We start from the raw sequence: 55700 nt of genomic DNA, 5'->3' as shown, positions 1-55700 counted from the left end.
CAACGCCATCCGCCCGGTCAGGCGCCCCAGCACCTCGTCCTCCGGCACCCCCTCCGTGTGCGCCGTGAACTGGACGTACGCCTGCACCGGAGGCCCCCACATCCAGCCCGGCAGCACCGTGTTGACCCGGATCCGGTACGGCCCCAGCTCCCGTGCCAGCGAGTACATGGCGCTGGTCAGCGCCCCCTTCGAGGCGGCGTACGCGGCCTGCCTCACCTGCGAGGGTGCGGCGACGGCCGACTGCGTACCGATGAAGACAACCGAGCCGCCGCCCGCCTCCTTCAGCGCCGGCAGGCACGCCCGGGTCATCCGCAGCGACCCCAGCAGATTCACGTCGACCACCGACGCCCAGGTCGCGAAGTCCGCGTCCTCGACCCCGCCGAAGTAGGAGTCCCAGGCGGCCACCTGCACCACCGCGTCGATACCCCCGAAGCGCTCCCGAGCCAGCGCCGCCAGCGCCTCGCACTGGTCCTCGTCGGTGATGTCGGTGGCGCGGTACGCGGTCCGGCCGCCCTCCGGGTCGATCCCGGTCGCGCTCTTGGCGAGGTTCGCCTCGGTCCGCGCCCCGAGCACGGCGTTCCCGCCATCCCGTACGACGGCCGCCGCGACCTGATGCCCGAGCCCGGCGCCGACCCCCGACACGACGACCGTCTTGCCCATGAGCAGTGACATCGATGACCTCCCGGCTCTGGCGCTTTATCTGACGGAGCGTCAGAGTATGGGCGAGCGCAGGCGGAAGGAAGGGAAGGCGCATGAGCGAGGACACGAGTAGCGATGTGTACGCCGAGTTGGCCGCTGTCGGCCCGTACGGCGTCCGCCCCGGCCACGCCCTCATCACCATGGTCGAACCGCACCCCGGCCACGAGTACGCGTACAACCGCTGGTACGAGGACGACCACTACTACGCGGGCGCCATGGCCATGCCCTGGATGTACGCGGGCCGCCGCTGGGTCGCCACCCGCGAGCTGCAGCTCCTGCGCTACCCCGAGAAGTCGGCGATCGCCCAGCCCGTCACCACCGGCTGCTACATCTCCGTCTACTGGATCACCGACGGCCGCTACGCCGACCACATGAAGTGGACGGTCGCCATCAACAGGCGGCTGAACCGGGACGCGCGCGTGTACCAGGACCGCACCCACGTCTTCACGGCGTTCCAGGACCACGAGACGACGGTGTACCGGGACGGGGCCGCCGGGCCCCGCGACTTCCACGCCCTCGACCACCCGTACGCCGGGCTGGTGGTGGAGGTCGTCGACAGCGAGTCGCCGCAGCAGCGGGCGGAACTGCTGGAGTGGCTGCGCGGCCGGCACCTGCCGAAGCGGCTGGCGGGCTCACCGACGGCGATGGTCACGGTGTTCCGCCCGACGCCCCTGCCCGGTGACCGGATGACGTATGTGAAGCAGGTGGAGGGCGTCGACACCCGGCTGACGCTGCTGTGGTTCCTGGAGACGGACCCGAGGGAGTGCTGGGACGCCCGGTTCACCGGCCTGGACGAGGACGTCGCCGGGTCCGGGCTGGGGAGGGTGGAGCTGGTGGCACCGTTCGTGCCGACGGTGCCGGGGACGGACCGGTATGTGGCGGAGCTCCGGGAGAACAGGTAGCTCACTTGAGTTCGTCGGGGCACGGGGTGCCCCGGGGCAGCTGGTACGGCGCCGCCAAACGGTAGGTGCCCGCCTTCGGCGCCAGCAGCATCGTCCACTGGTCGCCCTTCGCGTCCTCCGGCGTCTCCATCAGGCAGCCGTTGACGTTGGTGTACGTCTTCGGCGTGCCCTCGGCCCGGTGCTTGGACGCCTCGGTCTCCTGCGGCGGCTTCAGGCTCTTGCCGTTCGCGTCGACGATGCTCAGCCACGGCGAGTACGGGATCCGGATCAGGACCCGCTCGGCCTTGCCGACCTCGATGGTCAGCTCGCCCTGCTCGGCGCTGTCCACCACCGCGTCGGGCTCGGCGAGCGGCACCGCGTCGGTCACCCGGAACAGCTGCCAGTTGGCGTCGCCCCAGACCTGCTTCAGATACGGCATCCCGCGCTGGACCAGCGCCCGCTCGCGTTCGCCGCCGTCGCCGTCGGGCTCGCCCTTCGGCAGCACCACGAAGTGGACGGCCCAGCGCTGCAGCCACTCGTGGTAGTTCGCGGAGTTGAGGGTGTCGTCGTAGAAGAGCGGGTTGCGCTCCATGTCGGCCTGACGGTTCCAGCCGCGGGCCAGGTTGACGTACGGCGCCAGCGCGGACGCCTCCCGGTGCGAGCGGGCCGGGACCACCTCGACGCGGCCCTTCTCGGCGCCGACCTGCTGGAGCTGGTTGACGAGCGGGGCGAGCTCGCGGGCCCAGGACGCGGCCGGCGTCGTATGGATGATGTCGTCGACCGACTTGAAGCCGATCCAGCCGACGAAGCCGAGGAAGGCGAGGACGGTGACGTAGAACTTGCGCGAGCGCGGCACGGTGTACGGGAGGGCCGCGATCAGCGTCGCGCCCGCGAAGAGCATCGGCAGCCGCGAGATGTTCGAGCCGATCTGCGAACTGACCAGCCACACCAGCACGACCCCGAGGCTGTACACGGCCGCCGTCAGCCGGACCGTCTTCCACTCCTTGGGGACGAGGAAGATGCAGAGCAGGCCGTACAGCAGGGGCAGGATCACCGAACCGATGGTCATCGGCTGGGTGCCGGCGAACGGGAACAGCCAGGCGGACAGGGCGACCACGGCCGCGGGTGCCAGGCCGAGCGCCCATGCGCCGGGGCGCCGCTTCTGCAGGAACAGCCCGACCGCGACCAGGCCGACGAAGAGACCGGCGACCGGGGACGACATGGTGGCGAGAGCGGCCAGCAGGGCGGCGACCAGCGCCTTCGCCCACCGCTTGTGGCGCCAGCGGTACGGCCAGCAGAACACCGCCCCCACCGCGGCCAGCGCGAACGCCGTGCCGAGCCCGAAGGTGACCCGCCCCGACAACGCGTTGCAGATCAGCGCGAACACCCCGGCGAGCGCGGCCCACAGGGGGTTTTTCACCGCGCGGCTGCGAATCAGGAGCAGGATCAGCAGGCAGGCCGAGACCGTGCCGGCGATCGCCATCGTCGTACGGACGCCGAGCAACGACATCAGGTACGGCGACACCACGCTGTACGACACCGGGTGCATACCGCCGTACCAGGCGAGGTTGTACGCCGAGTCGGGGTGCCGGCCGACGAACTCGGCCCAGGCGTCCTGCGCCGCGAGATCGCCACCACTGTTCGCGAACGTGAACAGCCAGATGATGTGCAGCACGCCGGCGAGGGCCGTGACCGCCAGCACCGGGTGGCGCGACGGCCACTGGCGCGGGGGTTGGTCCAGGTCGAGGAGCCGGCGGATCCGGCCGTCACGCTGCGTGCCGGGTATGTCGTGCGGCCTGTGCGGACCGGTTTCGGGCACGGCTATTCGTGGGCCGGATACCGCTCGGCCCGGATCGGTGTCGTCGGCGCGTGTCGGCTCCGCTGTGGCCACCTGAAGGCACTCCCCGTGTCCCGTCTTCTGTTCTCGGCCGCGTTCCACGGTGTTACCGGCCGCTTCTCGTCCAGTTCGCGGCCACGTCCCACGGCCGACGACCTGCCCCGATTCGTGACGCTAGCACGCACCCCGCCGCGGGGCCCCTCGGGTGGGGCTCCATCGGCGGGGTGCGGTGACGGTATGCCGGTTATGGGTCAGCCGAGACGGGTCAGCTTGCTCGTGAACCCGGGCTCGGCCAGGTCCTTCTGCAGGGCGACCGGAACCTGGACCGCGGAGCCGGAGCCGTCACCCACGGTGAGGGCGCCGACCTTGGTACCGGCCTTCGCGGTGTGCGGTACGTCCTCGGCCTGGAAGGTCAGCTTCACCTTCAGGCCCGACCAGCCGACCGCGGTGACGTCCTTGGTCGCGACGACCGGGGTACGGCCGCCGAGGCCGTCGTCGACATAGCCGACGACATCGCCCTTCTTGTAGATCGTCGCCGACTCCAGCGCGCCCTGGGCGGCCCGGATCAGCTTGTCGCCGCCGGTGAGGGCGGCGCTGAGGATGGTGTTGTCGGTGCCGCCGGCGGGCTGCCGTATGACCGCGCCGATGATCGTGCGGGTCTCGCCGCCGACCGTCTTCTGCGCGGCGAACACCAGGTTGCCGAGGGCGGAGGTGGTGGTGCCGGTCTTGATGCCGACGACGCCGTTGTGGCCGACCAGCTGGTTCCAGTTGGAGTGGTTGGTGCCCTTGTAGTCGTCGTACGACATCATCGCGGCGACCTCGCGGAACGCGGGCTCCTGCACCATCGCCGCCTTCGCCAGCTTCACCTGGTCCACGGCCGTGGAGACCGTGGAGTTGGTCAGGCCGGAGGGGTCGGTGTACGTCGTGTTCGTCATGCCGAGCTTCTTCGCCGTGGCGTTCATCTTCGCCACGAACGACTTCTCGGAACCGGCATCCCAGCGGGCCAGCAGCCGGGCCACGTTGTTGGCGGAGGCGATGAGGATGCTCTCCAGGGCCTCGCGCTGGGTGATCGAGTCGCCGGCCCTCACGTCGACGGTGGACTCCTGGCCGGCGTTCGCCTGGTCCTGGGCCGCCTGGTCGATCTTTATCTTCTGGCCCGCGGCGCCGCTCTTCAGCGGGTGGTCGCGCAGGATGATGTACGCGGTCATCACCTTGGCGACGCTCGCGATCGGCACGGGCTTCTGGTCGCCGGAGGAACCGAACGAGCCGATGCCCTGGACGTCGAGGGCGGCCTGGCCGTCGGCGGGCCAGGGGATGTCGGCCTTGCTGCCGTCGAAGGTGTAGGTGTCCTTCGCGGTGAGGTCGAGGGTGGGCTGCGGGAGCGGACGGACAGTCTGTACGACCGCAAAGATGATCAGGAGGACGATGACCAGGGGCGTCCAGATCTTGACCCGCCGGACGAGGGTCCTGACCGGGGTCTGCGGCGGCGGGGGAGTGTTGGTCAACTCGGCGAGCAGGTCCAGCGGGGGCTTCGGGGGGAGCGGCTGCTGGGTGGTGCGCTCGGGGCCGACCTGAGGGATGGCGGTGGTGCGGGTGGTGGAGGCGGTGCTGGGCTTCGCCTCCGGCTGGGGGGCGGGCTTCGCGTCCGGCTTGGGCTTGGTGTCCGGCTTGAGGTCCGACTTGAGGGCTACGAACTTGCTGGTCCGCTCGGGGTCGGACTCGGGAGTCTTGGGCTTGGACGTGGGCGTCGTGGAGCCCAGCTTGAGCATGGTGGTGGGCTGGTCGACCTGCGGGGGTCGGGGGGCCTTGAGCGTGGTGGTGGGCTGGTCGACCGCGACGGCTTCGGCTTCGCCTTCGGCCATCTTGGTCTTCCCACCCGCACCACCCGTGCGGGTCTCGTCGTCGGCTGCGGGTGGCCCCTGCGGGGCGTCCTCGCCGTCGGCGGCCGCGGGCTCGTCGTTGGTTGCGGCCTTGGTGTCCCCGCCCGCACCACCCGTGCGGGTCTCGTCGTCGGCTGCGGGTGGCCCCTGCGGGGCGTCCTCGCCGTCGGCGGCCGCGGGCTCGTCGTGGGGGGTGGCGTCTTTGGGTTCGGCGTCGGCCCGGGGGTCGTCCTCCGGTTCGGCGGCAGCCGTGGGCTTGTCTTCGGGTGCGGCTTCTTCGGGCTTGGCCGTCGCCTTCGGGGCGGCCTTGGGTTCGGCGTCCTGGGGCTCGGCAGTTGCCTTCGGCTCGTCTTCGGGCTCGCCGGCAGACTTCGAAGCGGCCTCGGGCTTGGCGTCCTCGGGTTCGGCGTCGGGCTTGGCGTCCTCGGGTTCGGCGTCGGGCTTCGGCTCGTCCTCCGGTGCGGCGTCCTCCGGCTCGGTCGCGTCCCTCGGGTCGTCCTCGGCCGGAACGTCCTTGTCCGCGGCGGCTGTCGGATCGGCCGCCTCGGTCGTTGCCTCAGGCGTCGTAGCGGGCTTGTCGGCGCTCTTCGGTGACTCGGGGGTCTCCTGGGGCTCCTCGGCGTACACAGGGCCCTCCTCGGGCCCCTCCGCGCCCTTGCCGGAGTTCTCGGACTCCTCCGCCGGCGGGCCCGTGCGTACCCACGCCGCCACCGCCCGGCGGAGCTTCGTGTCGTCGTCGCCGGCCGTCTTCGGGTCCCGTACCGAGAAGATCCGGGTCTCGCTGTCCACGCCGCCGGCCGGCTCCTTCTCGTCCTGAGCGGCCACCGCCGCTCGCGGATCGCGTGGTTCGGGAACCGTTCCCGCGCTCCCCGACGTCGGTTCCGCCGACGACTCGCGCTGCTTCGACCTGTCGGGGGACTCGCCCGCCACCGATGCCTCCTCCACGCTTCGCACGTTGCCGTGCGCTGTCCGAACCATGTACCAGTGTCCTGTGTGCGGGCTTAGCCCCTGCGGTAGACGAGAACGACATACCTTCCGGTTCCCTTACAAACCGGTCACGCGCCCTCGACAGACCAATGTGAGAGGGGTCACCCTGTCATTCATCCACGCGGGGAGGCATGGATGGGCAGGAGCCGCAGAACACTTCCGGAGGAGCTTCTGCTGCTGGCACTGGACCCGACCACGGGTACCACTGCGCAGCCGCAGTCGCTCGACCTCGGTCTGGCCGGAGCACAGCTAGTGGAGCTGGCGCTGGCCGGACGGATAGCCCCAGACGGGGATCGTATCGCCGTGGTGCAGCCACGGCCGACTGGAGATCCGACTTTGGACTGCGCGTTGGAGTTGCTGCGAAGGCGTGGCGCTCCCGTGCGGGCTGTGCACTGGATCGGCGGGCCACGTCTGGGACTTCGCCAGACGTATCTCTCGCATCTGGAGCGGTGCGGCATGGTGCATGCCGTGGCGGGCCAGATGTGCGGGGTGCTGCCGACGACGCGTTACCAGGCGACGGACAACGAGATATGCCGGGACATCCGTGCCCGGCTGGACTCGGCGATCCGCACCGGCGTACCGCCGGACCCGCGGACCGCGGCGCTCGCCGCCCTGGCCCACGCGGTCGGCCTCGGCAAGCACCTGTATCCGGGGAACGAGGGACGGTCCTCGCGTTCCCGGCTGCGGGACTTGATCCGGCACGACCCGATGGGTGGGCTCGTGGCCCACGCCGTCATGGACGTGCAGAACGGCGCGGGCGCCCAGCCCCGCCGCAGCCCGGCCGCCCCGGCCGGGCGCCAGACCGGACCTGGCGCCAGGTCCGGTGCACCGGAACCCGCCCGCGGTGTTCCGATGCAGCCGCGCCGAGGTGCGGACGCGATGGCGCGTGCCGTGGTGCACTGAGCCGCAGTTCCACGGCAGTAATACAGGACAGCATTCTTGAGACCCGGTTCGGGAGCCGCTGGTCCGAGCGGGGCGGTGAGGCGCACGCGGTACGCGCCCCGCCGCCCCGCTCGGCTTTTTGCGTCCCGCCGTCCTCGTCGGTTCTCGTCAGTTCTCGTCGTCCGGCGTCCGGAGAATCCGCAACGTGCCCGAACTGACGCGTACGCGCCGCATATCCACAGTTTCCCAGCGGTAGGAAGCACCTTGGTGGCAGTCTGCTCAACAGCAGATACGCAAAGTGGTAGTTACAGGCAGGCAGCCGGAGGTGCACGTCCCGTGGCGTCCAATGTCAATCCCACCGTCAGGCGGCGCCGGCTGGGCCAGGAGCTGCGCAGGCTCCGCGAGCTCAAGGGCATGACGGCGGAGGAGGTGGCGGAGCGGTTGCTCGTCTCCCAGTCGAAGATCAGCCGGCTGGAGAACGGGCGCCGGAGTATCAGCCAGCGCGATGTCCGCGACCTGTGCGGGGTCTACGAGGTCGAGGACCAACGGGTCGTCGAGTCCCTGATGGAGATGGCCAGGGATTCGCGGCAGCAAGGATGGTGGCATGCGTTCGGGGACATCCCGTACAGCGTCTACATCGGCCTCGAGACCGACGCCGAGTCGCTGAGGGTGTACGAACCTCAGCTGGTCACAGGGCTGTTGCAGACCCGGGCGTACGCCGAGGCCCTGGTGCAGGGCGCGTTGCCGGAGACCTCCGCCGCCGACATCGAGAAGCGGGTCCAGGTCCGGATGCGGCGACAGGAACGTATCACCGCCGAACACAACCCCCTTCGCCTCTGGGTGGTGCTCGACGAGGCCGCACTGCGCCGGCTCGTCGGCAGCAGGCTCGTGATGCGCGAGCAGCTGGAGTACCTGATCGAGATGTCCCAGCAGCCGCACATCACCGTCCAGGTGCTGCCCTTCGAGGTGGGCGCGCATCCCGGCCTCAACGGCCAGTACGCGATCCTGGAGTTCGCCGACGCGGCCGACTCCAGCGTCGTCTACCTGGAGGGCGTGACCAGCGACCTCTACCTGGAGAAGGCCCACGACGTGCAGAAGTACGCCGTGATGTACGAGCACCTGCGGGCCCAGTCGCTGAACGTCGAGGCATCCCGGCAGTTCATCGCCGACGCGGCCAAGGAGTACGCGCGCTGAGCCTTCCCGGGGGCCTTCGGGGAGTCTCAAGGGAGCCTCCGGGAGCCGCCGGCGGCCTTCCCGGACGGCGAGCGCCGGATCGTACACCGGCGCCACGCTCCAGCGGAAGTCTCCCCTGGAATATGCCATCCGGTCGAGTGAACGAGTGCTCCAGGCGGGCGAGTTGGCTAGTAGCGTCGATCACGCCAACCGGTCAAGCAGGTTGGCGTGAATCGCACTACAGCAACTCGCTACAGGAGTGGACATGGCACTGCTTCAGGGCACCACGGAGACGTGGACGAAGTCCTCCTATTCCGCAGGGAACGGGGCGTGCGTCGAGGTCAAGTCGCCGACGACCGCAGGACTCGCCGTACGCGACTCCAAGGTCGAGGAGGGCCCGGTCCTCGCGTTCCCGACCGGCGCGTGGAACGCGTTCGTGGCTTCGGTCAAGGCGTAGGAGGGTATTCGCTGACCCACCGACCACGCTCCCGACAACGACAACCACGACTGCACAAGCGTCACCTGAAGAGCCCTCTCGTCTAGCTCGCCGTCCTGGCCGAGGGGGCTCGGCTTGTGCCCGTCGGATCGCTCACCGCGTCACCTACCTAACGGGGAAGGCCACATCGCACACCGGGTCCTCCGGCCCCGCCGCGTCCCAGTCCGCGAAGTAGACCTCCCGGCACGGGCCGTCGTACTCCAGACCGCCCTGCCGGGCCACCCACCGCTCCACCGCCTCGAAGGCCGTCAGGATCTGTGGATGCGCCACCTGCGCCTTGCTGATCCGCGTATACGCCAGCGTGCGCGCCGGCTCGACGCGCACCTTGGTCTCCCAGGGCCGCCCGTGCCGCTCCGCCCAGGCCCGGGCCGCCGCCTCGTCCGCCACCGGGACACAGGCCTCGGCCGGCCCGTCGCTCTCCATGGACACCTCCGCGTAGTACACGACGAACGGCGCCCCGGTCACACCCCCGCACTCGCGGGCCGCCGCCTCCAGACGGCCCAGCGAGGCGCCGATCCAGGCCGGCAGCTCGTCCGCCAGGCTGTGCCGCGTCTCGGTGATCACCACCTGCGCGGGCATCTCCACGGTCTCCACCGCGAACGTCTCGTACATCTCCGAACTCCTCCCGGACAGCCGTCCACGGAGGTATGCGGCAAGGGTCCGCTGCCCGGCGATCCGCCGCTCGACATCGGCCCAGTAGGCGGCGAGCAGCCCGGCGGCCGCGTCGCCGTCAGCCTCCTCGACCACCTCGGCGATCCGCGCCAGCGGCATGTCCAGCTGGCGCAGCAGCGCCACCAGCCGGGCGCGCTCCGCCTGGCCGGCCCGGTAGTAGCGGTAGCCGGTCGCCTCGTCGACCTGCGCCGGGGCCAGCAGCCCCAGCCGGTCGTACAGGCGCAGGGCCTTCGCCGAGAGCCTGGAGCGCGCCGCGAACGCCCCGATCGTGAGCAGTTCCTCGTCCTCCACGCCCACATCCTCCGTCACCGAGCCCCGTGGCCCGGCGCGACCGACGCTCGTCCCTGCCCCAGGGGGAAGGTCAAGCAGCAGCGGAAATGCCGACGGCGGTCACGGGACACCTCTCCCGTGACCGCCGCCGACCTGGCTGCCGGAGTCAGCCGATGGCCTTCTCCACCGCCGCCACGACCTCCGCCGACTCCGGCTCGGTCTGCGGCGCGAACCGGGCGACGACCTGGCCGTCCCGGCCGACCAGGAACTTCTCGAAGTTCCAGCGGATGTCCCCGCTGTGCCCCTCGCCGTCGGCGAAGGGGGTGAGACGGTCGTAGAGCGGGTGCCGTCCCTCCCCGTTGACCTCGACCTTCTCGGTCAGCGGGAAGGTCACGCCGTACGTCGCCGAGCAGAACTCGGCGATCTCCTCGGCGCTGCCGGGCTCCTGCCCGAGGAACTGGTTGCACGGCACACCGAGCACGGTGAAGCCCTGCGCCGCGTACCGCTCCTGGAGCCGCTCCAGGCCGCTGTACTGCGGGGTCAGACCGCACTTGGAGGCCACGTTGACAATGAGCACGGCCTTGCCGGTGTACCCCGGCAGGTCGGCGGAACCGCCCTGCAGAGCACCGATCTCGATGTCGAGCACGGACCCGTTGTTCTCAGTAGTCGTCATGAGCGGATGCTAACTCCGCCAAGTGGCGGACCGGGTCCCGGCCTCCACCAGCACGTCCCCCGCCGCCGTCCGCGAGTACAGCACCGACCGCCCGGCCCGTCGCCGCTCCACCAGCCCGGCGTCGAGCAGGACCCTCAGGTGCCGCCCGACCGAGCCCAGCGTCTGTCCGGTCACCACCGTCAGATGGGTCGTGCTCAGCGGGGCGTCCAGCAGCACCAGCACACCGGCGCGCGCGCCGCCCAGCAGCGCCGCGAGGGCCGCCGGGACCGCCTGCACGGTGGGGTCGGACAGCGCGCCGGCGCACGGGTAGACCAGGGCGTAGCGGTCCGGCTCCTCCCAGGAGACCCAGCCGGCCTTGGGCGTGACCGGGACGAGGAGGAGGTCGGCGCCGGAGATCTCGCGGGGCGGGTACTCGTGCAGATTGACCTGGAGCCGGTTGGCACCGAGCCAGCGGGTCCGACCCGGCCGCACCGAGTCCAGCACCTCGGCCCAGCCGCCCCGGCTGACCTGCGCGGTCCGGGCGACCACATCCGCGTCCAGAATCCGCCGCCGACGCTCCCAGTGCGGCCGTACGGTCGCCTCCCACACGTACGTCAGCAGATCGGCGGCGCGGTCGGGCAGGTCGTCGCGGTCCAGGGCGGCGGGGAGAGGACCGGCGAGGGCGACCCGGAGGTGCGCGCGGGCGTCGTCGGGGCGGGCCGCCCGTACCCGCGCGATACCGGCCTCGGCGCTCTCCCCGTCCCGCGGGGTGGGGGTGAGGAAATCGGCGGTCCACACGCGGCCGAGACCGGCGCGGACGAGCAGCGCGGTGACGGGGTCGGCGGCGAGCCGTGCCCGGTAGCCGGGCAGGTGCTCGTCCAGCCAGCGCCGTTCGCCGGGGTGGGCGGCGGTACCGCCGTGCAGCAGCTTGAGGCTCGCGATGGTCTCGGCGAGGGGGGAGAGCAGGAAGCGGCTACGGGCGAGCGTGTCCGCGTTGAGCTGCCACCAACCCAAGGGGCTCTCCCTGTTGTTAGAGCCTCTCGCTGTCGTGAGGTGCTCTGCGCCGTTAGAACCTCTTGCTGCTGCGAGAGGCTCACTGCCTGCGCCGCCTGCCAGAACCTTTCGCGTCTCCGCGAAACAATAACGCCCGCCATAAGCGCACCCCGAGACTCCCGACCATGCCCACCACCTACCGATCCCTCTTCCGCACACCGGAGTTCACCCCCCTCTTCCTCGGCTCCGCCGCCCAGAACGCCGGAGGTACCGTCGGCGGGCTCGCCCTGGGCACGCTCGTCTACCGCACCACCGGCTCCCCCCTCCTCTCCGCACTCAGCATGTTCGGCCCCTCGCTCGCCCAGGTGCTCGGCGCGACCTTCCTGCTCTCCGGCGCCGACCGGCTGCCCCCGCGCACCACCCTCGCCGTGATCTCGTCCGTCTTCGCCGTCGGCACCGCCGGCATGGCACTGCCCGGCCTCCCGCCCGGCGTGCTGCTCGCCGCCGTTCTGCTGCTCGGCCTGGTCGCCTCGCTCGGCGGCGGGGTCCGCTGGGGGCTGCTGAACGAGATCCTCGCCAAGGACGGCTATCTGCCCGGGCGTTCGCTGTTCAACATGATGAGCGGGCTGGTGCAGATCGCCGGTTACGCCACCGGTGGCGCCCTGCTCGCCGCCGTCTCCCCGCGTACCTGTCTGCTGCTCGCGGCGGCCCTCTACCTGACGTCCGCCGTCGTGGTCCGCCTCGGTCTGACCACCCGCCCGCCCCGGGCCGCCGGCCGCCCCTCCGTCGCGGCGACCCGGCGCACCAACGCCCTGCTGTGGTCGTCCCGCCCGCGCCGCCTCACCTATCTCGGCCTGTGGCTGCCCAACGGTCTGGTCGTCGGCTGCGAGTCGCTGTACGTGTCGTACGCCCCGGAGGCGGCCGGCACCCTCTTCGCCTGCGCCGCCCTCGGCATGCTCGCCGGTGACGTGACCGTCGGCCGGCTGCTCCCGCCCGCCGTCCGCACCCGTATGGCCACCCCGCTGCTGCTGCTCCTGGCCACGCCCTACCTGCTCTTCTTCCTGCACCCGCCGCTGGTCCTCGCCGCCGGCTGTGCCACCGTCGCCTCCGCAGGCTTCGGCGCGAGCCTGGTCCAGCAGGAGCGGCTGATGAGCCTGACCCCCGACGAACTCAGCGGCCACGCCCTGGGGTTGCACTCGGCGGGAATGCTGACCATGCAGGGCGTGGGTGCGGCACTGGCGGGGTCGGTGGCCCAACTCACCTCGCCCGCCAGTGCGATGACCCTGATGGCGCTCGCGTCACTCGCGGTGACGCTGACGCTGGCTACTGCCGGTCGGCAGGAGCGGAAGGTTCCGGCGCCGGTTCCCGCGGGGCGGTGACCTCGGCCACCGGCCCGAACCTGTCGGCGACGGCGGCGATCTGCTCGATCCCGGCCTTCAGCGCGGCCTGCCCCTCCCCGGCCTGCCCCTCCCCGGCCTCCAACTCCCGCTCGTTCTTCTCGACCTCCTGGTCGAGCCGCTTGGTGGCGCGCTCGAAGTAGCGCAGCAGCTCGACCGGGAAGGGCATCACCAGCGTGGAGTTCTTCTCGGCGGCGACCTCGACGACGGTCTGCAGCAGCCGCAGCTGCATCGCCTCGGGCGAGTCGGACATGATCCGGGAGGCGTTGGCGAGCTGCTGCGCGGCCTGGAACTCACCGTCCGCGGTGATCACCCGGGCCCGCCGCTCCCGTTCGGCCTCCGCCTGCCGGGACATGGACCGCTTCAACGACTCCGGCAGCTGTACGTCCTTGATCTCGACCCGGTCGATGTGGATGCCCCACTCCGCGGCCGGGCTGTCGATCATCAGGGCGAGCCCCTCGTGCAGCCGCTCGCGGTCGGTGAGCAGGTCGTCGAGGTCGCTCTTGCCGATGATGGACCGCAGCGACGACTGGGCGACCTGCCCGACGGCGAAGACGTAGTCCTGCACCTCGATGGCGGCGCGGATGGGGTCGGTGACCCGGAAGTAGACGACGGCATCGACCTTCACGGACACGTTGTCCTTGGTGATGCCCTCCTGCGTGGGCACCGGCATGGTGACCACCTGCACGTTCACCTTGCGCATCCGGTCGGCGAAGGGGATGAGGAAGGTGATCCCCGGGTGCCGGTACGCCGGCAGCGCCTTGCCCCACCGGAACACGACCCCGCGCTCGACCTGGTTCACCACCCGCATCCCACTGCGCAGCACGAGCAGGACCAGCACGACGGCCAGTACGACCCCTACGACAGCGCCGTCCATCGGCACCCACTCCTTCTCCGACGAGATCCGGACAATGATCCGGCAAGGATGAGGACACCGGCCGGCCCCCTCGGGATGCGGGGGCGGGCGTCAGGAGTGCGTAAAGAAAACGAGCGGGACCCGCGGTCACCCCGCGCTACGCCGGAGGAACGCAACCCTCGTGCGCCAAGGGGCGCTTGGCGTGGCACATGGCTGCCCTGCTCGCCGCGGTCAGGTCGGCATTCCCCGCTCGGCCAGGCCGCTCTCATACGCGATCATGACCAGCTGTGCGCGGTCCCGGGCGTGCAGCTTGGCCAGGAGGTTGCCGACGTGGGTCTTCACGGTCGGCATGCTGATGACCAGGCGTTCGGAGATCTCCGCGTTGGACAGGCCGTTGGCGATCAGGACGAGGACTTCCTGTTCCCGCTTGGTGAGGCCGACGAGTCGTGGGGCGGGGCGGGTCGTCTCGCCGCGGCGGGAGAAGTTGGCGATGAGGCGCCGGGTGACCGTGGGGGCCAGTACGCCCTCGCCCGTGGCGATGACCCGGATGCCGTCGACCAGGTCGGACGGTGAGGCGTCCTTCAGCATGAAGCCGCTGGCGCCTGCCTGGAGGGCCGGGTAGACGTACTCGTCCATGTCGAACATGGTCAGAGCCAGCACCCGGACACCGGCCAGCGTCTCGTCGGAGCAGATCTCCCGGGTGGCCGCGATGCCGTCGAGAACCGGCATACGCAGATCCATCAGGACGACGTCCGGGGCGAGTTCCCGGGCGAGCCGGACTGCCGTGGCGCCGTCGCCCGCCTCGCCGACGACCTCCATGCCGGGCGTGGAGTCGACCAGGACCCGGAAGCTCCCGCGCAGCAGCGCCTGGTCGTCCGCGATCAGTACCCGGACCGCCTCGGCCATGCGTGTTCCCCGGTTCCTCGCGCGCTCGCAAAGCTTGGTGATATGGGACAATTTAGCAGGGCTCTCTCGTCAACCCGCCTGTCCGGTACGGCTCTTCAGGCCATCTTCAGAAGCAGCTCCCCGGCCCCGTCGTCCCCCGCCCCGACCGTCGTACCGTACGGCTCCGACAGCCGGGCGACATCGGTGAGGATCTCGTTGGCCTCGGCCTGGTCGGCCAGGCGGGGGCGGCCCCTGCGGTGCACCGGCCGGCCGAAGCCGAGGTCGACCGGGTGCAGGTGGGCCGTCACGAGGGTGCCGTCGTCGAAGGTGAGGACCGGCAGGAGCGACTGCCAGTAACGGCGGTGCGGGGCGAACAACCGGGTGCCGTGGCCGCCCAGTCGGTCGTAGTAGCGGCCCGGGGTGGGCGGCCGGTCGGTGGTGACCTTGGCGTAGTCCTCGGCGGAGACACGGTCGGTCAGTTCGATCTGGCTGACGATGTTGCCGAGACTGTAGAAGATCGGCCTGTTCCGGTACAGCTCGACACCGCGAAGGAAGTGCGGGCCGTGTCCGACCACGACGTCCGCGCCCTCGTCGATCATCCGGTGGGCGAAGGCGCGCAGGAACTCGCCCGGCGTCTCGGGCGTCGGGCCGGGCTCGTGGGAGTGCACGCTCACCACGACGAGGTCCGCGCGGAGGCGGGCCTCGCCGACCCAGCGGGAGATCTCGTCGAGGTCGCGTGGATCGCACTCGGTGGTGAAGCCCGGTTCTTCCGCCGTCAGGAAGCGGGTGCCGAACAGGGTGAGCCGGTCGGGTGCGAGGAGGGCGGGATCGACCCCGAGCAGGGCACGGGCCTCGGCCCGGCGGGCGCGCAGGCCCGTCTCGGCGTCGATCGTCCGCAGCACGTCCATCTGAGGGGCCGTCACCCGCAGGGTCGCGGTGTGGCGCAGCGGGTTCAGCCCCGGCCGGCCGGGCAGTTCCGGTGACGGGTCGGCCGCTTCCTGGCCGGGCAGGAACGTCGTGGTGCAGGCGAGCATCGCCAGGCTGCCGCCCGGCCGGTCGACGTAGACGGGCCGGCGCGCCGCGGTGAGGTCGGCGCCGATCCCGGCGTACGGGATCCGCCTGGACCGCAGCAGGTCCACGGTGCCGAGCACGCCCTCCGTGCCCAGGTCCATGGCGTGGTTGTTGGCGCAGCCCAGCACGGTGAACCCGGTCGCCGTGATCTCGTCCAGTACACCGGAGTCCGCGATCAGACAGCCGCCACCGGCCGCGTTGTGCACCGGGTGTCCGCGTCCGTCGCTGGGCACCACCTCCAGGTTGGTGACGGCGAAGTCGGCGCTGTGCAGGAGTTCCTGGAGCCGTCCGGCGGCCGGGTCGGAGGCGATCAGCGCTCCCCGTGTCGCCATGCAGTCGCCGGAGAGGGCCACGGTCAGCCGGGTCACCGCCGGGCCTCCGTGACCGCGCGGGTCAGCGTGGCGCCCGGATCGGGGCCGGTGACGTCGACGCGGCTGCCCTGCACTGTGACGGTCGGTGTCAGCGCCACCTTGCGGGAGGCGGCGACATCGGAGACGTAACGTACCCAGGGCCGGTACGGGGCGTCCTCGACGCACCGTGCGAAGGAGGACCCGGTGATGCCGGCGTCCCGGCCCGCTGCGATCAGCTGGGCCTCGCTGAGCCCGGGGCCCTGCTCGGCGGGCTGCTTCGCGAACAGGACCGTGGAGTACTGCTCGAACCTGCCCGCGTCCGCCGCGCAGGCCGCCGCCGAGGCCGCCTGTGTCGAGTAACCCGCGGGTTTGCTGCGGTCGTCGAGGAAGGCGACCGGGTGGTAGACGACGCTCACCCCACGGCGCGACCTCAGATCGTCCAGAGCGGCGGTCAGGGCCCGTTCGGTACGACGGCATTCGGGGCACAGGTAGTCGAGGTAGACGTCGACGCGTACGGCGCCGGTGGAGGCCGCTACGCCCGAACGGTCGGCGGCCACCCCGGCCGGTACGCGGCTCGGTGCCTTGTCGGGGGCCGTGTTGTTCGCCCGGACCAGGCCCGCGCCGACCAGTGCGGCGGCGGCGACCACCAGGACGGCCACCAGCGACACCACCAACGCGCGCCTTCGCCGGAGCCGTTGGTGCACCATCTCACGCACCATGGCGTCCGTTGTCCGTGTGTCCGTCATGCTCCTCGCTCCTTCGGGTCCAGGACCCAGCTGTCCAGCGCGTACCGGGTGCGCGGATTCCGGATCAGCAGGGCGGCCGCGCCCAGCAGCACCAGGTCGCGCGCGATGTCGAGCGCGTAGCCGCGTTCGGCGCCACCGCTGAGCGTGCCTCCGCCGCCGAAACAGCCGCAGTCGATGGACATGCCCCGTGCCCACACGGAGGCGATGGCCGCCGCATACGCGACCAGCAGGACGGCCGCGCCCGTCGCCGCTGCCCTGGTGGCCAGCCCGGCCGCGAGCAGCAGCGCGAGCGCCACCTCGACGAACGGCAGAACACCGCCGACCAGTTGGGCCCAGTCGTCGGGCACGATGCGGTAGAGCGCGACCGTCCGTCCGGCCTCCGTCAGGTTCCCGATCTTCACCAGACCGGCGTAGGCCAGGACCGCCGCCAGGAGCAGCCGGGCTGCGAGACGCGCCGCGCCCGACCGGTTCCCGGCGGTCGTCCGGGTGTTCGTCGGCGTCGTGACATCCACCGTGCTCGTGTCCACCGTGTCCTGTCCTCCCCGGCTCATGACGTACGGGAGAACCGGTAGCCCGCGATACCCAGCGCGACCGCGGTGAGGGCGGCCAGCAGGCCCAGTTCGGCGGCCACGGGTGGCTGCCAGTCGCCGAGCATCAGCCGGGTCTGCTCCGAGGTGAGCACACCCGGGCCGGGCAGGGTGCGGCGGACCGCGTCGACGCCGTACGTCAGCGGGTTGAGCTTGACGACGGTGTCGAGCCAGCCGGGCAGGCCGTTGGGCGGGAACATCGCGCCGGAGAAGAACATCAGCGGCATCAGGCTCAGGTTCACCACGACCTGGAAGGTGTCGACCTGCCGGATGGTGACGGCGGCGAGCAGCCCCAGCGAGGTGAACATGAGCGAGATGAGCAGGAGTTCGATCAGGACGACCAGCAGCATCGGCGTGTAGCGGATGCTCGCGATGCCGCCGACGGACAGCACCATGAGGCCGTAGAACGCGCCCGTGGTGGCGCCGCCGAGGGCCAGTCCGAACACGATGGCCGAGCGTGGGAACGGTGCCACGAGCATCTGGCGCAGCACCCCCAGCCTGCGGTCCCACACCAGCGAGATGCCCACCGCGACGGCCGGAGCCTGCACGGACATGACCAGCGTGCCGGGGAACAGAAAGGCCCGGTAGTCGTTCAGCTGGGCCTTGCCGAGGCTGGACGACGCCGCGTCGAGTCCGGTGCCGAGGACGACGAGGAACAGCAGGGGGGTCACGAGGCCCATGGCCAGGCGCACCGGGTTGTGCCGCAGCCGGGTCATCTCCCGCCGCCAGAGCAGCAGGACGGGGCGTGCGGGGTGGCGAGAACGGCCGGCCGGCGGTGCCGCGGCGGTGACATCGCCGAGTGCGGCCGGTGCGGTGTCGGTCCGGCTCATCGCAGTCCCTCCCCGAGGTTGCCGAGCGTGCGTGCGCCGGTCGCGCTCTCCCGGATGGCGAGACCGGTGTGGTGCAGGAAGACGTCGTCCAGCGTGGGCGGGGCGATGCTCACCTCGCTCACGGTCACGCCGAGTTCGGTGCACAGGCGGGGCACGAGGGCGGCGGCGCGCTCGACCCGGAGCAGCAGGCCGTCCGGAGTGGGCTCCGCCGGGAGGCCGAACCGGTCGCCGAGGACCTCGGCGGCGCGCTTGTCGTCCTCGGTACGCAGGACGACCAGGTCGGCCCCGATGACGGACTTGAGGTCCGCGGGTGTGCCCTCCGTGATCACCTTGCCCCGGTCGACGATCGCGATCCGGTCGCAGTGCTCGGCCTCGTCCAGTTGATGGGTGGTGAAGAAGACCGTGATGCCCTTCTCCCGCCGCAGCCGCTCCAGGTGGTCCCAGACGGCGGCACGGGTCTGGGTGTCCAGTCCGGTCGTCGGCTCGTCGAGGAACAGCACGCGGGGCTCGGCGAGCAGGCCACGGGCGATCTCGAGGCGGCGGCGAAGCCCGGTGGAGAACTGCCGTACGGGCACCCTGCGGCGCGCGGAAAGGTCCATCAGGTCGAGCAGCGAGGCGATCGCGTCGCGGGCCGCGCGGCGGGACAGGCCGCACAGGTCGGCTTGGAAGCGGAGGTTCTCGGCGGCGGTGAGGTCCAGGTCGAGGGTCGACTCCTGGAACACGATGCCGATACGGCGGCGGACCTCGGCGGGCCGGGCGGCGACGTCGAAGCCCGCCACCTCCGCGCGGCCCGTGGTGGGTCGCAGCAGGGTGGTCAGCATGTTGATGGTGGTGGTCTTGCCGGCGCCGTTCGGTCCGAGGAAGCCGTACATGCTGCCCGTGGGGACGGTCAGATCGAGCCCGTTCACGGCCGGTGTGGTGCCGTAGTACGCGTAGAGGCCCTCGGCCCGGATCGCCGTCATGAGCGGCTCCCGTCGGAGGGGCGGCGGCCGCCGTCGGTGGGGTGCGGGTCCTTGTCGTAAGGGCGTTTGTGCTCGTCCGGGCGACGGACCGCCAGGACCGTGCGGAACACGCTGAGTTCGCCGGGTTCGTCCACCGGCCGCCCGTCGGCCTCCACCCAGGCGTGCGCGCCGAACGGTTCGGTCCTGAATCCCGTGCACCAGTCGGCCCACCTGCCGTGCGCCCGGCACAGCAGGACGGTGGCCACTGAACGCTGGAGGCAGCCGAGGCCCGCGCAGCGGGTGCTGACCGAGACGACGGACCGGCGGGCCCGCGCCACCTCGGCGTACCCGGCGGGGCGGGACCCTTTGCTGACCACGCGCAGCACGCGGTGCAGCCGGGCCGGGGGCAACCGGACCAGCAGACGTGCCGCCCCGGCCGCGCACCGGGGGGCGAGCTGCCGGTGCCAGGGCAGCCACAGGGCCTGTTCGGCCACGGTGGGGGTGGTCACGAGGTCACCTCCACGAGATGGGCGGCGCTGAGCGCGTCGATGAGGGTCTGGACGTCCTGCCGTGCCTGGGCGTCGGTGACCGGGGCCGCGGCGCACAGACCGGCGGCGGCCGTGTCGGGCGCCTGCCCGTCGAGCAGTTGGCGCAGGACGCCCGCGCCGGAGTGGTTCAGCTGCCAGTAGCGGCCGCGGCGCCCGTCGAGCAGCACGGCCCCGGAGTCGACGACGGTGAGGGTGACGTCGCGGGCGAGGGTCAGCTTCATCGGAGTTCTCCCGTGTGCGGGTCCTGGGTGGGCGGCAGGGGGTGCGTCCCTGGATGCGTCCGCAGCCAGCTCTCGCAGGCCACTGTGGTGTCGATCGGCTGGAGATGATGGGACATCGGCCCCGGGTTCAGCACCGCGGACCGGAAGGCCGCCGGGTCGACGAGGCCGAGCCGGGCGAGGTGGGAGTCCTCGCAGAGCTCCAGGATGCGGGCCCGGTTGCGGGTCAGGCCCCGGAACGCCTCCGCGCTGAACTCGCCCTTGTCACGGCGGGCCAGGATGTCCGCGGGGACGAGCCCCCGTACGGCCGAGGTGAGCAGCGGCTTGAACCGCCCGCCGACCAGGCGCTGGTCGATCCGGGTGGCCAGGGCCGCCTCCACCACCCGGTCGTCGAGGAAGGGCGCGTCCCAGGTGATGCCGGTGTCCGCGAGAGCGGTGTTGACCTGGCGGACGTTGGTTCCCTCGAAGACGAGTGAGGCGAGCGCCTGGTGCCGGGCCCGGTCGGCGTCCAGGGGCCCGGGTCCCTCGGTGGCGGTGTCGGTGAGAAGGTCGCGGACCGCGGCCACCGCGTCGGGGGTTGCCCAGGCGGGCAGGCGGGGCGCGAACACCCAGCCGAAGTCGGGCTCGTCGACGGGCGGGGGCGGGGTGTCGATTCGGGCGGCGACCCGGCCGAGGTTCTGCGCGAACGTCGACCGGTCGAGCAGCGCGCGTACGGTCGCCCGCAACGGCCAGCGATTGGCCAGCCGGTAGCGGTTGACCAGCCGCAGCCCGCCGACCGGTGTGGCCCGGACCAGGGACCAGGCGCAGGCCGGCATCCGGCCGAACAACTCGTCACCGCCGAAGCCGGTCAGGTGCAGCGTGGCGCCCTCCGCCGTGGCCCGCTTGGCCAGGTCCTGGATGTGGGCGAGTCCGGAGGCCCAGGTCGAGGGACCTTCCGGGGCCGCGCCCACGACGTCGGCGGTGTAGCCGACGTCGAACAGGTTCTCGGCGCGGTCGGCGGCCAGCGTGTGGTGCCGGGCCGCCGGCAGGCACTCCGCGGCTCGGTGGGCCCACGTCGTGTCCGCGTTGGCGCTGTCGATCGGCATCACGTGGTACGTGAGCAGGTCGCCGCCCGCCGCGTGCGCGAGGAAGCACAGGGAGGTGGAGTCCAGGCCGCCGGACAGGTCGGCGCTGAGGGTGCCGCCCGCGGCGACCCGGGTGCTGATCGCGTCGTCCAGCGCCGAACGGACGGCCGCCGCTCCCTCCGCGAGCGTGAGGGACGGCTCCGGGAGCTCCCACCAGCGGGTCTGCCGGGCCCGGCCGTCCGTGTCCAGTTCCAGCCAGTGGCCGGTGGTGAGCGCCTCGATGCCCCGGCGGACGGGGCGCTGGGCGAGCGGCCAGGGTGGTCCGCCCGGCGCCAGCAGTCGGGCGGCGAGCACGGCCTCGTCGAGGTCGGCGCCGGTCAGCCGCAGCAGGGGCGCCACCCCGCTCGCGGCGACGGTCACCCCGTCGACGACGGCCGTGAAGATCTGTCGTACGCCGACGGCCGAACCCTGCACCCTGGTCCTGCCGTCCAGTGACACCGTCAGGTGGAAGGCTCCCGGCAGCCGGGACGCGAGTGCGTCCACGTCGTGCAGCGAGCGCAGGCGGCCGAGCGCGGCCGCCGTGGCGGTCTCGTCGAGCCGGGTGTGTCCCAGCACGACCATCCGCCGTGGGCCCGCCTCGACGACGGTGGCCTCGGCCTCGGGCCAGTCGCCGACGATCCAGGGCCGCCCCGACGCGTGGTCGACGCGCCGTGCCGCCCGCAGCCGGCCGGCCGTTGCGGCGCCGGCCGGGCAGTCCGGAAGAACCGTGAATTCCATGTCGCCTCGTTCCCCGTCCCCTCGTTCCCCGGGTGGTGCCGGTGCGTGTGAACGCACCGGCACCGGACGTGATCACCAGAAGCAGACGATCGCGTAACCGCAGCCGAGGAAGTCGTTGCAGCTTCCGACGCCGAGGCACTTCGTGAGCTCGTCGAAGTCGCCGACTTCCTGCAGCATGGGGGGCTCGTAGATCGTGGACATGGGTGTCCTCCCGTTTCGGATCGGTCAGGCCGACCTGTTCGGCCTGTTGTGATCTGTCACGGAAGGTACGGGGCGCAACGTCCCAAGGGCATGGGGCAGTTGTCCCATGCCGGTCCTGTCAGCTGTCCCAACGGCGCTGGCGCACCCAGCCCCAGCCGAGGGCTGCGACGGTCCAGGCGAGCAGCACCGTGAAGCCGAAGGCCGTGTGAGGGGAGCGGACGGTCAGCAGCTCGTTTCCCGCCTGGTCGGGAAAGAACCGTGCCATCTCCTTGGTCGCCCCGAGGATGGACAGGATGTGCGTCCCCGCGAGCACCATCGGCAGCAGAACGGCCAGCGGTACGACGGCGTTCCGGGCGATCGCCGCGATACCGGCCGCGAACAGGCACATCAGGGTCAGATAGACGACGGCCCCGGCCAGGGCGCGCGGGACACCGCTCGCGCCGAGCGAGGAACCGTGGGACCCGAGAGCCGCCTGCGTGACCAGGTAGCCGAGGACGGTGACCGGGACAGAGACGGCCACCGCTGCCAGGGCGGTGACGCTCACCTTCGCCAGATAGAGTCGTCCGCGCCGGGGTACGGCGAGCAGCGAGACACGGATCATGCCGGATGTGTACTCGCTGGTGACGATGAGCACGCCGAACACGATCAGCGCCAGCTGGCCGTAGAGGATGCCGTCGAGACCGGCCTGCTCGGGGGTGAAGTCGGAACGCAGCCGCGGGTTGTCGGACTCCAGCGCGTTCTTCGCGGACCAGCCGTCGAGGGCGGCGATGAGAATGCTGACCGCGGCGAACAGCAGCAGCGAGATCCGGTTGCTGCGAATGCCGCGCAGCTTGGTGGTCTCGGCGCGGACCGCCGCGAGCGTCTCAGACATGGGTGTTCCTGCCTTCCTCACCGAGGATTCGTGGGCCGCCGGCTCCCGCCCGGGTGCCTCCTTCTCCGATGACCTCGAGGAAGGTCTCCTCCAACGAACCGGCGTGGGTGCTGAGTTCGTCGAGCGGGAAGCCGCCTGCCGCCGCGATCCGGCTGACGTCCCCGGCCGCCATCCCCACGACGTCCAGGCCGCCGCCAGGGACGCGGGTCACGGTGGCGCCACCACCTTCAAGCTGCCTGCCCAGTCTGTCGGGTTCGGGGGTGCGGACGCGTACGTAAGGCCGTCCGTGGCGCTCGATGAAGGCCGACATTCCGGTGTCCGCGAGGAGCCGGCCCCGGCTGATGACGACCAGGTGATCGGCGACCAGGGCCATCTCGGTCATCAGATGGCTGGAGATGAGGACGGTACGGCCCTCGGCGGCCATCGAGCGCAGCAGGTCGCGCAGCCAGCGGATGCCCTCGGTGTCCAGGCCGTTGACCGGTTCGTCGAGCACCAGCACGGACGGGTCGCCGAGCAGCGCGGCGGCCAGGCCCAGCCGCTGGCCCATGCCGAGGGAGAAGGTGCCGGTCCGGCGCCGGGCCGCGTCCGCGAGCCCGACCGTCTCCAGGACCTCGGCGACCCGGCCACGGGCGATCCGGTTGCTCTGGGCGAGCCAGAGCAGATGGTCGCGCGCGGTCAGGCCGCGGTGCGGGGCCGAGGTCTCCAGCAGGGCACCGATGTGGCGCAGGGGGTAGGTCAGATCGCCGTAGGCATGCCCGTCGATCCGCGCGGTCCCGGCGTCGGGGCGGGTCAGGCCCAGCATCATCCGCATGGTGGTCGACTTCCCGGCGCCGTTGGGGCCGAGGAAGCCGGTGACGGCTCCGGGCCGCACCGTGAAGGTCAGGCCGTCCACGACGGTGGCCGGCCCGTACCGCTTGGTCAGGTTCTGGACGTCAATCACACGACGAGTCTGGCCGTGGCGGCCGCACCACACATCGGACCTGGGTCGGGACGGTGCGGGCCGGTTTCGGGGACCGGCCTCATACCGGGGTATGAGTCTTTTCAGCCATACCTGCGGCGGGCGGGACGCACGGCGGTCAGGGCCGTCAGTACGGCAGTGTCGCGAGGATCCGGAAGCCCGCGCCGGGGCACGGGCCCGCGGTGAGGGTCCCGCCGTGCGCGACGGCCCGTTCCTTCATTCCGACGAGCCCCATGCCACCGCCGGGGACGGTCGGCCGGTGCCCGGGCCCGGGGCCGTCGTCGGTGACGTCGATCGTCAGGACGCCGTCCTGCGCGGTGACGCTGACCAGGCAGCGGGTCGGGGCAGCGTGTTTGACCACGTTGGTCAGCGCCTCCTGGACGATCCGGAACGCGGTCAGCGCGACCCCGCCGGGTGGTTCCTCCGCGCAGTCGGAGTGCAGGTCGACGCCGACGCCGGCCGCCTCGGCCGTACGGACCAGGGAGGGCAGGTCCGACAGGCCGCGGACCGGCTGGAGGCCCTGGGGCTGGTCGACGTGTTCTCGCCGCAGCACCTTGAGGGTGGCCCGCATGTCGCGCAGCGCCCTGCGGCTGACGTCCTCGATGACGGCGAGGGCTTCTCTCGCCTCCTCCGGGTGGGTGGCGACGACGTGGTTGGCGACCCCGGCCTTGATCGCGATCAGGCCCACGCTGTGGGTGACCACGTCGTGGATGTCCCGGGCGATCCTCATGCGTTCTTCGACCATGGCCTGCTCGGCCGCCTGTTCGATGGTCCGCCGCAGGCTCTCGCGCCGCTCCCGTACGGCCGTCCCCGCGGCCCACGTCGCCCCCAGCATCAGCAGCCCGAACGGCAGTTGCACCACCAGGGTGCCGCCCGTGTAGCGCTGCCCGCCCGTCACCGTCAGCAGGGCCGCGCCCGCCGCGCTCGCCCCGCCGACGATCACGGCCGACCGCCCCAGCTGCCGTCGCCGTGTCGTCGCGACCAGGTACAGGGCGTAGGCGGCGGCGAGGAATACGGCAGGGCCGAGACCGGCGGCCAGCGCCGCGCAGGACGCGGTGAGGACGGTCGCGAACACCGGGACGGGCCACAGCCGTCGTACGGCGAGGGGCAGCGCGGTGGCGAGCGAGAGCAGGGACACGGTGAGGCCACCGGGCACGCCGCCGGTGTCCGGCCGTACCACCGTCAGTTGAGGAAGCAGGGCGAACCCGAGGGCGGCCGCCCCGTCGAGGAGGATCAGGCGTCGGCGCGAGACATCTCCCATGTGCCGAACCTATGCGTCGGACCAGCCGGACGTCCAACGCGGCCGGAACAGGACCATACCGGGTCAAGCCCCTGTAGGCCGTCCGCCTGGTCTGCCTAGGCTGACACCATCTTTGCAGGCGTACCAATGCGTACCACGGGGGTGCGAAGCCATGCAGATCAACCTGTTCATTCTCAGTGAGGACCCTGTCTCCCTGGCCGGGCTCGAGGCGATCGTCGAACAGGACGACAGCGTCAATCTCATCGGCACGGCGGTGGACGAGTCCCACGGCCTTCGATGTCTCGAGAACAACCCTCTCCGTCCCGACGTGGTGATCCTCGGTGAACCACCGTCAAAACGTGCCATCTACAGGAACGTTGAGTGGATCGTCTCCACGTACCGCCAGGAGAAGTCACGGCCGCAGATCGTCGTGGTGTCGCAGAAGGACTACGACGACGTGATCGTCTCCGCCCTTCGCCTCGGCGTGAACGGCTATCTCGCGCGGATCGCGTCCTCGGAGGAACTGCTTCAGTCCCTGCACATCGTGGCACGCGGGGGTGCCGCGTTCAGCCCGACGATCGCGGCTCGCTTCAGCAGATTCTTCGCCACCGTGCAAAGACTCCCCGAGCCGTCCGAGTTCTCCCAGCTGACCAGCAGGGAGACGGAGATACTGGAACTGCTCGCGGACGGCATGAACAACCGTCAGATCGCCCGGCGCCTCTTCCTCGCCGAGAAGACCGTACGCAACTACGTCTCCCGCATCTTCACCAAACTGGAGGTACACGACCGGGCCGCCGCCGTACTGTGCGCACGCGACGCGGGTTTCGGCGACCAGCCGGACGCCGCGGAGCCGGACGCCGTACTGCCCCAACACGCCTGACAACGGCCGAATTCGTTCTCCACGACTCCCGTCTGAGGGAGCGCCGACCGCTCGGGGCACGGCTCACTCGGTGCGCGGCGCGGTGGCGGTGCCGATCTGCGCGGCCCGGTCCGCCCAGGGCGAGCAGGGCCGGCTCGGGCGCGCGGTGCTCCAGCAGACCGGCGGCATGCCTGCGGGCCCCGGCCCGGGGCATGCCGGCCAGGACGGTCCGCTCACGCGTCGCGCACGCGTCACGGGCCCCCGATCAGGGGAGACCGCGCGAACAGTGGTGCCCGACGGCGCCCTGCGACGAACCGAGAGCCCGAAAATCCGCCTCGGATCTGTAGCGATCATGACAAATTAGGGTAGGCATGCCGATATGCCTTTACGTCGATCGCATTCGGGAACCAAACGCCTCGCCGCCCTCGTCGCAGCCGCGGCGCTGATCCTGGTGGGCTGTGACAGCGGCGGCACACCGCACTCCGGTGACGGCCGGCAGCAGCTGACCGTGGCGGCACTGCCGCTCACCGACTCCGCCGCCCTCTATCTGGCCCGGGACCGTGGGCTGTTCGCCAAGGAAGGCCTGGACGTGCGCATCCAGCCCGTGCAGCAGAGCATCCAGGCGCTGCCCGCGCTGCTCAAGGGTCAGGTGAACGTCATCGCGAGCGCGAACTACGTCACCTACTTCCAGGCGTACGAGAAGGGCACCCTGGACCTGCGCATCTTGGCCGAGGGAGTGCGGATCGCCCCGCACATGATGGATGTCCTCGTGCCCAAGGACTCCGCCCTGAAGTCGCCCGCGGACCTCGCCGGCAAGAAGGTCGCCGTCGCCGTCCTGAACAACATCCAGTCCCTGACCCTGAACGCGATCCTCGACGCCCGGCACGCCGGGCGACCCGTCTACCGGCAGATCCTGTTCCCGCAGATGGGCCCCGCTCTGCAGCGGGGCCAGGTGGACGCCGCACACGCGGTCGAGCCCTTCGACACGGCCATCCAGGGCGAGCTGGGCGCGAGGGTGCTGCTCGACGGCGGCTCGGGGCCGGCGAAGGGCCTGCCCGCCAGCGGGTACATCACCACGGCCGACTTCGTGAAGAAGAACCCGAAGGCGGCAGCGGGCTTCCGGCGTGCCGTCGAGGCGGCATCCAAGCTGGCTGCCGAGGACCCGGCGGCTGTGCGCACCGAACTGCCCAAGTACACCAAGGTGACCGCGGACCAGGCCGCGTCGATCCACCTGCCGGCCTACCCACCGGCCGCCGATCCGTCCGCCCTGGGCCGGCTCGTCCGGCTCATGCGCACCCAGGGACTGCTGAGCAAGGACATCGACCCGGCACCCCTGCTGGTGAAATGACACGGCGTCAGGAACTCCTGCTGGGGCTGCTCGGCGCGGCGGTGGCCTTCGGGATCTGTGAGGCGGTGGCCCGGGCCGGGATCGTCCGGCGCAGCTATCTACCGCCCGCATCCGAAGTCCTCGTCCGCGCCGCGCGGTTGGCGGGCGACCCGGCCTTTCTCGACGGGATCGGGGTGACCCTGCGGGCGTGGGCGCTCGGCCTCGGGCTCGCTTGTGCGCTCGCGGTGCCGCTGGGACTGCTGCTGGGCGCGGTGCCGGTCGCGGAGGCCGCCGCACGCGCCGTGATCGAGTTCCTGCGGCCCCTGCCGTCCGTCGCGCTGATCCCCCTGGTGTCCCTGCTGCTCGGGTCGGGCACACAGACGGAGGTGACGCTGATCGCGTACGCCTCGCTGTGGCCGGTGCTGTTCAACACCGTCTACGGCCTCGGCGAGGCCGACCCGCTGGCCCGGGACACCCTGCGCGCCTTCGGGTTCGGCCGGCTCGCGGTGCTGTTGCGGGCGGAGCTGCCGGCCACCGCCCCGTTCATCGCCGCCGGCGTACGGATCTCGGCCGCGGTCGCCCTGATTCTCGCCGTCGCGACGGAGATCCTTTCCGGCTTCGGCCAGGGCCTCGGTATCTTCATCGCCCAGGCCCAGACCGGGACCGACGGCACGCGGGACGTGCTGGCCGGGGTGGTGTGGGCGGGCGGCCTCGGGCTGATGATCAACGGCGTACTGGTCGGCGCCGAGCGGCGGTTGTTCGCCTGGGCGCAGGAACCCCGCCCAGCGTCGGGGAAGTCGGACCGGGGCCGGCCATGACGCAGTCGCAGCCGGAGCCTCAGCCTCAGCCGGAGCCTCAGCCGGAGCCGTTGCCGCAGCCGGAGCCTCAGCCTCAGCCGGAGCCGCTGTTGGAGCCGGAGCCGGAGCCGGAGCCGGAGCCTCAGCCGGAGCCGGAACCGTTGTCGGAGCCCGAGCCGCAGCAGACGCGGGGCACCGCCCGGCCCGGATCCGCACCCGGCTCGCCGCGCACCACCGCCGGGCCCTTCCTGCTGCGCTGGTCGGTGTTCCTCGGCGCCGTCCTCTGCTGGGAGCTGGCCGCCCGCGCGCAGGACAGCGTGTACTTCCCGCCGCCGCTGCGGATCGCCCGGCACGCCCGCGACCTGTGGTTCTCGGGCCCTGTCGGCCATCTGTTCCTCACCTCGGACGCCGTCGGCACCATCCTGCCGAGCCTGGGCCGGATGGCGGCCGGGTTCACGCTCGCCGCCGTCGCCGGGATCGCCCTGGGGATCGCGGTGGGCCGCTCACGCCGGGCGTACGCGCTGTGCAACCCGGTCCTCCAGTTCGCGCGGGCCGTGCCGCCGCCCGCGCTGGTGCCGGTGTTCGTCGTCGTCTTCGACGTCGGTACGCCCATGCAGGTGGCGTCGATCGTGTTCGGCGCCGTGTGGCCGGTGCTGGTCAACTCGGCCGAGGGCGCCCGTGCCACCGATCCGCTGCGGCTCCAGGTGGCGGCCGTGCTGCGGCTGACGGCACCCGAGCGGCTGTGGTTCCTGATCCTGCCCTCGGCGCTGCCCCGGATCTTCGCGGGGCTCCGGCTCAGCCTGTCGCTGTGCCTGATCCTGATGGTGTTCTCGGAGCTGCTGCCGGGCAGTGACGACGGCATCGGGTTCACGCTCACCGACGCCCAGACACGCTCCGACCTGCTCACGGTGTGGTCGGCGCTGCTGCTGCTCGGCACCCTCGGGTATCTCCTCAACACCGGACTGCTGGCGGTCGAGAAGCGGCTCGTCGGCCCGGGACCGTCCGCAAGGAGGACAGCATGACGACAGTCACCGTGCGCGAGGCGGTCGTACGGCTTCTGCGCGACACCGGCATGACCACGGTCTTCGGCAATCCGGGCTCCACGGAACTGCGGATGTTCCGCGACTGGCCGGACGACTTCACCTATGTGCTGGGTCTGCAGGAGTCCGTCGCCGTCGGCATGGCGGCCGGGCACGCGCTCGGCACCCGGCGGGCCGCGTTCGTCAGCCTGCACTCGGCCGGCGGGGTGGGACACGCGCTCGGCGCGGTCTTCAACGCCTTCCGCGACCGGGTGCCGCTGGTGATCGTGGCGGGTCAGCAGGCGCGCTCGCTGATCCAGCTGCGGCCGTTCCTCGGAGCCGACGAACCGGCCCTGTTCCCGCGCCCGTACGTGAAGTCCGCGCGCCAGCCGGAGCGGGCCGAGGACGTGCCGGCCGTGCTCGCCGAGGCGTACCGGGTCGCGATGGCGCCGCCCCGCGGCCCGGTGTTCGTGTCCGTGCCCGAGGACGACTGGGACCGGCCCGCCGAACCCGTCGCGCACCGCACGGTGCACTCGGGTTTCACGGCCGCCCCGGCCGCCCTCGACGCACTCGCCGCCCGGCTGGAGACCTGTGGGCGCCCGGCGCTCGTGGTCGGTCCGGGCGTGGACGACGAGGACGCGCTGGAACAGGTGCGGGCGCTGGCCGAGCGGATCCGGGCCGGGGTGTGGATCAGCCCGCTCTCCGGCCGCTCCGGCTTCCCGGAGTCGCATCCACTGTTCCAGGGCTTCCTGCCGCCGGTCGCCCGCCAACTGTCCGCGCGTCTCGCGCCGTACGACGTGGTGGTCGCCCTCGGCGCACCGGTGTTCACCTATCACGTGGCGGACGGCGGTCCGCCGCTCGCGCCCGGTACCGATCTGTTCCATCTGGACTGCGACCCCGGCCAGGCCGCCTGGCTGCCCACCGGCACCAGCATCGTCACCACCCTGCGGCCCGCCCTGGAAAGGCTCACCGGGCTGCTGAAGGAACCCGACCGCGCCCCGCCGCCACCCCGGCCGGAACCCGTCCCGGCCCGCGCCGAGGGACACATCACGCCGGAGCTGTTCTTCGACCTGCTGCGCGCCCGCCTACCGCGCGACCGGGTCCTCGTGGAAGAGGCGCCGAGCCACCGCGACACGCTGCACGCGCGCGTGCCCATCGCGTCGAGCGGCGGCTTCCTCACCACGGGCAGCGGGGCGCTCGGCTGGGGCCTGCCCCTCGCGGTGGGCCGGGCCCTCGCCGACAGGCGCCGGCTGGTGTGCGTGGTCGGGGACGGCTCGGCGCTGTACTCGGTGCAGGCCCTGTGGACCGCGGCCCGCCACACGGCACCGGTCACCTACGTCCTTCTGGACAACGGCGGTTACGCGGCCGTCCGCGCACTGGGCCGCCGGATCGGTATCGCGCCCGTCCCCGGCACGGACATCGCGGGCATCGACTTCACCGCACTCGCGGAGTCCTTCGGCTGCCCCGCGGCCCGCGTCGAGCACCCCGAGGAGCTGCCGTCCGCCCTGGACCACGCCCTGGGCCGGGGCGACGACACCGGCCCCTTCCTGCTGAACGTCGCGGTGACCGGCAGCGCGGGCACCCTGTACGAGCCCTGGGCCGGGTGAGGGATGCTGCGCCTCGATTCCGTCAGCCGGCACTTCGGCGACCAGCACGTCCTGGACGGCATCAGCCTGACCGTGCCCGACGGGCAACTCCTCAGCGTGGTCGGGCCCTCCGGCTGCGGCAAGTCCACGCTGCTGCGCACCATCGCCGGGCTGCTGCCCGCACAGGAGGGCACGGTCACGGTTGACGGGACACCGGTGACCGGCGTGCCGGAGCGGCTCGCGGTGGTCTTCCAGGAGTACGGCCGCTCGCTGCTGCCCTGGCTCACCGTCCGTGACAACGTGGCCCTGCCGTTGCGCCGCCGGGGCCTGGCCCGCGCCGCCCGCCGGGCCGAGGCCGAGACGATCCTCGAACGGGTCGGGCTGCACGGGGTCGCCCGGCGCCACCCGCGCGAACTGTCCGGCGGTATGCAACAGCGCGTCGCCATCGCTCGCGCCCTGGTCTGCCGGCCCTCGCTGCTGCTCATGGACGAGCCGTTCGGCTCGCTGGACGCGGGCACCCGCGAGGATCTGGAGGACCTGCTCCTCGAGGTCCATCGCGCCGACGACACGACCATCGTGTTGGTCACCCACGACATCGATGAGAGCGTGTACGTGGGCGACCGTGTCGTCGTCCTCTCTCCCGGCCCCGGCTCCCGTGTCGTCCGGGACCTGCCGGTCGCCCTGCCGGGCGAGCGTGACCAGATCACCACGCGCAGCTCTCCCGGTTTCGTGGCGCTGCGCACGGAGGTGGGACGGGCAGTGCGAAACGCTCCGCCGGGAGGACCGGAATGAGCAACTGCCCCGCCGCGGCCGGTTGCCCCGATTGCCCCGCTCCGCGGCCGCCCTCAAGCAGCACCGCGCCCAGCAGGACAAGGGCCGAGGGCCGGTAGGCAGGGTTACGGGTGGTACTTCCCTCGACCGTCTCGGCACCGCCGGACCGGGAGTTCACGGTGACGCGGACCGTCACGCTGTCGGTCTTCGCAGCCGTCTCCAGCTGACCCGCGATGCACTTCGAGGTGCCGTAGCCGTCGTCGCCCATGGTCACGCTGCCGTCGGTGCCGGAGCAGATCGCGGCCGCGCCGAGGATCTGCGTGGCGTCGGAGACCAAGAACGCCTGGTCCGTGCCGCCGCCCTCGGGCGTGACGGTCAGCTTGCCGGGCGCGAGGTATCCCAGCGTGCCGACGATCGTGCTGTGGTGATCAGGATGCGGCGACGCTCCCTGGCACGACCCGGGGGTCGCTCCAGGGCTGGCCCGGGTGTGACCGGGGACTGCTGCATTGGCGTCACGGACGTCACCGGGTCGGGGGAATGCGCTTCCGGCTGGCGAGCCGGACATCCCGGGTAAGTGTGACTATCGCACCACGATGACATGGCAACTCCGGGCCGTCACCGTATCCGGTAGGAGGACCAGTTGATGAACCTCACCCTGAAGCGCCTGCTCGGCGCTACCGCGGCGGTGGCCGCGGGCGCCACGGCCTTGCTCGGCACCGGCGCCGGCACCGCTGACGCCGCAGGCAGAGCGCATTGCGACCGCGCCGAACGGGCCATCTGGATAGACGACCCCAGTCGCAACGTGACCGGCCACGGCTGCAGCCTGCCGGACAACGAGCGCCGCTGGTACAGAGTCGAGATCGACACCCTCGTAGAGCCCCACCACACAACGGAGTATCTGAACGGACGCGTCGATCGGACCGAGACCCTGCACGACAGGACCATCAGGTGCATGGGCTACACGTCCGAGAACGGCACGGTGAACTGGTTCGGCTGCGTACCTCGCTGACTACTCACCGGGGTTCCCGAGCCGACGCCGTCGTGTGGCTTGCTGTCCGGGAACTGGTGCGTCGCAGGAGGCGCTCGAGCGCGGAGCGCCTTGGGCGCTGAGGTCGGGAACGGGACGCATCCTGAAGTGATTGCGTTGCTTCTGGCGGCCGTTGGGGATGCGGGGGTGGTGCTCACGGCATGCTCGGCGTCACCCTTGGACCGGTCACCGGTCACCGGTCACCGGTCACCGGTACGGCCGGTGACCTCGTCCAAGGTGATGTGCACCAGCACCTCCCCAGAGACCGGCGCCCATGCCGACCGGGACCGGGTCAGGCGTTCACGGTGGTCCGAGTCGGAGACGACGAAGGAGTTCCGCGACCGGCTCCGGGGGAAGGTCCGCGAGGAGCTGGGGCGGGACGCCGGGCCGACGGCCGGGGTTATCGACTCGCAGTCCGTCAAGGCGGATGCCGTGGTCGGATCGGACGGCCGCGGCTTCGACGGCGGCAAGCTGATCAACGGGCGCAAGCGGTATGTCGTGGCCGACGCCGGTCGCCGGTGTCCGCAGCCGTCACCATCACGCCCAGCAGCAGGCCCCCTGTCATCTGGGCGGCAAACCGTGTGGGCTGCGCTTCGAGCTGGACGGCGAGGCCGTGCGCATCCCGTACTGGCTCACTCCCGGGCATGTCGCGTAGGGCGTGGTCGTGGCTGTGGGTGACGACCGCAGGTGATGAGGCGTCAGAAGGGGCAGACGTCGACGGCCCACATGTGCGGGCCGTCGACGTCGATGTCGTGCGAGGCGGGGACGTGTCCGGCAGCGCACGCGAACAGCCCGATCGATCACCTCGGCGGTGGCCTCCCCGCCCTCCGCCCCGCCGGGTCCCTGATCGGGCGGCCACCCGGTGCTCGGGCGCGAGCGCCAGGTCAACAGCGTCCACACCGGCCGCCGGGCCGTCCGAGCGCAGCAGGGCGTCGCACAACTCGAACAGTGCGTAGCCCCGCGCGGTCCTGCATGGGTCCAGCAGACTCACGAGTAGGAGTGGGATCGAATCCTTGCCGGGATGCCTGGCGCTGCCGCGCGGTGCTGTTCCTATGGTCAGAACCGTACGGCGAGCCACTTGATCCGGTTCATGCCTCCCGGTACCGGGCCGGTCCGCTCACGCATCGCTCACGCGCTGCCGACTGCTGAGCAGCGCCAGGTCAGACCTGCCCGAGGTCGATCTCCACCGGGAACGGGGCCACTACCTTGAGGACGCCGGTGAACACGTCTCCGTCCCGGTAGGTCTTCGTCGCGGGGTCGAGAACGTAGGTGTACACGAGAGGAACGCCTGTCGCGGCCTGCTCGATCCGCCAGTAGAAGCCGATGCCCGCCTTGGCGTACTGGTCGACCTTCACGATCCGGTCGGTGGTCTCCGAACCCGGCGACACTAATTGCGCGACCAGTAGCACGTGCTCAGGGCGGGTGGGGGTGATGTCGATCGTGTCTGCGCGGTACACGACGACGTCCGGGCGGCGATTGGTGAGCGGGACGTCCTGAAGCCGGACGTCGAAGTCCGTGTCGGCGTTCCACTCCGGGCCCGCGGCGGCATCCAGGGCATTCGCCAGAATCCGGGCCAGCCGGTTGTGCCGCTTGGACGCGCTGGGACTCACGACGACCATCCCGTCCACGATCTCGATGCCGGCGCACTGTTCCTCGGACCAGGACTCGTACTCCTCCGCCGTGATCTGCTCATGCATCCACGCCGGGGCCACCATCTCGGCCGTCATGAAGCACCTCCCGGACACTGTGCTGCGGGCCCGATCCCGCTGGACTCAGCGTACTGTCCCCCATCCATCCGGCATGCTGATCTCGCTCACGCCCCCCCGTCGGCCGGCATCCGACCGGCGAGCCCACGACAAGTGAAGAACTGGCGCGGTGGACTCGTCACCGGGGTATCGGAACAGACGAGCGACACCACTGAGACGGTGCAGGCTGCCCTGGCCGAACGGCGGGGCGCCGCCCTCGCCGGTGCCTCGGCAGGACTCGAACCTGCGACACCCGCTTTAGGAGTTTTCCTTGAGCAGGGCTGTGACCTGCGGAAATGTCGGCTGCTGGGTGTCTGATCCGGGAAACACCCCTCCGTAGTGTCAGCGAGGCTGCCAGGGGCCCTTCCTGGCACGGGAGGCACTACGAGGGGCCGTGCGTGTGCCTACGAAAGCTTCTCACCATGGTGCTACCAGTCAATGCCGCTGCGTCGACGTACAGGTACCACTCGGTGCAGGGCACCGTCGGCCTGTGGAGCAAGTACCCCATGACCGGGGTGAGGGCCGTCGTCAAGCCGGGCCGGACACGCGCAATGCGCGCCATGGCGCTTTCCGCGAGCCTGTCGGCCTCGCGGGGGCATCGTCCCAGGAGGCGCACGCGCAAAATCCGTGCGGCACCAATGGAACCCTCACCGGTGGACCCCCCACCTGCACGTACACCACCACCGGGGAAGACACCTTCACCGTTCCCTCCGGGGTGACCAGCATCCATGTGGTCACCGACGGCGCCAACGGCATCACCACGGATCAGCAGCGGAAGCTCCGGAGCACAGGTGACCGCGGACATCCCGGTCACGCCCGGCAGCACCCTGTATGTCGGGGTCGGGGTGGCAGGTGGCACGGGCGGCGGTGCCCGCGGCGGAGCAGGCGGCGACGAGTCCGACGTCCGCACGTGCTCAGCGTCTTCCGCCCCTTGCGTACTGACCGGCGTTCCAGCGACAGACCCGCGGATGCTGGTCGCCGTCGCCGTCGCCGTCGGCGTCGGCGTCGGCGGCGGCGGAGGCACCAACTTGCCCCTGCGGCCCGGTGGGCCCGGTGGCGTCGGGACTGCCAACTGCAACCCCGTTGGCGACGGCACCGGCGTCAGCGGTGCCGGCTCGGGCGGGAGTGGGATGTGCGCCTCCGGCGAAGCAGGCAGCGGAGGCAGCGGCGGTCGAAGCAACGGTGGGAACGGAACACCGGGTGCCGGGGGCCACGGCGGCAACTTCGGATCCCCCTCGGGCGGCGGCGGGCGGGGGCGCCGGCTTCTGGGGCGGACGTCTTCGGGCCGCACCCCGTTCCCCACGAAAAAGTGCCCCCGCACGACTGCGCGAGGGCACTTACGGACGCCTGGTCAGAGGGCGTCGACGCCGCTCACCTTCCAGCCGTCGGAGGTGCGGGTGAGCGTCATACGCACCCGGTTCAGGTCCAGCCGGGGCTCCGGGACCTGGGTGCTCCGGGTGACCTGGTTGACGAAGAGCAGGACGACGGCCCGGTCGGGTGTGGCCGACACGACGGAGACCGCCGGGCTGCCGCCGTTGGTGGGTGTGGCCACGGTCGCCTTCACCACGCCGTGGTACTTCGTCGCGGTCGGCGCGACCACCGCCTTCGTGGTCTTGCCGTACTGGTCGCGGAAGTGCCCGGTCAGCAGGGCGCGGGCCTGGGAGAAGTCCCGGTCCAGGTGCCGGTAGTCGTACGACAGCACGACCGGCGCCGCCTGCCGCGCCGCCGCGAGGGCCTCGCCGCGGGCCTGTTCCGCCTGCCGCCCCTGCCGGTACTGCCACCCGAGTACGGCCGCCGCGACCAGGGCCGCCACGAGGACGACGCCCAGCACCGCGGTGAGCACGCTCGGCCCGGCCTTGCGCGAGGGCGCGCCGTCCTCCGGCTGCTCCCCCTCGCACGACTCGGGCGACTCGGGCTCCGGCGGGTCCTCCCAGCCGTTCGCCGGGGGCTCGACGAGCAGGGTGCGCCCGGAAAGAGTCTGCTCTTCCTGGCGGGCACCGTGCTCGGGGAGCGCGGGCCGTCCGGCGCGCTTGGCTGCCGCGCGGGCGGCCGCGGTCATGGTGCGGCGGGCCGGTGAGCCGGTGCCGCGGGTGCGGGAGGTCGGGTTCACCATGGTGTCTCTTCTCATCGATGGCCTCACGGGTGGGTCAACCCACGAACGCGACGTCGGAGGTCAGCCAGCGGCCGGCCACGCGCGCGAGGTCGAGCTGGAGCCGGTAGGTGCGCGCCTGGCCCTCGGGCGCGGCGGTGTTGGTCACCTTGCTGTCGGCCACGACCAGGACCCGGGCCGAGCGCGCGTCGGACCGCACGATGCCCGCTTCCAGGACCTGCCCCTCGGACACCGACTTGTTCTGCGCAACCAGCTTCGTCAGCTGTGCGGTCTGCGCGGCGAACTCCTTCTTGAACTCGCCGGTGGCGCCCTTCAGCACATTGCCGCTGTCCCGGTCGTAGTGCCGGTAGTCGAGCGAGGTGAACCTCAGTGCCGACTGGCGGGCCGCCGCCAGGATGTCCTGACGGCGCTGTTCCGCCGCGCGCTGGTCGGACAGCTTCAGGCCCAGCCAGACACACAGCACGGTCGTCAGCACGGTCGCGGCGACGAGCCCCGCCGACAGCAGCCTCATGCGTCCGCCTCTCACGCCATCGGTCCCACGAGCAGCCATTGCCACGACTCCTTTCCGAACACGGTCTGTTCCCCGCCCGTCGAGCCGATCTCGAAGGGCGTTCCGTCCGGGCCGGTCACGGTGCCGGTCTCCGGGTCGTACGGGGCCACGAACGCGGCCTGGTCGGCGCCGTACCGACCGGTCGTCGCGCCGGGCGCGTTCTGCGCTCCGCGCACCGAGGTCTTGCTGCCGCGCGGTACCGTGCAGCGCGCGTCGGTGTTCGCCGGGCGCGTGCCGGTGTCGGCGGGGTCGCGCCGCTGGGTGCCGTAGCCCTGGGTACATGCGGGAGGGTCGTCGGCGTTCACGGTCAGCCCGAAGTGGGTGGTGCCGTCACCGGGGATGACCGTGTAGCTGCCCGCGACATTGAGCGGGAGTGTGACCAGGGCCTGTTCGACGCCGGGCAGCCGGGCCACGGTGATCTGGCCGCCGCTGATGAGGTTGGCCAGCAGGATCGGCACGTGCGGCCGGGTGGACTTCAGCAGGGAGTCCAACTGCTGGGCGGCGGGCGCGGTGTTGCCGATAAGCCTGCGCAGATCGCCGTCGCTCGACTTCAGCTGCTCGGTGAGCGTGGCCAGGTCGCGGGAGAACGACTTGATGGCCGAGCCCTCGTCGGCCTGTGTCTTGAGCACCTTCCGCGAGTCCTCGATCAGCGAGACCGTCTGGGGGAGCGAATCGGATGCCGACTCCACCAGCGCGTCGCCGGAGTCCACCAGTCGGCTCAGGTTCGGTCCGGTGCCGGCGAACGCCTTGCCCAGCTCGTCCACGGTGACCCGCAGATCGTCCTTGCCGACCGAGTTGACCAGCCGGTCGAGGCTGAGGACCAGGTCGGTGACCGGCAGCGGGGTCCGGGTGCGGCTGCGCGGGATCGGACTGCCGTCCATGAGGTACGGCCCGCCCGACCGCCGTGGCTGGAGGTCGACGTACTGCTCGCCCACCGCCGAACGGTCGGCGATCACCGCGAGCGTGTCGGCCGGGATCCTCGGGGCGCCGTCCTCGATCTTCAGCGCCACCGAGATCCCGGACCCGGTCAGCCGCAGATCGCCCACGCGGCCCACCGGCACCCCCCGGTAGGTGACCTCGGCGCCGGGGAAGACGCCCCCGGATTCGGCGAAGTCGGCGCGCACGGTGTAGCCGCGGTGCAGGACGTCGTCCACCAGGCCCGTGTACCGGGCGCCGACGTACGACACCCCGAGGGCGGTGACGGTCGCGAAGGCGAGCAGCTGGGCCCTGACCGTACGTGTGATCACGGCAGTATCCCCTTCAGCATCAGCTCGGCGAGGCCGAGATCGACCCCCGGCGGGAGGCGACGCGAGCCGCCCTTGGAGCCGTAGGCAGCGGTGCAGACCGGCGGGCACAGCAGGGTGCTGCCGTCGGAGGGCGTCGAGGGCACGGCGGGCGCGGAGGGCACGGAGGGCACGGAGGGCACGGACGGGGTGCCCGGCAGGGACGGGACGGACGGGAGAGGGATGGGAGTGGGGACGCCGGGAAGGTGCGGGGTCCCGGGGGCCGGGGACTTCCCGCCGTTGCCCGGCTTGCCGGTGACGTTGCCGTACAGGTCCGCCAGGTCGAGGTCGGCAGTGATCTTCAGGTTGACGTAGTCGCCCTTGACGGCGTCCGTCGCGTTGCGCGGGAACGGGTAAGTGGTCAGGAGCTCAAGGGAGTCGGGCAGGTCGTCGCCCGCCCTGTTCAGCTCCTGCAGGATGGGCTGGAGCTTCTTCAGGTCAGCGACGGTGTCGTCGTGGGAGGCGTTCACCACCCTGGTGCCGGTCTTGCCGAGTGCTGACAGGGCGGTGAGCATCTTCGTCAGGTCCTTGCGCTGGTCGGCGAGGGCCTTCAGAGCGGGCGGCATGGTGTCGACGGCCAGGGCGATCGTCTTCTTCTCGTTCTTCAGCCGCTTCGCCAGCCGGTCGACGCCCTTGAGCGCGCGCACGATCTCCGCCCGCTGGTCGTCGAGGCCGCCGAGGAACGTGTCGAGCTGCTTCAGCAGGGACCTGACCCGGTCCTCGCGGCCGCTGAGGGCCTTGTTCAACTCGACGGTGATCGTCTTGAGCTGGGCCACCCCGCCGCCGTTGAGCAGCGCGGACAGGGCCGACAGCACCTCCTCGACCTCCGGGTTGCGGCCGCTGCGGGACAGCGGGATGCGGTCGCCGTCGCGGAGCCGTCCGACGGGCCGTGTGCCGGCCGGCGGGGACAGGGCGACGTACTTCTCGCCGAGCATGCTGGTCTGCCTCAGATCGGCGACGGCGTTGCCCGGCAGCTTCACCGAGTCGGCGATTCTGAGCCGCACGCGGGCGTGCCAGCCGTCCAGTTCCACCTTCTCGACCGTGCCGACGGTGACGTTGTCGACCTTGACCGCCGACTGCGGCACCAGGTCCAGGACGTCCCGGAAGTCGACGGTGACGTGGTAGGCGTGACCGTCCGAGGCGGCGCCGCCGGGGAGCGGAACGTCGTACCAGCCGTTGAACTCGCAGCCGGTCAGCAGCAGCGAGCCGATCGCCGTCCAGGCGGCCACCCGCCCCTTGCGCTGCACGCTCATGCCGGTGCCCCCAGAATTCCGCCGAGGGTCTTGTCGACCGTGCCCGTCGACGCCGGGGCCGACGGAACCTCGGGCAGGGAGTCGAGAAGCTTCTTCAGCCCGGCACAGTTGTCGTGGTCGTCGCCGGTCGTCTTCAGGATCGAGCAGAGAAGGGATGACGGATCCTGCGGGGTCTGCGCGTTGTTGCGGGTGTCGAGGGTGCCGGCGGCAGGGTCGTAGGCGTTCTGCAGGTTCGACAGGCCCGTGGGGGCGACGGTCAACAGCTCCTCCAGAGCGTCCCGTTGGCTGACGAGGACCTTGGTGACCTTGGCCAGGCCCCGCACGTTCGAGGTCAGCGCCTTTTTGTTGCCCTTCACGAAGCCGGACACGTCGCCGAGTGCGGCGGCAAGGTACTTGAGCGCGGCCGCGAGATCCTTGCGCTCCCCGGCGAGTTGCCCGGCCACGTCGGCGAGGTCGGTGTTGAACGACCGCACGCTGGTGTCGTCCGCCGCGAGTGCGGCCGTGAACACCTGAAGGTTCCGCACGGTCCCGAACAGGTCGCCGCGTCCGCCGGACAGCGTGGTGACCGCCTGGGACAGGTCCTCCACCGTCTGGTGGAGCTTCTCGCCCTGCCCCTGGAGGTTGTCGGCGCTCACCCCGAGCAGCTGGGACAGCGAGCCCTTCTTGTTGGCACCGTTCGGGCCGAGCGCCTCGGCGGTGGTGTGCAGGCTGTCGAAGATCCGGTCCAGCTCGACGGGGACGGCCGTACGGGACTCGGGGATGACGTCTCCGTCCCGCAGCACCGCGCCCTTGCGGTACACCGGCAGCAGCTGCACGTAACGGTCGCTGACCACGGAGGAGTTGACGATGGCGGCCTGGGCGTCGGCGGGGACTTTGCGGCCCCGGTCGTATTCCAGCTCCACCCGTACCCGGTCGCCCTCCGGCGTGATCTCCCTGACCTCGCCGATGCGGACGCCGAGGACACGGACGTCGGAGCCGGGGTAGATGCCGACGGTGCGCGGGAAGTACGCCGTGACGCGGACGGGGCCGGGGCCCGGCCAGAGGACGACGGCGAGGCCGACGACGATCGCGAGCGCGGTGAACAGGGCCAGGAGTCTGCGGGTCATCGAGTGCCTCCCGTCCGTGGCGCGACCGGGGCGGCGACCAGGTTCTGGATGTAGGAGTCGAACCAGCGGCCGTTGCCGAGGGTGTTGGTGAAGAGCCGTACGTACGGGGCGAGCAGTCGGACGCTGCGGTCGAGGCTTGCCTGGTTGCGTTCGAGCATCGTCACGAAGGTGTTGAGGTTCTTGAGTGCGGGCCCGATCTCCTTGCTGTTGTCGTCGACCAGGCCGGACAGCTCGATGCCGAGCAGCGCGGAGCTCTTGAGCAGCTTGTGGATCGCCGTGCGCCGCTTGTCGATCTCCTTGAACAGGGCGTCACCGTCCTTCACCAGTGCGGAGAAGTCCTTCGTGTGACCGGCCAGCACCTCGGTGACTCCGTTCGCATGGTCGAGGAGCCCGCGCAGCGCCTTGTCACGGGCGGCGACGGTCCGGGAGATCCGCGACAGCCCCTTGACCGACGCCCGCACCTCCTCGGGGGAGTCCTGGAAGGTGACGGAGATCGTGTCCAGCGCCTTGGCGAGCCGGTCCGTGTCGATCTCCTCGGCGGTGGTCGTCAGGTCGCTGAAGGCCTGGACGACGTCGTACGCCGACACGGTCCGCCGGAGCGGGATCTCGCGGCCCGGCTTCAACTGGCCGGGCCCCTTCGGGTACAGGGCCAAGTACTTCGCGCCGAGGATCGTCTTGACACGGATCGACGCACCCGTGTCGGTACCGAACGCCGGACGGCCCTTCACTTTGAAGGTCACCTTGACGTGGTCGCCGTCCAGGTCGACGCCCTCGACCTTCCCGACCTTGACCCCGGCGATCCGTACCTCGTCGCCCGGCTTGAGCCCGCCGGCCTCGGAGAAGGCCGCGCTGTAGGTGTCGCCGCCGCCGATCAGCGGCAGGCTGTCGGCGTTGAAGGCGGCGACGGTGAGCAGCGCGAAGACGGTGAGGCCGACGGCGCCGACGACGACCGGATTGCTCCCCCACTGCCCGAAAGGCGTGGGAGGTGCCCCCACGCGGAAGAGCTTCAGGCGTGGTCGCTTGAGCCGGAACCTGGGCAGTTTCGGCGGGAGGACGCGTACTTTCACGAGGGGTTCGGGGCGGGGTTTGCGTCTGGGCAGCAGCCTGGGGAGTTTCGGCAGTTTCGGCGGGAGGACGCGTACCTTCACCAGCGGCTCGGGGCGGCGGACATTGCGCCGCCTGTTGCGCATGCTCATCCGCCACACCTCGCCTGCGCCACGTGCAGCTCCGGGCTGATCAACTGCTTGGTCTTCGGCAGCACGATCCGGCCGTCGAAGTCGCAGAGGTAGAAGTTGAACCAGGAGCCGTAGGACGCCGTCCCGGTCAGCTTGTCGAGCTTGTTCGGCAGCCGCTTCAGGACGCCCTCCACGGTGTTCTCGTTCCTGTTCAGCGTTCCGGTGAGATCGCCGAGCCCGGCGATGTCGTCCTTCAGCGGTGGACGCGCGTCCTTCAGCAGCCCCGACGTGACGTCCGTGAGGTCGCCGATGCTCACCAGCGACTCCCCGATGGGCCTGCGGTCGGCGGCCAGCCCCGAGACCACCCGGCGCAGCTGCGTGAGCAGCCCGGAGAAGCGGGAGCCGCGGTTGTCGAGCGTCTCCAGGACGGTGTTGAGGTTGTCGATCACCGATCCGATCAGCTTGTCGCGGTCGGCGAGGGTGCTGGTGAGCGAGGCGGTGTGCGCGAGCAGGCTGTTCACCGTGCCGCCCTCGCCCTGCAGGGTCTGGACGATCTCGGTGGCGAGCTGGTTGACGTCGCTCGGGCTGAGCGCGGCGAACAGCGGCTTGAAGCCGTTCAGCAGCGCGTTGAGGTCCAGCGCCGGCTGGGTCCGGGACAGCGGGATCGTGCCGCCCGGCCGCAGCCGGGCGGTGACGTCACCCGTGCCCTCGGTGAGCGCGATGTACCGCTGCCCGACCAGGTTGCGGTAGCGGACGACCGCGTGGGTCCCGGCGAGCAGCGGCCGGTCCGCGCTGACGGTGAACGTGACCTCCGCCAGGGTCCGGTCCTTGATCCGGATGCCGTCGACCTCTCCCACCCGCACTCCGGCCACCCGGATGTCGTCGCCGGTCTCCAGCCCGGTGACGTCGGTGAACACCGCGTGATAGGTGTCCTCGGGGGTGAAGGAGACGTTGACGATGGTGGCGGCGAGCAGCGCCGTCGCCGCGATCGTGACCAGCGCGAAGAGGCTGAACTTGACCAGCGGGGCGGCGGTCTGCCGGGCTCCTGACCTGCTCATGCGACACTCACCGCTGTTCCGCGCGCGAGCGGCCCGAACAGCAGGGTCGCCACGGGCGGCACCTGGTCCGCGGGGACGCCCATGACGGGGGCCACGAGCGAGCCGACGGCCCGCTGCTCGGCCCGGGTGGCGGACACGTCGACACCTCCGGGGAGTGCGCCGCCGGAACCTCCGGCCGACGTACCGTCGTCGAGGTGGGGCTTCGGCCCGGGCACCTGCGGATGCGGCAGGCCGCGGCAGTTCGGGCCGGACCGTTCGCCGTACACCGGCTCCTCACCGGGCCGGTACGCCCCCTGCGGCCGGACGACCTCGAGGGTGATCCGCATCTCGCCGCCCCGGAACGCGTCCTCCGACGCCTTCTCCTGCCGGACCAGGCCCTGGAACAGACAGGGGTACTCGGGGGAGTAGCGGGCGAACAGCTCCAGCGTGGGGCGGGCGACCCGGCCCAGGGTGATCAGCCGGTCGCCGTTCTCGGACAGGAAGTCGTTCGCCGTGCCCGCCACGGAGGCGGTCGCGCGCAGAGCCGAGGCCAACCGGTCCCTCTTCTCGACGATCGTTCGGCTGGTGGTGACCGTGTTGCGCAGGATCCGCATCAGGTCGGGTGCGGCGTCGCCGTACACCTCGGCGACGTCCGCGAACCGTGTGATGTCCTCCTCGAGGGAGGGCAGGTGCGGGTTGAGGCGGCGCAGATAGCCCTCGACCCGTGTGAGGTTGTCGCCGATCCGGTCGCCGCGGCCCTCCAGAGCGGTGGCGAACGCCGAGAGCGTGGCGTTGAGTTCGCCCGGCTGGACCGTCCGCAGCAGCGGCAGCAGGTCGTTCATCAGCTGCTGTACCTCGATGCCGACCGTGGTGCGGTCCTGCGTGATGACGTCCCCGGCGCGGATGGGCCGGGCCGCCGACCCGGCGGGCGGCACGAGATCGACGTACTTCTCGCCGAAGAGTGTCTTGGGCAGCAACCGCGCGTGTACGTCCGAGGGGATGTACGGGACGTACTCCGGCTTGAGCGCGATGTCGAGCGTGGCCTTCGTCCCGTCCGCGTGCGTTGCCCGAACCTCGCCGACCAGCAGCCCGCGCAGCTTGACGTCGGCGCGCGACTCGAGCTGGTTGCCGAGCGTGTCGGCCTGCAGCGTGATGCGCACGACCGGCGTGAACGCCTGCTCGTAGACGGCCACGGCGAGCGACAGCAGCAGCGCGAGCACGGCGATGAACGCGACGCCGTACAACCTGAGTCTCAGTGCTCTCATCGGCCTCACCCCGCGATTCGTACGGTTGTGGTGGCGCCCCAGATCGCGAGGCTCAGGAAGAAGTCCAGGACGTTGATGGCGACGATCGAGGTCCGCACCGCACGGCCGACCGCGACGCCGACGCCCGCTGGGCCGCCGCTCGCGTGGTAGCCGTAGTAGCAGTGCACCAGGATGATCAGGACGGCGAAGACGATCACCTTGCCGAAGGACCAGAAGACGTCGACCGGTGGCAGGTACTGGTGGAAGTAGTGGTCGTACGTGCCCGTCGACTGCCCGTAGTAACCGGTCGTGATGGTGCGGGCGGCGAGGTACGAGGACAAAAGCCCGATCACGTACAGCGGGATCACCGCGACGAAGCCGGCGATCATCCGCGTCGTCACCAGGAACGGCAGCGACGGGACGCCCATCACCTCCAGCGCGTCGGTCTCCTCGCTGATCCGCATCGCACCGAGCTGCGCGGTGAACCCGGCGCCGACTGTCGCGGACAGGGCGAGTCCGGCCACCAGCGGGGCGATCTCCCGGGTGTTGAAGTACGCCGACAGGAACGCGACGAAGTTGGAGGTGCCGAGCTGGTTGAGGGCCGCGTAGCCCTGGAGGCCGACCTCGGTACCGGTGAAGAAGGAGAGGAAGGCGATCACGCCGACCGTGCCGCCGACGACGGCGAGGGCGCCTCGGCCGAAGCTCACCTCGGCGAGCAGCCGCAGGATCTCCTTCTTGTAGCGGCGCACGGTGCGGCCCGTCCAGGCCAGTGAGCGCCCGTAGAAGGAGAGCTGGGAGCCGAGCTCTTCGAGAGCGTCCAGTGGACGGCTGAGAAGTCGCATTGGCTAACCCCTCTGCGGGACGACCTGGAAGTACACCGCGGTCATCACGAAGTTGGTCACGAACAGCAACATGAAGGTGATCACAACCGACTGGTTGACCGCGTCGCCCACGCCCTTCGGCCCGCCCTGCGCGGTCAGCCCCTTGTAGGAGGCGACGATCGCGGCGATCGCCCCGAACACCAGCGCCTTCAGCTCGGCCGCCCACAGGTCGTCCAGCTGGGCGAGGGTGGTGAAGGAGGCCAGGTAGGCGCCTGGCGTGCCGTTCTGCAGGATGACGTTGAAGAAGTAGCCGCCCGCGACGCCGACGACAGACACCAGACCGTTGAGCAGCACGGCCACCACCATCGAGGCCAGCACGCGCGGCACCACCAGCCGGTGGATCGGGTCGATGCCGAGCACCTGCATCGCGTCGATCTCGTCCCGGATCTTGCGCGCCCCGAGGTCCGCGCAGATCGCCGTGCCTCCCGCGCCCGCGATCAGCAGGGCCGTGACGATCGGCGAGGCCTCGCGCAGCACCGCGAGCACGGACGCGGCCCCGGAGAAGGACTGGGCGCCGAGCTGCCGGGTCAGGCTGCCGATCTGGAGCGCGATGACCGCGCCGAAGGGGATGGACACGAGGGCGGTGGGCAGGATCGTGACACTCGCGACGAACCACGCCTGCTGGATGAACTCTCTTGCCTGGAAAGGCCGTCGGGGCAGGGTCCGGACGACGTCCAGGGCCATCGCGAACAGGTTGCCAGAGTGCCGTAGCGCACCGGTGGGGGACAGGCTCATGCGTCGGCCACCTCCTTCCGCTGCAACTCGGCCTCTCGTGCCGCGATCGCCTCCCAGCGGGGCGGTCGGGTGATGCCGGGGCCCGGCAGCAGGCGGGGGGTCAGAGGCCTGCTGCCGGGAGTCCTGGTGGGTTCCTGGATCTGGGCGAGTTCCTGTTCGACCTGGGCCGCGTCCTTCTCCTCCGCCATGCCGATCGGCCCCTGCATCCGGCCGTTCAGGAACTGGCGGACGACCGGCTCGTCGCTGGTCAGCAGCTGTTCGCGAGGCCCGAACATCACCAGCTCGCGCCGGAACAGCAGCCCGATGTTGTCGGGGACCTGGCGGGCGGAGGCGATGTCGTGGGTGACGATGAGGAAGGTCGCGTCGATCTGCGCGTTGAGGTCGACGATGAGCTGGTTGAGGTAGGCCACACGCACCGGGTCGAGGCCGGAGTCCGGCTCGTCGAAGAGGATGATCTCCGGGTCCAGGACCAGCGCCCGGGCAAGCCCGGCGCGTTTGCGCATACCGCCGGAGATCTCGCCGGGCAGCTTGGCCTCGGCGCCGAGCAGCCCGACCATGTCCATCTTCTCGAGCACGATCCGCCGGATCTCGCTCTCCGACTTGCGGGTGTGCTCGCGCAGGGGGAAGGCGATGTTGTCGTACAAATTCATCGAGCCGAACAGCGCGCCGTCCTGGAACAGCACGCCGAACAACTTCCGCACCTCGTACAGATCGTGCTCACGCAGCCTGGTGATGTCCCGCCCGGCCACCGTGACCGAGCCGCGGTCCGGCTTGAGCAGGCCGACGAGCGTCTTGAGGAACACCGACTTGCCCGTCCCGGAGGGGCCGAGCATGACCGAGACCTCCCCGGCGGGCAGCGTCAGTGACACGTCCTGCCAGATGACCTGGTGACCGAAGGACTTGGTCAGCCCTTCCACACAGATCTCGACACCCATCCGGTCCCGCCCTTCGCCCGTGCCCTCGCCCGTGAGTAGCTCCGACGACTGCTCTACGGGGAGGGGCGGGGCGTCCGTCGCGGCGGACCCGGATTTTTTCGGACGGGTTCGCGGGCCCTACGGCAGCTTCACGCGAGGCGTACTCGGGGTGGGTACGGAGAGCGGGGCGGACGGTACGGCGTCAGGGGCCGGGACCGGCGGGACCGACGGCGGTGCGGGGACGGCCGACACAACCGGCAGGTCCGGAACCCGCGGCACCGCGGGAGCCGACAGGCTCGGAAGCGAGGCGGGCAGGACGGCCGGCAGGGGTGGCACGGACATCTTCGCCGACGACCCGCCGGCAGTGGACGCGGCTGGCCGGTGCGCGCGGCCCGTCGGCTTGCGTGCGGCTTCTGGCGTCCCCGGGACCCACGCCCGGGCCGTGCTGTCCGACCGGATCGCCCCGGCACCGGTGGACACCGCCGGCCGGGGCGCCGGGCCCTTCCCGCCGCCGTCCAGCGCGTACGGCAGCGCGAAGCCCGTCACCACCAGCGTCGCCGCCGTCGAGGCCACGGCCACCGTGTGCGCCTTGCCGCCCGCGCGCGGCCGGCCGCGTCCCAGCAGGAACAGCACGAGCCCGAACGTCCCGGCCAGCGAGGCGCGCAGCGTTCGCCGGGCGCGGGCCAGCAGGGACTCGACGGTCCGGTAGCTCAGCCCCATGCGCACGGCGACCTGGCCGACGTCCAGGTCCTCCGACTTCAGCCGCAGCGCCTCCGCCTGCCGGGCGGGCAGCTCACCGCTGCGCACGGCGAGCCACTTCGCCTCGGCCCGGTCGCACACCGCCTCCTCGACGGGTACCGGGCCCGGCGCGACGAGTGTGCGGCGGCTGCCCACCTCGGCCTCGCGGTTGACCTGCCGGTGCCGGTCGACGCACAGCCGTATCGTCACCGTCGTCAGCCAGGCGCCGAGCCGCTCGTCGTCGAGGTCCGGGCGCTCCGCGGCCCGCAGCATCGCCTCGTGAACGGCGTCCTCGGCGTCCTCCCGGCTCATGGATCGCCGCCGGGCCACCTTGAGCAGCTGCTCGCGATGGCTCCACATGCGCTGCCAGCGCTCGTCGTCGGCCGCTGTGTCCGCAGGAATGTCCGTCGCCATGAGGGCCCCTTCGCACTCACCCGCCGGTCCTGTGCTTCCGGCGGGTGGCGACATTACCGCCGGGTAGGGGCATTTGTGGAGGGGGAGACGTCCATCGTGTTCCCGCCGTTGCCGGTGGTCAGCGGACCCGCGTCGGGCAGCACACCGAAGTCGGGCAACGTGAGGGTCGGTTCGGGGACGGGAACCAGCGGCGGCCCGGACTCCTTCGGGACGCCGGCCTTGGGGGACGGGCTCGGGGAGGGCGAGGTGGGCGGGGGCGACGGCGTGTGCGAAGGACCAGGGCCCGGCTCCCGATGGTCCGACGGCTTCGGCCTCTTCGGGCGGGCGGGCTTCGGCCGGTCCGACCGGGAACCGTCGGACGCGTCCGGCACCACGCGGTGTCCGGTCAGGTAGTACGCGTACCACGCCTTGACGGTGCGCAGATAGGCGTCGGAGTGGTTGTAGCCCAGGATCGCCCGGTCCAGGTCGGCGGGGTTCGACAGGTCCCGGCCGCCCGCGCACAGGTAGCGGCCGGCGGCGAGCGCCGCATCGTAGACGTTGTTCGGGTCCGCGCGTCCGTCGCCGTTGCCGTCCGCTGCCCAGCGGGCCCAGGTGGACGGGATGAACTGCATCGGGCCGACCGCGCGGTCGTACACCGTGTCCCCGTCGTACGCACCGCCGTCGGTGTCCGCCACGACGGCGAAGGCGCCGCCGGTCAGCCGCGGGCCGAGGATGGGCGTCACGGTCGTCCCGTCCCGGGTCACCCGGCCGCCCCGTGCCTGCCCGGACTCCACCTGTCCGATCGCGGCCGGCAGCTGCCAGCGCAGCCGGCAGAGTGGCGCGCTGCGCGCCAGCTCCTCCTCGGCACGCCGGTACGCGGCGAACATGGTCGCGGGCAGGGCGCCGCCGCCCGACACTCCGTGTGCCGGGCCCTTCTTCCGCGTCCGCAGCGGGGGAAGGCCGGTGCGGTACGGGGCGTCGCCGGACACGCTGAGGCCGTGCTCGGCGGGTGCCGCCCTACGCGCGGGCTCCACGGCCTCGGCCGAGACCGCCCTCGGCGCCTGCGACGCGGTCAGCACGGCCATCGCCGCTGCCGCGATCGCCGTACCCCTGGCACCCCTCAGTGCCCCCTTGAGTGCACGCGCTGTCACTGTGCAGTCCCCTCCGTGGGTGAATCCGTCGTCTGCTCTACGCGGCCGGGGAGCAGGTCCGTCGCGCGCATCCGGGGGCAAACGGCTCCACCCCTGCAGGACCGCCCGCGTACCTCCCCCCTGGAGGGCAGGCGGCCCGACCCACGTCCGGGGGTCACTTTCTTCAGCGCAAGCGGGTTTCAAGTAGCACGGGTGAGGCCCGCCGCCATGAGGTCAACACATCTGTGCGGTGTTGATCTTGCGAGCGTTACAGATCGTCCACGAAGTCCGCCGCACGCGTGAGCATGAAGGGCCCGGCTGCGGGCAGGCGAGGAATGTGGGCGGGGCTGTGACCTGGGAAAACGTCGGCTGTGGGGTGTGTGGCCTGGGAAGACACCCCTCCCTAGTTCTCACGTGTTCACGGGGTTTCCCGTCCCCATGTGTGCTGAATCCGTTCCGGCGAGGACTGGCGGCGAGGCTGTCAGGGGCCCTTCCTGGCACGGGAGGCACCACGAGGTGTCCTGCATGCGCCTACGAAAGCTTCTCTCCATGCCTATACCAGTCAATGCCGTTTGCTGGGCGGGACGGCCCGCTCGCGGTTGACGGTCACAGGCGGGCGAAGTCCTGGCTGACGAGCGCGCGCAGTTCGTGGGCGGACTCCGGCGCCAGGCGGTAGATCCCGTGCACGCTCACCGCTCTGCGCAGCTCTCCGTCCACGACGTGCTTGATCTGCCGTTCGCTGCGCCGCGATCTGTAGGTGAGGCGGGTCAGCAGATCCCCGGGGACCGGCAGGCCGAAGTCGAGCGGAGTGCCGGGTGGGCCGACGAGGACCTCACTGACGCAGCTGGTCTTCAGCAGCCGCCATCGGATCAGCCGGACGTAGTCCTCCATGGCCAGGTGTTCACCGACCGTGTCGTAGTCCAGCAGGCGTCCGACCTCCATGCTGCCGAGCACCCACAACTGCTTGCGGAACACGCGGATCGGGTAGATGACATCCCCCGGCCTGACCCCCGCTCGCGTGAAGCTGGGCAGGGAGTGATGCGGCCCGCCGAAGAGGACGCTCAGCCGTTCGCCCGCGAAGCCGCCGGCGACGAGCGCCTTGCAGAGGTCGTTGGTCCACAGGGTGGTGTACGCGTCAGCCATGGTGGGAAGTTATCCGCCCGCACTGACATCACCATGCTCGTCCAGCACCGAAAGGGCACCGCTTGTCCGCCTCCGGACCGCGTCCTAGGCTGGCGGTCTCTTTCCTTTGATGAAACGGCGCCCCGGGATCTGACTCGCACTCTGCCCGGGGCGTCGCCGCGTCCGGCAGGCAGGGGTGCAGGAGCATCCCAAGGTGTGGTTCGAACCGATCCCGGGGATCCGGTCACCGCAGGCCACGCACTGCAGCGCTTCCTTCGGGCCTTGGGTGTGGCCCCGGCCGACATTCCCCAGGATGTCGACGATGCCGCGGGGATGTACCGTTCACTGCTCGCTGACCGTCGGGTCCTGATCCTGCTGGACAACGCGGCCACCGTGAGCCAGGTCCGGCCGCTGCTCCCCGGCAGCGGAGCCAGCCTCGTCGTGGTCACCAGCCGCAACCGCCTGGCCGGCCGCACCCACATCGAGTCTCTGCTGGCCGGATTCGACGACTGAGCCGGAGTGCTCGCCCACGGCCACGAACCGGCGGCTGGGCACCCAGGTCTTCCACGGTCAGCCGAGCCAGAAGAACGCACCCGCTCCGAAGAGCCGGGGGTTGACCGTCGGATCAGATCCAGGTCACTTGGCGAACGTACACGCATTCATGCCGGGGAACGATGAGGTAGACGAAGAATCCGCTGTCGACATGTGCGGTATCTCCCTTCGGGCCCAGCCCTTCGTACTGTGTTCCGTCGAGGTAGAAGGCCGCAGCTGCCCGCACCAGCTCGTCAGCCTTTTTCTCGACCTCGGCGACGAACGCCGGCGGTGCTCCGCCGATGACGTACGCCTCGCTGGGGTCGTACTCCCACCTCCACGTCACTCGGACACCGCCAGCGTCGCCGCCTCCTCGACGACACGCAGCTCGTCCATGGCGGATCGGAATGCGGGGTCGTCCTTGCTGGTCGTGCCGTGGATCGCGGCGAGAGCACGGCTACGGCGTGCGGAGAGATCGGGCCGGCGTTCGATCTCCACCTGGGCGGCCCAGTGGGTCAGCCAGTGCTGAAGGTGCCCGATCTTGCTGGTCCGGATGGCGGCGGCGAGCGCTTCTTCCTTGTGCTTTTCCATCTCGTCCAGGCGGTGAGGGGCGATCCGGGCGAGCGCCACGCGGACGGCGTCGGGGGTACGTTCGGGGCGCGGTACCAGCTCCGTGCCGTGGTCCGGCTGTGTGCTCACGATGTCCTCCCAAGGGTGCCAGGCCAGCATAGCCAGCCGGGGCGTACGCATCAGACGTCGTCGTCCAGGCCCTCCCCGCGGCGGATCATCCGCTGCGCGGGGTGGAGCTGAACGGCATCGCGAAGTGGCCTGTGGGGCTGGTGGGCCGGGGGACGCGGTCGGGGGATGCGGTCTCACTGTTCATGCCCCGACGCTCCCGGTGGTGGCGTAGCGTGACCAGGGGTGACGCGCCGTCGCGTGACGGTTGTACGCGACGGCGCGGGAGGTGTACGAGGCGCGCGGCGTGACCGGCTCGGGGCGGGCGTGTTGGGCCGGGGAACCGAGCCGGGGAGGCGGTGAAGCCGATGGAGTCGGTGGATTCGGTGGAGCGAGGCGAGGGCGACGGCGAGCGGGAGGACGCCGGGCCGAGGCCGGAGGACGAGCCGGGGTCGGGCGTGGTGACGGCGTTCGGGCGGCAGTTGAAGCTGCTGCGGCTACGGGCGGGCCTGGACCGGGTGGAGTTCGGAAAGCTCATGGCTACGCGGCCCAGTCGATCGCCTCCTTCGAGCAGGGCCGACGGATTCCCTCGCCCAGGTTCATCGACCGCGCGGACGAAGTGCTGGACGCCGGGGGCGTCCTCAAGGCGCTGAAGGAGGAGGTGGGGCGGGCGCAGTATCCGGCGTTCTTCCGGGACATGGCGCGGTTGGATGCGGAGGCGGTGGCCCTCCATGTGTACGCGGCCCAGGCGGTTCCCGGCCTGCTGCAAACCGACGAGTACGCGCGAGCCGTGTTCACCATGCGGCGCCCGCTACTTGACGAGGACACTACCGAGCAACGGGTCGCAGCCCGCCTTGCCCGACAGGAGACCTTCTCCCGCAGGCCGATGCCGACCTTGAGTTTCGTGATCGAGGAGTCGGTACTTCGACGCCCCATCGGTGGTTGGGCGGTATTGCAAGGACAGCTTGAGCAGATCATGCTGCATGCGCACCGCCACAACGTGGAGGTCCAGATCATGCCCAACGAACGCACGGAGCACTGCGGTCTGGCCGGACCCTTCACCTTGATCGAGAACCGCGACGGGCGGAGGATGGCCTACGTTGAGGTCCAGCGGGACAGCCGTCTGCACAGCGACAGGTCGGCTGTCAGGGAGATCGACTGCCGGAGTCAGCCTGGTTCAAGAGCAGCCATAGCAGTGGCCAGGGCGGGGAGTGTGTCGAGGTCGCCGCTGCCACCGGAACCGTACACATCCGGGACTCGAAGGTCCGATCCCGACCGGTTCTGACGGTCGCCCCCAACGCGTGGGCCGGGCTCGTCCGGCTGGCCGCCGACCAGGCCATCCGAGCCGTACATTCGTACCCCCCCGTGGGCTCAGTCGCTCGGGCGGCTGGGCCCACGTCCGGGGTCGTACTCCACCTACACGTCACTCGGACACCGCCCGTCGCCATGTCCTTGACGGTACGCAGCTCGTCCATGGCGGATCGGAACGCGGGGCCGTCCTTGCCGAAGCGAGCGCGCCTACGCTTGCATGGGCAGCGCAGGGAACACGACCACCGAGCCGTCGTTGTTGCGGGCAATCTCAATCGCCACGTCTGTCATAAGGCTGTTGACCATTACGCCGTCGCCCAGCTTGCGAATCCGGTGTGCCGCGCGCATCAAGCGATCGACTTCGCTAGTCGTGAAGACGGGCATCAAACCGTTTGGGCGCGCCAACTCCAGCGCCGACAGGCGTACCAGGACACCGGCGATGCTCGACTCCAGTTCGTCGAGGCGCTGCTGGTCGCGCTTGAGCTCGCGGGTGAAGTTCTCGAACAAGTTGTCAGAGTTGTCCTGGGCATGCTCGACAGCCTGCAGGACGACGACCCGCCGCTTCAGCGCAATGGCCAAGGCGGCGAGTTCGAGGTGGGCGCGGAACGTGCCGCCGTGCTCGTCGACGCCGGGGAACGACTTGGTCAGCGTGCTGATCTCGACGGGCTTGTCGTCGGGCAGCTTGTCGAGTGCGGTCTGCCACCGGGCAAGGCGGCGGTCAGCGGCGCCCAGAGCCGTGTTGATGGCATGTACCGCCGAGTCCAGTCCTAGCGAGATACCGAGTTTGCCCTGGTCGAGCAGAATGGCGGTGGCTTTGTCGATGGCATCGCGGCAGCCGTCGAGTTCGCTGTGCTCCTCTTCGAGCTTCTGTTCGTGCAGCTGCTCCAGCAGCTCTGTGATGTGTTCGATAGCCTGCTGGCGCTTGTAGTCGGCATGCGCGCTCACCCCCACCGCTACGGCCATGAGCACGAGCGGCGCGGCCACGGTGAGCACCGCGCTGCCGGCGGCCGCGACGCCGGCTGTCGCACCGGCTCCGCCGACTGCGCCTGCTGCCGCCGCTTTACCGACCGGCACGAACGTCGCATTGGCGGCGATGCCGGTCGAGTTCATGAGTGCGCTGTGGATGCCACCGGCCGCCGCTTTCGACGCCATCGGACGAACCATGCCCTGACCGAACTGAGCGGCAACCTTCGCCGGAACCACCATGCGATACAGGTTTTCGCCGGCAGCGGTCGCCCTGGCCGCCGTAAGGGAACTTCGCGTCGATTGCGTGATGAACTGTGACAGGTGCTGCGCCAGGGGACTCGCGGCATCGAGCGGGATACCTCGGCTGCGGTCGAGCTTGGCGGGCAGCGGATGCACCTCGAGCGTGGCAATCGGCGCGTCGGCCAGGGCGGCCAGCACACCGCGCAGTTCAGCCAGGCGCTCAGCCGTCATCGGCTCGCCTCCGGCCAATGCGGGTACCCGGACGTCACCGGTCGCCAGCGTCCACACCGGAACGAGTGCCCTGCGGGCGTCAGTCATCTTCTCCCCCTCTTTTCCCGCAACAACCTATGGCTTACATCGGACAAGAACGGCATGAACCTCGTGCATTCGTTTACGGGCGCTGTCTGCCGGCGCACCTACGATCATCCGAACAAAACCGCCACATCACCCACAGGCGTCAGGCCGCAGACGAATCGAGGCCAAAGGGTGCCCCGACCGGCATGTCCAGCCGGGGTGTACGCCTCAGACGTCGTCGTCAAGGCCCTCCACGCGCTGACCCACATCGAGGCGGACATCACCCGTGGTCAGTGGCACGACCCCGACGCGGGCAAAGTCCACTTCGGCGAGTACGCCACGGCGTCTGTCAAAGACCGCAGGCCGGCGACCGGTTCGCGGGAGCGTCACGAGTCGGTGATCAGGCTTCACCTGCTGCCGACCTTCGGTGAGCGGCCCTTGTCCTCGATCACGACGGCGCGTGTACGGGCCTGGCGTACGGAGTGCCTGACGCGGACCGGTGAGCCGACGGTGGTGAAGGCGTATCAGATCCTGCGGGCGATCCTGAATACGGCCGTTGATGATGAGCTGATCCGGCGCAACCCGTGCCGTATCAAGGGCGCCGACCGCTACGACGTGCCGGAACGTCCAGTCCTCACGGTGGCCGAGGTCTTCGCCGTGGCCGACTCGATCGCCGCGCGCTACCGGCTGCTCGTCCTCCTGGCGGCCTTCACGGGCCTGCAGTTCGGGGAGCTGGCATCGCTCCGCCGGCGCGACGTCGACACGGACAACGCGGCGCTGATGGTCCGGCGCTCACAGGCGGAAATGCAGACGGGAGCTCTCTTCGACAAGGCGCCGAAGTCCGATGCCGGGGTCCGGCCGGTGGCCTTCCCGACCGAACTCCTGCCGGACGTGAAGCGGCATCTCGACGCCTACGCCGGGCGTGGTCGTGACGGGCATGTCTTCCTCGGGCCTCAGGGCGGTCGGCTGCGGCGCAGTAACTTCCGTGACGACTGGATCAATGCCCGGAAGGACGCCGGGGTGACGGTTGATGCCCACTTCCACGATCTTCGCCACACGGGCAACACCCTCGCCGCGTCAGGCGCGAGCCTGCGTGAGCTGATGACCAGGATGGGGCACAGCACACCCCGCGCGGCGCTGATCTGTCAGCACATGGTCAACGGCCGTGACCGCGAGATCGCCGATCGGCTCGGCTCGATGGTCCGTAAGGAACGGGGCGATGCGGACTCATAGCGGGCCATCTGGCACGTGTGTGGCACGGCCGTGATCACGGCAAAGGGCCAGTTCGAGGGGATCATGCCTCTGAACTGGCCCTTAGTCGTGTGCCCCCGGCAGGATTCGAACCTGCGACACCCGCTTTAGGAGTTTTCCCTGGACAGGGCTGTGACCTGTGGAAACGTGGGACTCAGTGCGTCTGGCCCGGCGAAACACCCCTCCGTAGTTCTCGCGTGTTCATGTTGTTTCCCGCGCTCATATGTGCTGAATCCGTTCCGCGGGGACACCCCATGAGCCGACTCAGTGACGAGTTACGTGCGGTCCTCGCGCCTCTCGATCGCCTGCGCGGCCCGGCACTGCTCGTGTTCCTCGGCGACGCGGCCTGCCTTGAGGTAGGCGCGGCCGAGTCGGCATCTCGGCGGTCCAACAGGCATGGTCTGCCTTGCCGAGTTCCACCGCATGGCCGACGACGGTGGCGAGAACTTCTGCCCTCGCATGCTGTGTGGCACATCCACGAACAGGCAGCCGTCCGGGTAGTGCCGGCGGATCTCATGAGCGGCGCATACGACGCGCGCGGTGCGGGCAGCCCGGGAACGCCCACGAAGGCCGCCGGGCAGCCCACCACGTTCAGCTTCAGCTCCACCGGCGATCCCCTGCCCGCCGGGTGCACCGAGGCGGGGACTCCGGACTGCCAGGCCAGCGGCTTG

53 protein-coding genes and 3 pseudogenes (1 of these 56 running past the window's edge) are annotated in these 55700 nt (G+C 70.9%); 18 read left to right on the top strand and 38 right to left on the bottom strand.

The window, feature by feature from the left end:
- A protein-coding gene (locus ACZ7OO_RS19600; protein WP_352220423.1) for an SDR family oxidoreductase crosses the window boundary here: on the bottom strand, positions 1-672 show its 5' portion. 117 nt of this gene lie to the left of the window's left edge; the window shows 672 of its 789 coding nt (coding positions 1-672); its start codon is at positions 670-672; the stop codon falls past the left edge of the window.
- An 80-nt stretch (positions 673-752) separates the two neighbouring features.
- On the opposite strand from ACZ7OO_RS19600, the gene ACZ7OO_RS19595 reads away from it, so the two are divergent.
- Entirely contained in the window at positions 753-1601 is an 849-nt protein-coding gene (locus tag ACZ7OO_RS19595; RefSeq protein ID WP_471506024.1) for a hypothetical protein, read from the top strand.
- A gap of 1 nt (position 1602) precedes the next feature.
- On the opposite strand, the gene ACZ7OO_RS19590 is transcribed toward ACZ7OO_RS19595, so the two are convergent.
- Positions 1603-3471 carry an MFS transporter gene (locus tag ACZ7OO_RS19590; RefSeq protein ID WP_471506023.1) on the bottom strand — a complete coding sequence of 623 codons (1869 nt, stop codon included), beginning with the start codon at positions 3469-3471 and terminating at the stop codon, positions 1603-1605.
- Between the two features lie 197 nt (positions 3472-3668).
- Entirely contained in the window at positions 3669-6275 is a 2607-nt protein-coding gene (locus ACZ7OO_RS19585) for a serine hydrolase (protein ID WP_471506022.1), read from the bottom strand.
- A 144-nt stretch (positions 6276-6419) separates the two neighbouring features.
- Here ACZ7OO_RS19585 and ACZ7OO_RS19580 point away from each other — a divergent pair, with 144 nt between their 5' ends.
- The 3 genes from ACZ7OO_RS19580 to ACZ7OO_RS19570 all read left to right on the top strand — a co-directional run bounded on the left by ACZ7OO_RS19580 (position 6420) and on the right by ACZ7OO_RS19570 (position 8796).
- Positions 6420-7187: a GOLPH3/VPS74 family protein gene (locus ACZ7OO_RS19580; protein ID WP_471506021.1), complete on the top strand. Its 768-nt coding sequence runs from the start codon at positions 6420-6422 to the stop codon at positions 7185-7187.
- A 315-nt stretch (positions 7188-7502) separates the two neighbouring features.
- Entirely contained in the window at positions 7503-8360 is an 858-nt protein-coding gene (locus ACZ7OO_RS19575) for a helix-turn-helix domain-containing protein (protein WP_471506020.1), read from the top strand.
- Between the two features lie 244 nt (positions 8361-8604).
- Positions 8605-8796, top strand: a complete 192-nt coding sequence (locus tag ACZ7OO_RS19570; RefSeq protein ID WP_351737387.1) for a DUF397 domain-containing protein — start codon at positions 8605-8607, stop codon at positions 8794-8796.
- A gap of 144 nt (positions 8797-8940) precedes the next feature.
- On the opposite strand, the gene ACZ7OO_RS19565 is transcribed toward ACZ7OO_RS19570, so the two are convergent.
- From ACZ7OO_RS19565 to ACZ7OO_RS19555, 3 genes are all read right to left on the bottom strand, one after another.
- A complete protein-coding gene (locus ACZ7OO_RS19565) occupies positions 8941-9816 on the bottom strand; it encodes a MerR family transcriptional regulator (protein ID WP_471506019.1) in 876 nt (291 codons plus the stop codon).
- A 127-nt stretch (positions 9817-9943) separates the two neighbouring features.
- Positions 9944-10450, bottom strand: coding sequence for a glutathione peroxidase (locus ACZ7OO_RS19560; RefSeq protein ID WP_471506018.1), 507 nt, complete (start codon positions 10448-10450; stop codon positions 9944-9946).
- A gap of 9 nt (positions 10451-10459) precedes the next feature.
- A complete protein-coding gene (locus ACZ7OO_RS19555; protein ID WP_471506017.1) occupies positions 10460-11443 on the bottom strand; it encodes an ArsR/SmtB family transcription factor in 984 nt (327 codons plus the stop codon).
- A 164-nt stretch (positions 11444-11607) separates the two neighbouring features.
- Between ACZ7OO_RS19555 and ACZ7OO_RS19550 the strand changes: the two genes are divergently transcribed.
- Positions 11608-12801: an MFS transporter gene (locus ACZ7OO_RS19550; RefSeq protein ID WP_471506016.1), complete on the top strand. Its 1194-nt coding sequence runs from the start codon at positions 11608-11610 to the stop codon at positions 12799-12801.
- Here ACZ7OO_RS19550 and ACZ7OO_RS19545 read toward each other — a convergent pair.
- The 14 genes from ACZ7OO_RS19545 to ACZ7OO_RS19480 form a co-directional block, all read right to left on the bottom strand.
- A complete protein-coding gene (locus ACZ7OO_RS19545) occupies positions 12746-13696 on the bottom strand; it encodes a slipin family protein (protein ID WP_471506015.1) in 951 nt (316 codons plus the stop codon). The genes ACZ7OO_RS19550 and ACZ7OO_RS19545 overlap by 56 nt on opposite strands.
- A 210-nt stretch (positions 13697-13906) precedes the next feature.
- Positions 13907-14581, bottom strand: coding sequence for a response regulator (locus ACZ7OO_RS19540; RefSeq protein ID WP_471506014.1), 675 nt, complete (start codon positions 14579-14581; stop codon positions 13907-13909).
- Between the two features lie 95 nt (positions 14582-14676).
- Complete coding sequence (gene mslH / locus ACZ7OO_RS19535; RefSeq protein ID WP_471506013.1) at positions 14677-15999, bottom strand: lasso peptide C-terminal Trp epimerase; 1323 nt, start codon at positions 15997-15999, stop codon at positions 14677-14679.
- A complete protein-coding gene (locus tag ACZ7OO_RS19530; protein ID WP_471506012.1) occupies positions 15996-16727 on the bottom strand; it encodes a DsbA family protein in 732 nt (243 codons plus the stop codon). Before ACZ7OO_RS19530 ends, mslH begins: the two co-directional genes overlap by 4 nt.
- Positions 16724-17254 (bottom strand): MauE/DoxX family redox-associated membrane protein, encoded by a 531-nt coding sequence (locus ACZ7OO_RS19525; RefSeq protein WP_471506011.1) that lies wholly within the window; start codon positions 17252-17254, stop codon positions 16724-16726. The genes ACZ7OO_RS19530 and ACZ7OO_RS19525 overlap by 4 nt, the downstream gene beginning before the upstream one ends.
- Before the next feature lie 20 nt (positions 17255-17274).
- Positions 17275-18144 carry an ABC transporter permease gene (locus ACZ7OO_RS19520; RefSeq protein ID WP_471506010.1) on the bottom strand — a complete coding sequence of 290 codons (870 nt, stop codon included), beginning with the start codon at positions 18142-18144 and terminating at the stop codon, positions 17275-17277.
- Entirely contained in the window at positions 18141-19106 is a 966-nt protein-coding gene (locus ACZ7OO_RS19515; protein WP_471506009.1) for an ATP-binding cassette domain-containing protein, read from the bottom strand. The genes ACZ7OO_RS19520 and ACZ7OO_RS19515 overlap by 4 nt, the downstream gene beginning before the upstream one ends.
- A complete protein-coding gene (locus ACZ7OO_RS19510; protein ID WP_471506008.1) occupies positions 19103-19594 on the bottom strand; it encodes a lasso peptide biosynthesis B2 protein in 492 nt (163 codons plus the stop codon). Before ACZ7OO_RS19510 ends, ACZ7OO_RS19515 begins: the two co-directional genes overlap by 4 nt.
- On the bottom strand, positions 19591-19854 hold the full coding sequence (locus ACZ7OO_RS19505; protein WP_471506007.1) for a lasso peptide biosynthesis PqqD family chaperone: 264 nt from the start codon (positions 19852-19854) through the stop codon (positions 19591-19593). Before ACZ7OO_RS19505 ends, ACZ7OO_RS19510 begins: the two co-directional genes overlap by 4 nt.
- Positions 19851-21692: a lasso peptide isopeptide bond-forming cyclase gene (locus ACZ7OO_RS19500; protein WP_471506006.1), complete on the bottom strand. Its 1842-nt coding sequence runs from the start codon at positions 21690-21692 to the stop codon at positions 19851-19853. Before ACZ7OO_RS19500 ends, ACZ7OO_RS19505 begins: the two co-directional genes overlap by 4 nt.
- Before the next feature lie 72 nt (positions 21693-21764).
- Positions 21765-21893: an aborycin family tricyclic lasso peptide gene (locus ACZ7OO_RS19495; RefSeq protein ID WP_471506005.1), complete on the bottom strand. Its 129-nt coding sequence runs from the start codon at positions 21891-21893 to the stop codon at positions 21765-21767.
- Between the two features lie 118 nt (positions 21894-22011).
- Positions 22012-22764 carry an ABC transporter permease gene (locus tag ACZ7OO_RS19490; RefSeq protein ID WP_471506004.1) on the bottom strand — a complete coding sequence of 251 codons (753 nt, stop codon included), beginning with the start codon at positions 22762-22764 and terminating at the stop codon, positions 22012-22014.
- Positions 22757-23704 (bottom strand): ABC transporter ATP-binding protein, encoded by a 948-nt coding sequence (locus ACZ7OO_RS19485; protein ID WP_471506003.1) that lies wholly within the window; start codon positions 23702-23704, stop codon positions 22757-22759. Before ACZ7OO_RS19485 ends, ACZ7OO_RS19490 begins: the two co-directional genes overlap by 8 nt.
- A 145-nt stretch (positions 23705-23849) precedes the next feature.
- Positions 23850-24983, bottom strand: coding sequence for a sensor histidine kinase (locus tag ACZ7OO_RS19480; RefSeq protein WP_471506002.1), 1134 nt, complete (start codon positions 24981-24983; stop codon positions 23850-23852).
- Between the two features lie 151 nt (positions 24984-25134).
- Between ACZ7OO_RS19480 and ACZ7OO_RS19475 the strand changes: the two genes are divergently transcribed.
- From ACZ7OO_RS19475 to ACZ7OO_RS19435, 9 genes are all read left to right on the top strand, one after another.
- A complete protein-coding gene (locus tag ACZ7OO_RS19475; RefSeq protein WP_471506001.1) occupies positions 25135-25842 on the top strand; it encodes a LuxR C-terminal-related transcriptional regulator in 708 nt (235 codons plus the stop codon).
- 358 nt (positions 25843-26200) lie between these two features.
- Entirely contained in the window at positions 26201-27169 is a 969-nt protein-coding gene (locus ACZ7OO_RS19470) for an ABC transporter substrate-binding protein (protein ID WP_471506000.1), read from the top strand.
- Entirely contained in the window at positions 27166-27966 is an 801-nt protein-coding gene (locus tag ACZ7OO_RS19465) for an ABC transporter permease (RefSeq protein WP_471505999.1), read from the top strand. Before ACZ7OO_RS19470 ends, ACZ7OO_RS19465 begins: the two co-directional genes overlap by 4 nt.
- Before the next feature lie 140 nt (positions 27967-28106).
- A complete protein-coding gene (locus ACZ7OO_RS19460) occupies positions 28107-28967 on the top strand; it encodes an ABC transporter permease (protein WP_471505998.1) in 861 nt (286 codons plus the stop codon).
- Positions 28964-30571, top strand: coding sequence for a benzoylformate decarboxylase (gene mdlC, locus ACZ7OO_RS19455; RefSeq protein WP_471505997.1), 1608 nt, complete (start codon positions 28964-28966; stop codon positions 30569-30571). Before ACZ7OO_RS19460 ends, mdlC begins: the two co-directional genes overlap by 4 nt.
- 3 nt (positions 30572-30574) lie before the next feature.
- Positions 30575-31342, top strand: a complete 768-nt coding sequence (locus ACZ7OO_RS19450; protein ID WP_471505996.1) for an ABC transporter ATP-binding protein — start codon at positions 30575-30577, stop codon at positions 31340-31342.
- 245 nt (positions 31343-31587) lie between these two features.
- Positions 31588-31749, top strand: a complete 162-nt coding sequence (locus ACZ7OO_RS19445) for a hypothetical protein (RefSeq protein WP_471505995.1) — start codon at positions 31588-31590, stop codon at positions 31747-31749.
- 215 nt (positions 31750-31964) lie between these two features.
- The gene (locus tag ACZ7OO_RS19440) at positions 31965-32330 is read left to right on the top strand and encodes a hypothetical protein (protein ID WP_471505994.1); all 366 of its coding nucleotides are present in this window, start codon (positions 31965-31967) and stop codon (positions 32328-32330) included.
- A gap of 511 nt (positions 32331-32841) precedes the next feature.
- Positions 32842-33003, top strand: a complete 162-nt coding sequence (locus ACZ7OO_RS19435) for a hypothetical protein (RefSeq protein ID WP_471505993.1) — start codon at positions 32842-32844, stop codon at positions 33001-33003.
- 505 nt (positions 33004-33508) lie between these two features.
- On the opposite strand, the gene ACZ7OO_RS19430 is transcribed toward ACZ7OO_RS19435, so the two are convergent.
- The 15 genes from ACZ7OO_RS19430 to ACZ7OO_RS19360 form a co-directional block, all read right to left on the bottom strand.
- The gene (locus ACZ7OO_RS19430) at positions 33509-34075 is read right to left on the bottom strand and encodes a Uma2 family endonuclease (RefSeq protein WP_471505992.1); all 567 of its coding nucleotides are present in this window, start codon (positions 34073-34075) and stop codon (positions 33509-33511) included.
- Positions 34076-35444: 1369 nt separating this feature from the next.
- Entirely contained in the window at positions 35445-36206 is a 762-nt protein-coding gene (locus ACZ7OO_RS19425) for a hypothetical protein (RefSeq protein WP_471505991.1), read from the bottom strand.
- Between the two features lie 34 nt (positions 36207-36240).
- A complete protein-coding gene (locus ACZ7OO_RS19420) occupies positions 36241-36714 on the bottom strand; it encodes a hypothetical protein (RefSeq protein WP_471505990.1) in 474 nt (157 codons plus the stop codon).
- Positions 36715-36725: 11 nt separating this feature from the next.
- The gene (locus ACZ7OO_RS19415; protein WP_471505989.1) at positions 36726-38000 is read right to left on the bottom strand and encodes an MCE family protein; all 1275 of its coding nucleotides are present in this window, start codon (positions 37998-38000) and stop codon (positions 36726-36728) included.
- Entirely contained in the window at positions 37997-39289 is a 1293-nt protein-coding gene (locus tag ACZ7OO_RS19410; RefSeq protein WP_471505988.1) for an MCE family protein, read from the bottom strand. The genes ACZ7OO_RS19415 and ACZ7OO_RS19410 overlap by 4 nt, the downstream gene beginning before the upstream one ends.
- Positions 39286-40395, bottom strand: coding sequence for an MCE family protein (locus ACZ7OO_RS19405; protein WP_471505987.1), 1110 nt, complete (start codon positions 40393-40395; stop codon positions 39286-39288). The genes ACZ7OO_RS19410 and ACZ7OO_RS19405 overlap by 4 nt, the downstream gene beginning before the upstream one ends.
- Positions 40392-41591: an MCE family protein gene (locus ACZ7OO_RS19400; protein ID WP_471505986.1), complete on the bottom strand. Its 1200-nt coding sequence runs from the start codon at positions 41589-41591 to the stop codon at positions 40392-40394. The genes ACZ7OO_RS19405 and ACZ7OO_RS19400 overlap by 4 nt, the downstream gene beginning before the upstream one ends.
- Positions 41588-42628, bottom strand: coding sequence for an MCE family protein (locus tag ACZ7OO_RS19395; protein WP_471505985.1), 1041 nt, complete (start codon positions 42626-42628; stop codon positions 41588-41590). The genes ACZ7OO_RS19400 and ACZ7OO_RS19395 overlap by 4 nt, the downstream gene beginning before the upstream one ends.
- Entirely contained in the window at positions 42625-43872 is a 1248-nt protein-coding gene (locus ACZ7OO_RS19390) for an MCE family protein (protein WP_471505984.1), read from the bottom strand. Before ACZ7OO_RS19390 ends, ACZ7OO_RS19395 begins: the two co-directional genes overlap by 4 nt.
- A gap of 5 nt (positions 43873-43877) precedes the next feature.
- Positions 43878-44693, bottom strand: a complete 816-nt coding sequence (locus tag ACZ7OO_RS19385; protein ID WP_123976319.1) for an MlaE family ABC transporter permease — start codon at positions 44691-44693, stop codon at positions 43878-43880.
- 3 nt (positions 44694-44696) lie between these two features.
- Positions 44697-45467 carry an MlaE family ABC transporter permease gene (locus ACZ7OO_RS19380; protein ID WP_093498029.1) on the bottom strand — a complete coding sequence of 257 codons (771 nt, stop codon included), beginning with the start codon at positions 45465-45467 and terminating at the stop codon, positions 44697-44699.
- The gene (locus ACZ7OO_RS19375; RefSeq protein WP_471505983.1) at positions 45464-46402 is read right to left on the bottom strand and encodes an ABC transporter ATP-binding protein; all 939 of its coding nucleotides are present in this window, start codon (positions 46400-46402) and stop codon (positions 45464-45466) included. Before ACZ7OO_RS19375 ends, ACZ7OO_RS19380 begins: the two co-directional genes overlap by 4 nt.
- A gap of 117 nt (positions 46403-46519) precedes the next feature.
- On the bottom strand, positions 46520-47533 hold the full coding sequence (locus ACZ7OO_RS19370) for an RNA polymerase sigma factor (RefSeq protein ID WP_471505982.1): 1014 nt from the start codon (positions 47531-47533) through the stop codon (positions 46520-46522).
- Positions 47534-47586: 53 nt separating this feature from the next.
- Positions 47587-48663, bottom strand: a complete 1077-nt coding sequence (locus ACZ7OO_RS19365) for a lytic transglycosylase domain-containing protein (protein ID WP_471505981.1) — start codon at positions 48661-48663, stop codon at positions 47587-47589.
- Between the two features lie 585 nt (positions 48664-49248).
- Positions 49249-49785, bottom strand: coding sequence for a hypothetical protein (locus tag ACZ7OO_RS19360; RefSeq protein ID WP_471505980.1), 537 nt, complete (start codon positions 49783-49785; stop codon positions 49249-49251).
- 207 nt (positions 49786-49992) lie between these two features.
- Between ACZ7OO_RS19360 and ACZ7OO_RS19355 the strand changes: the two are divergent.
- A pseudogene (locus ACZ7OO_RS19355) lies at positions 49993-50235 on the top strand (tetratricopeptide repeat protein); the annotation flags it as partial.
- 154 nt (positions 50236-50389) lie between these two features.
- On the opposite strand, the gene ACZ7OO_RS19350 reads toward ACZ7OO_RS19355, so the two are convergent.
- Both ACZ7OO_RS19350 and ACZ7OO_RS19345 read right to left on the bottom strand, forming a co-directional pair.
- A complete protein-coding gene (locus ACZ7OO_RS19350; protein ID WP_469101381.1) occupies positions 50390-50641 on the bottom strand; it encodes a hypothetical protein in 252 nt (83 codons plus the stop codon).
- Positions 50638-50994 carry a hypothetical protein gene (locus ACZ7OO_RS19345; protein ID WP_471505979.1) on the bottom strand — a complete coding sequence of 119 codons (357 nt, stop codon included), beginning with the start codon at positions 50992-50994 and terminating at the stop codon, positions 50638-50640. The genes ACZ7OO_RS19350 and ACZ7OO_RS19345 overlap by 4 nt, the downstream gene beginning before the upstream one ends.
- A 344-nt stretch (positions 50995-51338) precedes the next feature.
- Here ACZ7OO_RS19345 and ACZ7OO_RS19340 point away from each other — a divergent pair.
- Together ACZ7OO_RS19340 and ACZ7OO_RS19335 are read left to right on the top strand one after the other, a co-directional pair.
- A pseudogene (locus tag ACZ7OO_RS19340) lies at positions 51339-52129 on the top strand (helix-turn-helix domain-containing protein); the annotation flags it as partial.
- Positions 52129-52230 (top strand): annotated as a pseudogene (locus ACZ7OO_RS19335) (DUF397 domain-containing protein); the annotation flags it as partial. The pseudogenes ACZ7OO_RS19340 and ACZ7OO_RS19335, both read left to right, overlap by 1 nt.
- A gap of 258 nt (positions 52231-52488) precedes the next feature.
- Here ACZ7OO_RS19335 and ACZ7OO_RS19330 read toward each other — a convergent pair.
- Positions 52489-53802: a hypothetical protein gene (locus ACZ7OO_RS19330; protein ID WP_471505978.1), complete on the bottom strand. Its 1314-nt coding sequence runs from the start codon at positions 53800-53802 to the stop codon at positions 52489-52491.
- A 54-nt stretch (positions 53803-53856) separates the two neighbouring features.
- On the opposite strand from ACZ7OO_RS19330, the gene ACZ7OO_RS19325 reads away from it, so the two are divergent.
- Positions 53857-55011, top strand: coding sequence for a tyrosine-type recombinase/integrase (locus ACZ7OO_RS19325; RefSeq protein WP_471505977.1), 1155 nt, complete (start codon positions 53857-53859; stop codon positions 55009-55011).
- Positions 55012-55700: the final 689 nt, after the last annotated feature.

The organism is Streptomyces sp. NPDC111744, assembly GCF_055634995.1.
The sequence above is the reverse complement of the archived record's forward strand: the minus strand, read 5'-3'. Positions and strand labels throughout refer to the sequence as shown.

Bases quoted from the DNA above. Each gene is read 5' to 3' on its own strand.
- ACZ7OO_RS19595 (WP_471506024.1), top strand. From the start codon at position 753: ATGAGCGAGGACACGAGTAGCGATGTGTACGCCGAGTTGGCCGCTGTC.
- ACZ7OO_RS19585 (WP_471506022.1), bottom strand. From the start codon at position 6,275: ATGGTTCGGACAGCGCACGGCAACGTGCGAAGCGTGGAGGAGGCATCG.
- ACZ7OO_RS19580 (WP_471506021.1), top strand. From the start codon at position 6,420: ATGGGCAGGAGCCGCAGAACACTTCCGGAGGAGCTTCTGCTGCTGGCA.
- ACZ7OO_RS19570 (WP_351737387.1), top strand. From the start codon at position 8,605: ATGGCACTGCTTCAGGGCACCACGGAGACGTGGACGAAGTCCTCCTAT.
- ACZ7OO_RS19560 (WP_471506018.1), bottom strand. From the start codon at position 10,450: ATGACGACTACTGAGAACAACGGGTCCGTGCTCGACATCGAGATCGGT.
- ACZ7OO_RS19550 (WP_471506016.1), top strand. From the start codon at position 11,608: ATGCCCACCACCTACCGATCCCTCTTCCGCACACCGGAGTTCACCCCC.
- ACZ7OO_RS19545 (WP_471506015.1), bottom strand. From the start codon at position 13,696: ATGGACGGCGCTGTCGTAGGGGTCGTACTGGCCGTCGTGCTGGTCCTG.
- ACZ7OO_RS19540 (WP_471506014.1), bottom strand. From the start codon at position 14,581: ATGGCCGAGGCGGTCCGGGTACTGATCGCGGACGACCAGGCGCTGCTG.
- ACZ7OO_RS19530 (WP_471506012.1), bottom strand. From the start codon at position 16,727: ATGACGGACACACGGACAACGGACGCCATGGTGCGTGAGATGGTGCAC.
- ACZ7OO_RS19520 (WP_471506010.1), bottom strand. From the start codon at position 18,144: ATGAGCCGGACCGACACCGCACCGGCCGCACTCGGCGATGTCACCGCC.
- ACZ7OO_RS19515 (WP_471506009.1), bottom strand. From the start codon at position 19,106: ATGACGGCGATCCGGGCCGAGGGCCTCTACGCGTACTACGGCACCACA.
- ACZ7OO_RS19505 (WP_471506007.1), bottom strand. From the start codon at position 19,854: ATGAAGCTGACCCTCGCCCGCGACGTCACCCTCACCGTCGTCGACTCC.
- ACZ7OO_RS19500 (WP_471506006.1), bottom strand. From the start codon at position 21,692: ATGGAATTCACGGTTCTTCCGGACTGCCCGGCCGGCGCCGCAACGGCC.
- ACZ7OO_RS19495 (WP_471506005.1), bottom strand. From the start codon at position 21,893: ATGTCCACGATCTACGAGCCCCCCATGCTGCAGGAAGTCGGCGACTTC.
- ACZ7OO_RS19490 (WP_471506004.1), bottom strand. From the start codon at position 22,764: ATGTCTGAGACGCTCGCGGCGGTCCGCGCCGAGACCACCAAGCTGCGC.
- ACZ7OO_RS19480 (WP_471506002.1), bottom strand. From the start codon at position 24,983: ATGGGAGATGTCTCGCGCCGACGCCTGATCCTCCTCGACGGGGCGGCC.
- ACZ7OO_RS19475 (WP_471506001.1), top strand. From the start codon at position 25,135: ATGCAGATCAACCTGTTCATTCTCAGTGAGGACCCTGTCTCCCTGGCC.
- ACZ7OO_RS19470 (WP_471506000.1), top strand. From the start codon at position 26,201: ATGCCTTTACGTCGATCGCATTCGGGAACCAAACGCCTCGCCGCCCTC.
- ACZ7OO_RS19465 (WP_471505999.1), top strand. From the start codon at position 27,166: ATGACACGGCGTCAGGAACTCCTGCTGGGGCTGCTCGGCGCGGCGGTG.
- mdlC (WP_471505997.1), top strand. From the start codon at position 28,964: ATGACGACAGTCACCGTGCGCGAGGCGGTCGTACGGCTTCTGCGCGAC.
- ACZ7OO_RS19450 (WP_471505996.1), top strand. From the start codon at position 30,575: ATGCTGCGCCTCGATTCCGTCAGCCGGCACTTCGGCGACCAGCACGTC.
- ACZ7OO_RS19445 (WP_471505995.1), top strand. From the start codon at position 31,588: ATGGTCACGCTGCCGTCGGTGCCGGAGCAGATCGCGGCCGCGCCGAGG.
- ACZ7OO_RS19440 (WP_471505994.1), top strand. From the start codon at position 31,965: ATGAACCTCACCCTGAAGCGCCTGCTCGGCGCTACCGCGGCGGTGGCC.
- ACZ7OO_RS19435 (WP_471505993.1), top strand. From the start codon at position 32,842: ATGTCGTGGCCGACGCCGGTCGCCGGTGTCCGCAGCCGTCACCATCAC.
- ACZ7OO_RS19430 (WP_471505992.1), bottom strand. From the start codon at position 34,075: ATGACGGCCGAGATGGTGGCCCCGGCGTGGATGCATGAGCAGATCACG.
- ACZ7OO_RS19425 (WP_471505991.1), bottom strand. From the start codon at position 36,206: ATGGTGAACCCGACCTCCCGCACCCGCGGCACCGGCTCACCGGCCCGC.
- ACZ7OO_RS19420 (WP_471505990.1), bottom strand. From the start codon at position 36,714: ATGAGGCTGCTGTCGGCGGGGCTCGTCGCCGCGACCGTGCTGACGACC.
- ACZ7OO_RS19410 (WP_471505988.1), bottom strand. From the start codon at position 39,289: ATGAGCGTGCAGCGCAAGGGGCGGGTGGCCGCCTGGACGGCGATCGGC.
- ACZ7OO_RS19405 (WP_471505987.1), bottom strand. From the start codon at position 40,395: ATGACCCGCAGACTCCTGGCCCTGTTCACCGCGCTCGCGATCGTCGTC.
- ACZ7OO_RS19400 (WP_471505986.1), bottom strand. From the start codon at position 41,591: ATGAGCATGCGCAACAGGCGGCGCAATGTCCGCCGCCCCGAGCCGCTG.
- ACZ7OO_RS19395 (WP_471505985.1), bottom strand. From the start codon at position 42,628: ATGAGCAGGTCAGGAGCCCGGCAGACCGCCGCCCCGCTGGTCAAGTTC.
- ACZ7OO_RS19390 (WP_471505984.1), bottom strand. From the start codon at position 43,872: ATGAGAGCACTGAGACTCAGGTTGTACGGCGTCGCGTTCATCGCCGTG.
- ACZ7OO_RS19385 (WP_123976319.1), bottom strand. From the start codon at position 44,693: ATGCGACTTCTCAGCCGTCCACTGGACGCTCTCGAAGAGCTCGGCTCC.
- ACZ7OO_RS19380 (WP_093498029.1), bottom strand. From the start codon at position 45,467: ATGAGCCTGTCCCCCACCGGTGCGCTACGGCACTCTGGCAACCTGTTC.
- ACZ7OO_RS19375 (WP_471505983.1), bottom strand. From the start codon at position 46,402: ATGGGTGTCGAGATCTGTGTGGAAGGGCTGACCAAGTCCTTCGGTCAC.
- ACZ7OO_RS19370 (WP_471505982.1), bottom strand. From the start codon at position 47,533: ATGGCGACGGACATTCCTGCGGACACAGCGGCCGACGACGAGCGCTGG.
- ACZ7OO_RS19360 (WP_471505980.1), bottom strand. From the start codon at position 49,785: ATGGCTGACGCGTACACCACCCTGTGGACCAACGACCTCTGCAAGGCG.
- ACZ7OO_RS19330 (WP_471505978.1), bottom strand. From the start codon at position 53,802: ATGACTGACGCCCGCAGGGCACTCGTTCCGGTGTGGACGCTGGCGACC.
- ACZ7OO_RS19325 (WP_471505977.1), top strand. From the start codon at position 53,857: ATGAACCTCGTGCATTCGTTTACGGGCGCTGTCTGCCGGCGCACCTAC.